Annotated in this window: 57 protein-coding genes (1 of these 57 cut by a window edge); 36 read left to right on the top strand and 21 right to left on the bottom strand. The window is 61.7% G+C overall.

Going from position 1 to position 56,110, the window contains the following annotated elements; all coding sequences use genetic code 11:
* Positions 1-833, top strand: the final stretch of a protein-coding gene (locus GSQ75_RS08800) for a methylmalonyl-CoA mutase family protein (protein ID WP_158754181.1). Its footprint begins 2,839 nt before the window's first position; the window shows 833 of its 3,672 coding nt (coding positions 2,840-3,672); its start codon lies off the left edge, out of view; it ends in the stop codon at positions 831-833.
* A 119-nt stretch (positions 834-952) separates the two neighbouring features.
* A complete protein-coding gene (locus GSQ75_RS08795; protein WP_158754180.1) occupies positions 953-1,222 on the top strand; it encodes a DUF2442 domain-containing protein in 270 nt (89 codons plus the stop codon).
* Positions 1,223-1,336: 114 nt separating this feature from the next.
* Here the strand turns inward: GSQ75_RS08795 and GSQ75_RS08790 are convergent, their stop codons facing one another.
* The gene (locus tag GSQ75_RS08790; RefSeq protein ID WP_158754179.1) at positions 1,337-2,077 is read right to left on the bottom strand and encodes a hypothetical protein; all 741 of its coding nucleotides are present in this window, start codon (positions 2,075-2,077) and stop codon (positions 1,337-1,339) included.
* A gap of 263 nt (positions 2,078-2,340) precedes the next feature.
* On the opposite strand from GSQ75_RS08790, the gene GSQ75_RS08785 reads away from it, so the two are divergent.
* The 7 genes from GSQ75_RS08785 to GSQ75_RS08755 all read left to right on the top strand — a co-directional run bounded on the left by GSQ75_RS08785 (position 2,341) and on the right by GSQ75_RS08755 (position 10,113).
* Positions 2,341-2,916, top strand: a complete 576-nt coding sequence (locus tag GSQ75_RS08785) for a Spy/CpxP family protein refolding chaperone (protein ID WP_158754178.1) — start codon at positions 2,341-2,343, stop codon at positions 2,914-2,916.
* A gap of 73 nt (positions 2,917-2,989) precedes the next feature.
* Entirely contained in the window at positions 2,990-3,688 is a 699-nt protein-coding gene (locus GSQ75_RS08780; RefSeq protein WP_158754177.1) for a response regulator transcription factor, read from the top strand.
* Positions 3,685-4,950 carry an ATP-binding protein gene (locus GSQ75_RS08775; RefSeq protein ID WP_158754176.1) on the top strand — a complete coding sequence of 422 codons (1,266 nt, stop codon included), beginning with the start codon at positions 3,685-3,687 and terminating at the stop codon, positions 4,948-4,950. The genes GSQ75_RS08780 and GSQ75_RS08775 overlap by 4 nt, the downstream gene beginning before the upstream one ends.
* Positions 4,951-5,115: 165 nt before the next feature.
* A complete protein-coding gene (locus tag GSQ75_RS08770; protein WP_343160918.1) occupies positions 5,116-6,102 on the top strand; it encodes an RDD family protein in 987 nt (328 codons plus the stop codon).
* 385 nt (positions 6,103-6,487) lie between these two features.
* Positions 6,488-7,489 (top strand): DUF3800 domain-containing protein, encoded by a 1,002-nt coding sequence (locus GSQ75_RS08765; protein WP_158754174.1) that lies wholly within the window; start codon positions 6,488-6,490, stop codon positions 7,487-7,489.
* Positions 7,490-7,700: 211 nt separating this feature from the next.
* Positions 7,701-8,018 (top strand): DUF805 domain-containing protein, encoded by a 318-nt coding sequence (locus GSQ75_RS08760; protein ID WP_158754173.1) that lies wholly within the window; start codon positions 7,701-7,703, stop codon positions 8,016-8,018.
* A 175-nt stretch (positions 8,019-8,193) separates the two neighbouring features.
* The gene (locus GSQ75_RS08755; RefSeq protein WP_158754172.1) at positions 8,194-10,113 is read left to right on the top strand and encodes a hypothetical protein; all 1,920 of its coding nucleotides are present in this window, start codon (positions 8,194-8,196) and stop codon (positions 10,111-10,113) included.
* Between the two features lie 48 nt (positions 10,114-10,161).
* Here GSQ75_RS08755 and GSQ75_RS08750 read toward each other — a convergent pair whose 3' ends face one another.
* Positions 10,162-10,446 (bottom strand): helix-turn-helix transcriptional regulator, encoded by a 285-nt coding sequence (locus GSQ75_RS08750; RefSeq protein WP_158754171.1) that lies wholly within the window; start codon positions 10,444-10,446, stop codon positions 10,162-10,164.
* Positions 10,447-10,561: 115 nt separating this feature from the next.
* Between GSQ75_RS08750 and GSQ75_RS08745 the strand changes: the two genes are divergently transcribed.
* Entirely contained in the window at positions 10,562-10,798 is a 237-nt protein-coding gene (locus GSQ75_RS08745; RefSeq protein WP_158754170.1) for a hypothetical protein, read from the top strand.
* Positions 10,799-10,903: 105 nt separating this feature from the next.
* Here the strand turns inward: GSQ75_RS08745 and GSQ75_RS08740 are convergent, their stop codons facing one another.
* Positions 10,904-11,785 carry a hypothetical protein gene (locus GSQ75_RS08740; RefSeq protein ID WP_158754169.1) on the bottom strand — a complete coding sequence of 294 codons (882 nt, stop codon included), beginning with the start codon at positions 11,783-11,785 and terminating at the stop codon, positions 10,904-10,906.
* Positions 11,786-12,120: 335 nt separating this feature from the next.
* Between GSQ75_RS08740 and GSQ75_RS08735 the strand changes: the two genes are divergently transcribed.
* Positions 12,121-12,471 carry a hypothetical protein gene (locus tag GSQ75_RS08735; RefSeq protein ID WP_158754168.1) on the top strand — a complete coding sequence of 117 codons (351 nt, stop codon included), beginning with the start codon at positions 12,121-12,123 and terminating at the stop codon, positions 12,469-12,471.
* A gap of 105 nt (positions 12,472-12,576) precedes the next feature.
* Here GSQ75_RS08735 and GSQ75_RS08730 read toward each other — a convergent pair whose 3' ends face one another.
* A complete protein-coding gene (locus GSQ75_RS08730) occupies positions 12,577-13,317 on the bottom strand; it encodes an STAS/SEC14 domain-containing protein (protein WP_158754167.1) in 741 nt (246 codons plus the stop codon).
* 314 nt (positions 13,318-13,631) lie between these two features.
* Between GSQ75_RS08730 and GSQ75_RS08725 the strand changes: the two genes are divergently transcribed.
* Positions 13,632-15,254: a phage tail sheath C-terminal domain-containing protein gene (locus tag GSQ75_RS08725; protein WP_158754166.1), complete on the top strand. Its 1,623-nt coding sequence runs from the start codon at positions 13,632-13,634 to the stop codon at positions 15,252-15,254.
* A gap of 213 nt (positions 15,255-15,467) precedes the next feature.
* Positions 15,468-15,722 carry a hypothetical protein gene (locus GSQ75_RS08720; RefSeq protein ID WP_158754165.1) on the top strand — a complete coding sequence of 85 codons (255 nt, stop codon included), beginning with the start codon at positions 15,468-15,470 and terminating at the stop codon, positions 15,720-15,722.
* A 72-nt stretch (positions 15,723-15,794) separates the two neighbouring features.
* On the opposite strand, the gene GSQ75_RS08715 is transcribed toward GSQ75_RS08720, so the two are convergent.
* The 4 genes from GSQ75_RS08715 to GSQ75_RS08700 form a co-directional block, all read right to left on the bottom strand.
* Complete coding sequence (locus tag GSQ75_RS08715; protein WP_254058512.1) at positions 15,795-16,730, bottom strand: hypothetical protein; 936 nt, start codon at positions 16,728-16,730, stop codon at positions 15,795-15,797.
* Positions 16,731-16,997: 267 nt separating this feature from the next.
* A complete protein-coding gene (locus tag GSQ75_RS08710) occupies positions 16,998-17,810 on the bottom strand; it encodes a M90 family metallopeptidase (RefSeq protein ID WP_254058511.1) in 813 nt (270 codons plus the stop codon).
* A 30-nt stretch (positions 17,811-17,840) separates the two neighbouring features.
* Positions 17,841-19,037: an FAD-dependent oxidoreductase gene (locus GSQ75_RS08705; protein ID WP_158754164.1), complete on the bottom strand. Its 1,197-nt coding sequence runs from the start codon at positions 19,035-19,037 to the stop codon at positions 17,841-17,843.
* 230 nt (positions 19,038-19,267) lie between these two features.
* A complete protein-coding gene (locus GSQ75_RS08700; protein WP_158754163.1) occupies positions 19,268-21,214 on the bottom strand; it encodes a CocE/NonD family hydrolase in 1,947 nt (648 codons plus the stop codon).
* Positions 21,215-21,411: 197 nt separating this feature from the next.
* Between GSQ75_RS08700 and GSQ75_RS08695 the strand changes: the two genes are divergently transcribed.
* Both GSQ75_RS08695 and GSQ75_RS08690 read left to right on the top strand, forming a co-directional pair.
* Positions 21,412-22,077: a MarC family protein gene (locus GSQ75_RS08695; RefSeq protein WP_158754162.1), complete on the top strand. Its 666-nt coding sequence runs from the start codon at positions 21,412-21,414 to the stop codon at positions 22,075-22,077.
* A gap of 193 nt (positions 22,078-22,270) precedes the next feature.
* Entirely contained in the window at positions 22,271-22,981 is a 711-nt protein-coding gene (locus GSQ75_RS08690; RefSeq protein ID WP_158754161.1) for a hypothetical protein, read from the top strand.
* Between the two features lie 101 nt (positions 22,982-23,082).
* Here the strand turns inward: GSQ75_RS08690 and GSQ75_RS08685 are convergent, their stop codons facing one another.
* The 4 genes from GSQ75_RS08685 to GSQ75_RS08670 all read right to left on the bottom strand — a co-directional run bounded on the left by GSQ75_RS08685 (position 23,083) and on the right by GSQ75_RS08670 (position 26,290).
* Complete coding sequence (locus GSQ75_RS08685; protein WP_158754160.1) at positions 23,083-23,634, bottom strand: hypothetical protein; 552 nt, start codon at positions 23,632-23,634, stop codon at positions 23,083-23,085.
* Positions 23,635-23,764: 130 nt separating this feature from the next.
* Positions 23,765-25,246 carry a PLP-dependent aminotransferase family protein gene (locus GSQ75_RS08680; protein WP_158754159.1) on the bottom strand — a complete coding sequence of 494 codons (1,482 nt, stop codon included), beginning with the start codon at positions 25,244-25,246 and terminating at the stop codon, positions 23,765-23,767.
* A 148-nt stretch (positions 25,247-25,394) separates the two neighbouring features.
* The gene (locus tag GSQ75_RS08675) at positions 25,395-25,757 is read right to left on the bottom strand and encodes a hypothetical protein (protein WP_158754158.1); all 363 of its coding nucleotides are present in this window, start codon (positions 25,755-25,757) and stop codon (positions 25,395-25,397) included.
* Positions 25,754-26,290 carry a polymer-forming cytoskeletal protein gene (locus GSQ75_RS08670; RefSeq protein WP_158754157.1) on the bottom strand — a complete coding sequence of 179 codons (537 nt, stop codon included), beginning with the start codon at positions 26,288-26,290 and terminating at the stop codon, positions 25,754-25,756. Before GSQ75_RS08670 ends, GSQ75_RS08675 begins: the two co-directional genes overlap by 4 nt.
* Positions 26,291-26,463: 173 nt before the next feature.
* Between GSQ75_RS08670 and GSQ75_RS08665 the strand changes: the two genes are divergently transcribed.
* From GSQ75_RS08665 to GSQ75_RS08655, 3 genes are read left to right on the top strand one after another with little or no spacing between them, the layout of a single operon-like run.
* Positions 26,464-26,913, top strand: coding sequence for a helix-turn-helix transcriptional regulator (locus GSQ75_RS08665; RefSeq protein WP_158754156.1), 450 nt, complete (start codon positions 26,464-26,466; stop codon positions 26,911-26,913).
* Positions 26,910-27,356: a VOC family protein gene (locus GSQ75_RS08660; RefSeq protein WP_254058510.1), complete on the top strand. Its 447-nt coding sequence runs from the start codon at positions 26,910-26,912 to the stop codon at positions 27,354-27,356. Before GSQ75_RS08665 ends, GSQ75_RS08660 begins: the two co-directional genes overlap by 4 nt.
* Positions 27,353-27,763: a DUF1801 domain-containing protein gene (locus GSQ75_RS08655; protein WP_158754155.1), complete on the top strand. Its 411-nt coding sequence runs from the start codon at positions 27,353-27,355 to the stop codon at positions 27,761-27,763. Before GSQ75_RS08660 ends, GSQ75_RS08655 begins: the two co-directional genes overlap by 4 nt.
* 28 nt (positions 27,764-27,791) lie before the next feature.
* Here the strand turns inward: GSQ75_RS08655 and GSQ75_RS08650 are convergent, their stop codons facing one another.
* Positions 27,792-28,838 carry a sulfotransferase gene (locus tag GSQ75_RS08650; protein WP_158754154.1) on the bottom strand — a complete coding sequence of 349 codons (1,047 nt, stop codon included), beginning with the start codon at positions 28,836-28,838 and terminating at the stop codon, positions 27,792-27,794.
* A gap of 284 nt (positions 28,839-29,122) precedes the next feature.
* Between GSQ75_RS08650 and GSQ75_RS08645 the strand changes: the two genes are divergently transcribed.
* The gene (locus GSQ75_RS08645; RefSeq protein WP_216840656.1) at positions 29,123-29,662 is read left to right on the top strand and encodes a DUF4142 domain-containing protein; all 540 of its coding nucleotides are present in this window, start codon (positions 29,123-29,125) and stop codon (positions 29,660-29,662) included.
* A gap of 44 nt (positions 29,663-29,706) precedes the next feature.
* On the opposite strand, the gene GSQ75_RS08640 is transcribed toward GSQ75_RS08645, so the two are convergent.
* Positions 29,707-31,032, bottom strand: a complete 1,326-nt coding sequence (locus GSQ75_RS08640) for an MFS transporter (protein WP_158754153.1) — start codon at positions 31,030-31,032, stop codon at positions 29,707-29,709.
* A 73-nt stretch (positions 31,033-31,105) separates the two neighbouring features.
* On the bottom strand, positions 31,106-31,573 hold the full coding sequence (locus GSQ75_RS08635; RefSeq protein ID WP_158754152.1) for a hypothetical protein: 468 nt from the start codon (positions 31,571-31,573) through the stop codon (positions 31,106-31,108).
* A 665-nt stretch (positions 31,574-32,238) separates the two neighbouring features.
* Between GSQ75_RS08635 and GSQ75_RS08630 the strand changes: the two genes are divergently transcribed.
* Entirely contained in the window at positions 32,239-32,670 is a 432-nt protein-coding gene (locus GSQ75_RS08630) for a hypothetical protein (RefSeq protein ID WP_158754151.1), read from the top strand.
* A 28-nt stretch (positions 32,671-32,698) separates the two neighbouring features.
* Positions 32,699-33,139, top strand: coding sequence for a hypothetical protein (locus GSQ75_RS08625; protein WP_158754150.1), 441 nt, complete (start codon positions 32,699-32,701; stop codon positions 33,137-33,139).
* Between the two features lie 126 nt (positions 33,140-33,265).
* Here the strand turns inward: GSQ75_RS08625 and GSQ75_RS08620 are convergent, their stop codons facing one another.
* Positions 33,266-34,204: a LysR substrate-binding domain-containing protein gene (locus GSQ75_RS08620; RefSeq protein ID WP_158754149.1), complete on the bottom strand. Its 939-nt coding sequence runs from the start codon at positions 34,202-34,204 to the stop codon at positions 33,266-33,268.
* Between the two features lie 100 nt (positions 34,205-34,304).
* Between GSQ75_RS08620 and GSQ75_RS08615 the strand changes: the two genes are divergently transcribed.
* From GSQ75_RS08615 to GSQ75_RS08590, 6 genes are all read left to right on the top strand, one after another.
* A complete protein-coding gene (locus GSQ75_RS08615) occupies positions 34,305-35,420 on the top strand; it encodes a twin-arginine translocation signal domain-containing protein (protein ID WP_158754148.1) in 1,116 nt (371 codons plus the stop codon).
* 182 nt (positions 35,421-35,602) lie between these two features.
* Positions 35,603-35,950: a YciI family protein gene (locus GSQ75_RS08610; RefSeq protein ID WP_158754147.1), complete on the top strand. Its 348-nt coding sequence runs from the start codon at positions 35,603-35,605 to the stop codon at positions 35,948-35,950.
* Positions 35,951-35,952: 2 nt separating this feature from the next.
* A complete protein-coding gene (locus GSQ75_RS08605) occupies positions 35,953-37,203 on the top strand; it encodes a DUF6596 domain-containing protein (protein ID WP_158754146.1) in 1,251 nt (416 codons plus the stop codon).
* A 94-nt stretch (positions 37,204-37,297) separates the two neighbouring features.
* Positions 37,298-37,756: a DUF3617 family protein gene (locus GSQ75_RS08600; protein ID WP_158754145.1), complete on the top strand. Its 459-nt coding sequence runs from the start codon at positions 37,298-37,300 to the stop codon at positions 37,754-37,756.
* A gap of 267 nt (positions 37,757-38,023) precedes the next feature.
* Complete coding sequence (locus GSQ75_RS08595) at positions 38,024-40,936, top strand: two-component regulator propeller domain-containing protein (RefSeq protein ID WP_158754144.1); 2,913 nt, start codon at positions 38,024-38,026, stop codon at positions 40,934-40,936.
* Positions 40,937-41,057: 121 nt separating this feature from the next.
* Positions 41,058-43,016: a peptidase M61 gene (locus GSQ75_RS08590; protein WP_158754143.1), complete on the top strand. Its 1,959-nt coding sequence runs from the start codon at positions 41,058-41,060 to the stop codon at positions 43,014-43,016.
* Between the two features lie 96 nt (positions 43,017-43,112).
* Here the strand turns inward: GSQ75_RS08590 and GSQ75_RS08585 are convergent, their stop codons facing one another.
* From GSQ75_RS08585 to GSQ75_RS08575, 3 genes are all read right to left on the bottom strand, one after another.
* Positions 43,113-43,676 carry a peroxiredoxin gene (locus tag GSQ75_RS08585; RefSeq protein WP_158754142.1) on the bottom strand — a complete coding sequence of 188 codons (564 nt, stop codon included), beginning with the start codon at positions 43,674-43,676 and terminating at the stop codon, positions 43,113-43,115.
* Between the two features lie 95 nt (positions 43,677-43,771).
* A complete protein-coding gene (locus tag GSQ75_RS08580) occupies positions 43,772-44,614 on the bottom strand; it encodes an MnmC family methyltransferase (protein WP_158754141.1) in 843 nt (280 codons plus the stop codon).
* A 315-nt stretch (positions 44,615-44,929) separates the two neighbouring features.
* Entirely contained in the window at positions 44,930-46,030 is a 1,101-nt protein-coding gene (locus tag GSQ75_RS08575) for a hypothetical protein (protein WP_216840655.1), read from the bottom strand.
* 422 nt (positions 46,031-46,452) lie between these two features.
* Here GSQ75_RS08575 and GSQ75_RS08570 point away from each other — a divergent pair, with 422 nt between their 5' ends.
* From GSQ75_RS08570 to GSQ75_RS08540, 7 genes are all read left to right on the top strand, one after another.
* Positions 46,453-46,854 carry a hypothetical protein gene (locus tag GSQ75_RS08570; protein WP_158754140.1) on the top strand — a complete coding sequence of 134 codons (402 nt, stop codon included), beginning with the start codon at positions 46,453-46,455 and terminating at the stop codon, positions 46,852-46,854.
* Between the two features lie 93 nt (positions 46,855-46,947).
* Positions 46,948-47,649, top strand: a complete 702-nt coding sequence (locus GSQ75_RS08565) for a histidine phosphatase family protein (RefSeq protein WP_158754139.1) — start codon at positions 46,948-46,950, stop codon at positions 47,647-47,649.
* A gap of 643 nt (positions 47,650-48,292) precedes the next feature.
* The gene (locus GSQ75_RS08560) at positions 48,293-48,793 is read left to right on the top strand and encodes a hypothetical protein (protein WP_158754138.1); all 501 of its coding nucleotides are present in this window, start codon (positions 48,293-48,295) and stop codon (positions 48,791-48,793) included.
* Between the two features lie 170 nt (positions 48,794-48,963).
* Positions 48,964-50,067 (top strand): diguanylate cyclase, encoded by a 1,104-nt coding sequence (locus GSQ75_RS08555; protein WP_158754137.1) that lies wholly within the window; start codon positions 48,964-48,966, stop codon positions 50,065-50,067.
* A gap of 156 nt (positions 50,068-50,223) precedes the next feature.
* Complete coding sequence (gene msrB, locus GSQ75_RS08550) at positions 50,224-50,673, top strand: peptide-methionine (R)-S-oxide reductase MsrB (protein ID WP_158754136.1); 450 nt, start codon at positions 50,224-50,226, stop codon at positions 50,671-50,673.
* Positions 50,670-51,179, top strand: coding sequence for a peptide-methionine (S)-S-oxide reductase MsrA (gene msrA, locus GSQ75_RS08545; protein ID WP_158754135.1), 510 nt, complete (start codon positions 50,670-50,672; stop codon positions 51,177-51,179). Before msrB ends, msrA begins: the two co-directional genes overlap by 4 nt.
* 196 nt (positions 51,180-51,375) lie before the next feature.
* On the top strand, positions 51,376-52,857 hold the full coding sequence (locus tag GSQ75_RS08540; protein WP_158754134.1) for a DHA2 family efflux MFS transporter permease subunit: 1,482 nt from the start codon (positions 51,376-51,378) through the stop codon (positions 52,855-52,857).
* 245 nt (positions 52,858-53,102) lie between these two features.
* On the opposite strand, the gene GSQ75_RS08535 is transcribed toward GSQ75_RS08540, so the two are convergent.
* A complete protein-coding gene (locus GSQ75_RS08535) occupies positions 53,103-53,321 on the bottom strand; it encodes a 4-oxalocrotonate tautomerase family protein (protein ID WP_158754133.1) in 219 nt (72 codons plus the stop codon).
* Positions 53,322-53,673: 352 nt separating this feature from the next.
* Here GSQ75_RS08535 and GSQ75_RS08530 point away from each other — a divergent pair, with 352 nt between their 5' ends.
* Both GSQ75_RS08530 and GSQ75_RS08525 read left to right on the top strand, forming a co-directional pair.
* Positions 53,674-54,084, top strand: a complete 411-nt coding sequence (locus GSQ75_RS08530; RefSeq protein ID WP_254058509.1) for an OsmC family protein — start codon at positions 53,674-53,676, stop codon at positions 54,082-54,084.
* Positions 54,084-55,088 (top strand): AraC family transcriptional regulator, encoded by a 1,005-nt coding sequence (locus GSQ75_RS08525; protein WP_158754131.1) that lies wholly within the window; start codon positions 54,084-54,086, stop codon positions 55,086-55,088. Before GSQ75_RS08530 ends, GSQ75_RS08525 begins: the two co-directional genes overlap by 1 nt.
* 201 nt (positions 55,089-55,289) lie before the next feature.
* Here the strand turns inward: GSQ75_RS08525 and GSQ75_RS08520 are convergent, their stop codons facing one another.
* Complete coding sequence (locus tag GSQ75_RS08520; RefSeq protein ID WP_158754130.1) at positions 55,290-56,036, bottom strand: glucose 1-dehydrogenase; 747 nt, start codon at positions 56,034-56,036, stop codon at positions 55,290-55,292.
* Positions 56,037-56,110: the final 74 nt, after the last annotated feature.

Below are 56,110 nucleotides of genomic sequence, written 5' to 3'. Positions count from 1 at the left end.
CAAACTTGAGCTTCTTCTTCTCCAACGGCATGGACCCGGAGTACACCGTCATTGGCCGTGTCGCCCGCCGCATCTGGGCGCGCGCCATGCGCGAGCGCTACGGCGCAAGCAGCCGCAGCCAGATGATGAAGTACCACATTCAGACCTCCGGCCGCTCGCTGCACGCGCAGGAAATCCAGTTCAACGACATCCGCACCACGCTGCAGGCGATGTACGCGCTGTTCGACAACTGCAACAGCCTGCACACCAACGCCTACGACGAAGCGATCACCACGCCGACCGAAGAAAGCGTGCGCCGCGCGGTGGCGATCCAGATGATCATCAACAAGGAACTTGGCCTCAACTTCAACGAGAACCCGTGGCAGGGCAGCTACGTCGTCGACGTGCTCACCGACCTGGTGGAAGAAGCCGTGTACAAGGAGTTCGAGGCGATCAGCGAGCGCGGCGGCGTGCTCGGCGCGATGGACACCATGTACCAGCGCGGCAAGATCCAGGAAGAGTCGATGTACTACGAGCACAAGAAGCACGACGGCTCGCTGCCGCTGATCGGCGTCAACACCTTCCTGCCGAAGGATCATGGCGGCGAGATCGCGACCGAGATCGAACTGATCCGCTCCACCGAAGAAGAAAAGGGCCAGCAGATCGCCAACGTGAAGCGCTACGGCGAGGCGCGCAATGCGCTGGCCTCAGACAGCCTCAAGGTGCTGCAGGTGACAGCACGCGATCGGCGCAATGTGTTCGAGCAGCTGATCGAGGCGGTGAAGTACAACTCGCTGGGGCAGATCAGTCATGCGTTGTATGACGTCGGCGGCGAATACCGTCGCAACATGTAAGCGATCCACTTGAACCCTCTCCCCGCCGGGGGGCAGGGGTGAGGGGCAGGTGACGCTGTAGCAGAATTGGGCTCGTGCAGAGTTTCTGCAGCCGCTGAGCCGAATTCCGGAAGCCGACAATGATTAAGCTGAAATCGATCGAGTCGAAAGGTGGCTACCGGCTGCTTTTGCGTTTCTCTGATAACACCATGGGCGTGTACGACTTCACGCCCTTCGTCGAAGCGGCCACCGAGATGACCGCACCATTGAGTGATCCGCAATTTTTCTCGCGCTACTTCATCGAGCTGGGTGCACTTGCGTGGCCCAACGGATTCGACTTGAGTGCCGAATCATTGCATCGACATCTGCATGAGTCCGGCGGATTGCGGAACAACGCCGAAGCAGCTTGAGCAACGTACAGATCACGACGAGCAAGCCTGCGTCCTGCTCCGTAATAAAAAAGCCCGCCGACAGGCGGGCTTTTTTATTGAACGGTCATCACCGTCGAGCCATGCGTCATCGGCTCACGCCATTGTCTGCATGGCCGCGTCGCGGTCTGCCTGCCGCGAGAGTGCTCCAGCGTTAGCCGGCTTGCGCACGAGAAGCACAGCTGCCGCGACATTCCAGACCAATTGCGCCACCAGCACGCTGAGCAGGGAAGTCATGGTCATGTACGTTGCCGACCCGGCGATCAGGGCGATGACCAGCAGGCTCGACAGCACGCCGACCACGCCGGCTGTGCGATGGAATCCGCGCTCCTGCACCAGTGCAGCCGACCAGGCCAGCGTGCCGACGGCTTGCAGCAGCCAGCCCAGCTTCGCCATGTCGTTGAGCGCAACGCCGGCGTAGCGGATCAGGTTGTAGGCAAAGGCGACGCGCTCGGGCGTGGCGGTGATCGCATCCATCGCGATATGCGTGGTCACGAAGCCGTCCGTGATCGTCGCGCCGATCATGGCGATGCAGCCGATCAGGTAGGTGGTCAGGCCCGCCAGTACCAGCGGCCGGTGCAGTCCCAGTCGTCGTGCCAGCGTGGCATAGCCGAACGCGAAGGCGCACACGCTGGCGATGGCCACGGCATGCACCAGTTCCTTCAATCCCTGCAGCCTGGCGATGCCTTGCATGATTTCCAGCGGATTGTTGCCGCCACCGCTGTGATCGAGCGCGACGAAAATCGTCGAGATGATGGTGGCTGCTGCTATGGCGATTCCCGCGGTGCGTGTGCGCTGCTGGGACGGGTCAGTGGGTGTCGCGGCATCGTGGTGCATCGCAATCATTCCTATGGGCGGTGCATGTCGGGGATCGCCATGCTGGCCGACAAGCTAGCGGCAGCGTCTTTGGGGAATGTCTGGGTCAGGTAAAGATTTGCAAACCGACCGCGCAAGCTACGCGGGTCGCGGCGATGCCGCGTGGCTTCTAAATAAATCTTTACAAGGCGCTTGTCCGGGCTGAACAAGCGCCGGCCACGCTGTACCTGTCCGCGGATCAGATGGTCGCGGCCATTCCCCATATTCCACTACAGGTACCCGTCATGAAAAACACGACAACAACCGCATTGACCCCAGCCTCATCCCGTAGCCCGCACTGGAAGGCCACGCTGCTGCGCAGCTTCGCGCTGGTTGCCGCACTCGCCGTCGGCTCGACCGCCGTATATCTGACTGTGCCGAACCTGGCGCGCGCGGTCGGTGCAAGCACCACCGACAATGGCAGCTCCTTCTTCCAGCATATGCATGGCGGCGCCCAGTCGCCGGAAGAACTGCACGCCCATTTCGACAAGGTGCTGACCGAGGCCGGTGCCAGCGATGCGCAGAAGCAGCAGATCCACGCCCTCATGAAGCAGGCGATGACGGCCGAACACGCCGACATGGAGAACTACCACACCTCCTTCGGCCGCCTGAAGGCACTGCTCGCCGCCGACCCGATCGACGATGCGGCCATCGCGACGCTGCGCACCGAGCAGGATCGTCTGGCCCTGTCGGCCAGCCATCGCCTGTCGGATACCGCAGTGGCCGTCGCGCACATCCTGACACCCGCGCAACGTGTGAAACTGGGCGCCGAGATCGACCAGATGATGGACTCGCACATGGCGCATCATCACGCCATGTAACGCGTCGCCCCATGATCCGCAGCTGCCGCCATGCACGGGCGGCAGCTGCATCCGCCATCCAGTGAGCCAAGCCGTGTCCCAACGCATCCTGATCATCGACGACGACGAGCGCCTGTGCGGGATGCTGGAACAATACCTGTCGCAGAGCGGCTACCAGGTGACCTCGCGGCACACCGCCAGCGCTGCGCTGGCCGAGCAGCGGCGCGCGCCGCCCGACGCGATCATCCTCGACCTGATGCTGCCCGATGCGAGCGGCCTGGACGTGTGCACCCAGCTGCGCGAATCCACCGGCGTGCCGATCATCATGCTCACCGCGCGCGGCGAAGCCACCGATCGCGTGGTCGGCCTCGAACTGGGTGCGGACGACTACCTGCCCAAACCGTTCGACCCGCGCGAACTGCTGGCCCGGCTGCGCACCGTGCTGCGTCGCGGTACTGCGCTGGTCAATCCGATCCTGCGCTTCGGTCGGCTGGAGATCGACCGCGAGGCGCGCCAGGTTCGCCTGGATGGGCAGTGCCGCAACCTCACCAGCTATCAGTTCGACATCCTGCTGGCGCTGGCCGAGCGCGCCGGCCGCGTGGTCAGCCGCAACCAGCTGCTCGATTGCGTAGCGGGGCGCGCGATGGATGCGTTCGACCGCACCATCGACGTGCATATCTCCAATATCCGCGCCGCGATCGAGGATCAGCCCAAGCAGCCCAAGCGCATCCTCACCCTGCGCGGGGTCGGCTACCTGTTCACCCGGGTGCAGGACGATGGAGCGCCGCTGTGATCCAGCGCCTGTACGTACGCATCTACCTGACCACCCTGGCCTCGCTGGTGGTGGTGGTCATCCTCTTCGGGGTGTTGTGGCAATTCACTGCCGAGCGCGCCGCCAACGTGGATCACGACCGCTTCATGGCGGCGCTGATCGGCAAGGCGCTGCCAGCAGGGGGCTCGGTCGACGCGTTGCAGACGTCGCTGGCCGGGTTGGTAGTGCCGCCGATCGAAGGGTTGGCTCTGTATGACCGGCAGGGAGTCCGCCTGGCGAGCGCAGGCAATCAGGCCGGGATCGGCAACCCCGCCGCAATCGCGCAGAGCAAACCGGGTCACGGCATGTTCGCGGCCCAGCTGATCAAGCTGGACGACGGTCGCGTGGTCGTTGCTCGCACCCATACGGACTCGCTGCAAATGCATCTGGGTGGACTCGCCCTGATCGGCTTGATTGCGCTGGCCGTCGCACTAGGCACGTATCCGGTGGTGCGCCGGCTGACCCGGCGGCTCGAGGCGCTCGCCAGCGATGTCGATCGTTTCGGCGGTGGTGACCTAAGCGTGCGCGCTCCGGTAGCCGGTCAGGACGAAGTGTCGAGTCTGGCGGCCAGCTTTAATAGCATGGCCGACCGCGTCGCGAGCCTGCTCGAAGCGCACAGCCGCATGCTGGTCAACGCGTCGCACGAGCTGCGCTCGCCGCTGGCGCGCGTGCGGCTGGCGCTGGAACTGTACGAGACGGCACCGCGCGCCGAGTTGCTGCATGGCATGCGCCAGGACTGCGCCGAGATCGGCGAGCAGATCGAGGAGATCCTGCTGTCCAGCAAACTGGACACCGTCACGACCGCGCCGCCGCAGGACCCGGTGGATCTGGCCGCGCTGGTGGCGGAAGAGAGCTCGCGACTCGACATCGCGTTCGAGGTCGTCCCCGCGGAAGTTCGCGGCGATGGGCGGCTGTTGCGCCGGCTGATCCGCAACCTGCTCGAAAACGCCCTGAAATACGGCGGCCAGGGCGTGGATGCCCACCTGGGCATCGGCGACCACGGCCAGCGCATCCTGCTGGTCGGCGATCGCGGGCCGGGCATCGCCGAAGCCGAGCGCGAACGCATCTTCGAGCCGTTCTACCGCCCCGCCAATACCGCGGAAACCGGTAGCGGCTGGGGACTGGGGCTGGCCCTGGTCAGGCAGATCGCCGACCGGCACCATGGCAGCGTGCACTGTCTGCCGCGGGTGGGTGGAGGCTGCGTCTTCGAGCTGACTTTGCCTGCGCCGGGTGGGGCAGGCTGAGGCAGTTGGCGACGACGGCTCGGGGTTTGTGGTGGTAGATGGGTGGGGAGTTTCGGAGGGATATGTAGTACGGGATAAGTTCTGTGCTCTTTGCAAAAGGCCGCCTGTGGCGGCTTTTTGTTGGACGACGGAATTTGCTCATATCGCAGCGCACCTCGCCTCCCGATGGCTCTTGCGGCAAGATGTCCTGACTTCAGGGGGAATTACATGGACGCATTGCATGGGGAAGGTTGGCCGGATCGGGAGATTGCCGGCTTTTGGCGCCGTCTAGGCGCTTTCGTGATCGATCTGATTCTGCTCGGTATTGTCGGCTGGATTCTAGGCGCGCTGCTTTTCGATACGTTCGCGCGCATGGGCGCCTATGCGAAGCTGATCGGCTTTGTGATTGCGCTGGCCTATTTCGGCATCTGCAACAGCCGCATCGGCGGCGGACAGACGTTGGGCAAGCGCTGGCTTGGTGTGCGGGTCGTCGATGCCCACGACCAGTTACTGTCATTGCCGCGCTCGCTGCTGCGCTACGTCGTGCTGGGAATTCCGTTCTTTGCGAATAACCTGCCGCTTGATCCCAAGCTGGCCATGTCGACACCGCTGGGTTATCTGCTCGCCCTTGTCGTATTCGGTGGCATCTTCGCCATCATCTACCTCTACATATTCAATCGCCGCACGCGGCAGTCCCTGCACGACCTGGCGGTGGGCTCGTACGTGGAGCGTTTCGATCGTGCGACACAGCCAGTGCCGTTTCCCATCATGTGGCGTGGGCATATCGTCGTGGTGGCCCTGCTCGCTGTTATCGCCCTGAGCGCGCCAGCGGTAGCAAGTCGATTCACGCAGACCCAGACTTTCGCGGGTATCTTGCCGCTGTACCAGACGTTGTCCACCCAACCCCACGTGATGACGGCGCAAGTCGTACGCGGGTGGTCATCGTTCAATGGCGGCAACACCACACACTCCCTGCAGTCGTCGCTGCGGCTGGATGCGCCGCTGACTGACGATGGCGACATGGCCAGACGCATCGCACAGCTGATGGCGAAAGCCGACCCGAATATCGCCAACGAGGATGTCGTCGTGGTGACTCTGGTCTACGGCTACGACTTGGGCATCGCGTCGGGTTGGAAGAGGCACGGGTATTCGTTCAAGCCGGATGAGCTGTAGTAAGTCAGTGCTCTCTCGGTGAGCTGAGCCGCGAGCTGCAAAAAGGTGTCGGAGACAATTGCTGACGCAAACACCAAAACGGGGCCAGGCCCACTTATCGTGGATTCGTAAGTGGGCCTGCCTCCGTTCGTTGACCGTCGGCGCTGGAAGCTGCCAGGAAAAAGATGCTTGATGCCTAAATGTTTATGGTCCTACCGACTCAGAACAGCAGTCATGGAATATGACGCATAAGTCGAGCTCCGAGGAAACCATGAACGGTGACGAAGATGCAAAACGCATCGCGCAACAGGTCTGCGCAATAGTGAAAATCGCGTGACGGAAGTCACGGAGTAGCTCTCCCTCGCTCATCTGGAAGACACGGCAATTATGGTGAGAGGCGCTGAAATTGCACATCTACTTAGATGAATCTGGGACGTTTGCGGCTACGACAGATCCGGGAAGCTACTGCGTCGTGGCAGCGTATGTTGTGCCAGAAGCGAGTAAACGGCGCGCCGAAGAGACGCTACGTGCGTTCAAGCTGAGCATAAACAGAACTGCGTCGGATGAAGTTAAAGGGGAGATAAGCGAAGCCGATTACTTTCGTCTTCTGGAAGCTCTTGCGGATGTCGATGCGTTCGTCGTGGCCCTTGCCACAGATGCCTCAATGAATGTCGATGTACCAACCCACAAAGAAGGTCAGGCGAAGAAAATCGATGACTGGATTCCGCAGATGATTCATCCGGAAGGCAAAGCGATGGTTGCCAAATCTGCAATCGATATACGCGCGCTTTCTAATCAAAACTACATCGAGCTTCTGTGTCGGTGTCTTTTGGCTTGGGAAACTATCAAAAAGTCGACGCTCTACTATTCGCAGCGCGTTCCGGCCACGTTGGGTACGTTTCGCTGGAACTTCGATCAGAAGGATATTGCAAAGAATCGCTTTGAGGCGACATTTTCTGACGTGCTCGGAACGCTTTTGCAATCCATGTCAGTGGCCGACCCAATGATTACGCTTCGGGAGGGGGATTATTCGCACTTCTTTCGATTCCATGGCAAGGACGACAATCGTCCTTATTGGTTTCCGGCTCCGAAAAAGGGAGGTGAGGTGCAGGCCATCAAAAGCGCGCTTTGGCGGGAGCACATGAGATTTGTGGACTCTAAGCAACATCCCGGCGTACAAATCGCTGACCAAGTCGTGCGGGGAATCCGTAGGTGCCTACGCGGCGAGTTTGTGGACAATGACCGCGCAGCCGCACTTCTGGGGCGTCTGATGGTTACCCTGGGTCGTAAAATCCCGCCTATGACCTTCGTCGCGTTCTCGAATGCTGGAGAAGTTCTGCTTGAAAAGTCAGTCGCTGAACGAGCCAACATAATGCGGAGGAACGCGCGCCTGATGCTCACCCAGTAACAGTTGCATCTCCCAGTCACACGAACGTTGCCTAGCAAAGCAAAAAGAATCGGGCACTAACCGACGAAAAAAGGACGGAGGAAGTTAAGTCCCTAGGGCTCGGCTTCAAAAGAGGTGCCAAAAACAATTTTAGGTTGTTGGCCTCATTTCGGCCGTACAAGGTCGCTTCGAAATATCGGTACTACTTACGCGACTCAAGGAATAGCGTTCGATGACTTTCATTGAATCCATACAAACCTGTTTCAGGATGTACGCGGATTTTGACGGCCGAGCATCGAGGTCCGAGTTCTGGTGGTGGAGCTTGTTTGTCTTGCTCATTAGCATGGGTGCACAAATCATCGGCGATACCGCCGCCACTCTGGTTGCTCTCGGCACGCTGCTGCCCTACCTCGCGGTTAGCGCGCGCCGACTTCACGACATTGATCGTAGCGGATGGTGGCAGCTGATCGGGTTCATCCCATTGATAGGTTGGGCAATCATGATCTATTGGTGTGTGCAGGAACCTGCCACCCCGAGCAGGTATGGGTAAGGTAAGAGGCACTCGCAACCGCGAAACCGGAGCAAGGGGACGGAGGTAATTAATTCGGGGTAATTACCTCGAAACCTGGACGGGGAAGTTAAATGCCCTCGGCTAAGCAAAGGGGCGGAGTCATTTCTTGGCAGTGTTGACTGAACGATTTCTTGATCGATAGGGGTAGGGATGCATGGGGATTCTGGATAAGTTTCTTGGCCGTAAGCAGGATGCATCCAATGACCAGCCGAAGGTGGAGGTATCTGCGGTAACTTCGAAAGCTGCGTCATCCGAAAATATAAACGTGCCTGCAACCATCACCATCGCTGATGCCTACGGCCGCTCGTTTCAGGTCACTCGGGAGCAATGGCGCACCGAGATACTTCCTAAGAACTTCGAGCTTAACCGCGACAAACCTGATGTGCTGGTCTCCATGATTACGGACGCACTGCGCAACGGCTTTTGTGAAGAGGCGCTGGAGCCCGCGCGGCGGTTGCATCAAATCGATCAGAATGGGCAGCGCGGCGCCGTCATTCTTGGCGTTACGCTGCTTCAGCTCAAACGCTACACCGAGGCGCGTGACGTGCTGGAGGCAGCACGCGAACTTCATGGCGAAGAAGGCTCGCTTCTTACAAATCTCGCAAAGGCCTATGGCGGGCTTGGAGAACAAGAGCGCGCTGACGCGACCCTGTGGCATGCCATCGAGATTGACCCCAATCAGGACAACGGATTGCTTTGGTACGTCGCGTTGCAGGGCGAGCGCGGCGGCGAACAGGCAAAACACGATGCCTTTGTTCGCGCTTCAAAGCTTCCTCACGCATGGCGCCCCCAGATCTGGCTGGCACGCGATGCATTGAAAGCCAAGGGCCTTGATGCCGCACTGGCGTACTACCATCAGGCCGCGGAACGCGTGACGCCCATGCCGACGGATGCGCTGCGGCAGATCAGTGGTGATCTCGGTATTCATGGACACTTGCAGGCCATGCTCACGCTCGTGTCGCCGTTGTTTGATGCAAAACTTCATGGTCTCGATGTGGGCAATAACCTGATCAAGGCAAATATCGACCTTGGCCACACCAAGGAAGCGCGTGCAATCCTGGGGCAGCTTCACCGTCAGCAACGCGTGGATTGGGAACAACACCTAGCCTTTTGGGACGGCGAGATTGACAAGGCAGAGAAGCACTATGGGCCCGTTTCCGATGCACCGACTTTCACTTTTGGCATGCTCAAGCTTGAGGACCCGATCTGGGTCCGTGAGGCGCTCGGGTTTGCAGCCCTTCTGGCGCCAAAGCCGGATAACGCGCCGTATCTAGCGTTCATGGCAGGAAGCTGTGCGAAGGCAATTTCAACGGAGCAACAACAGATTACGCTCGAGAAGACCGATGCACTCGGCCGTTTCTCCAGAGGGCTGCCGATGTACTTAGCCGAACAGACTCTGCTCCGGTCCGATACAAAGGTGGCCTATCTCCAGCCATGGTCGCCTAAAGGAGGCTTCATCTTGGCCGGTGGCCCTTGGGAGGCGGCGCAGCTCTCGACGGTCATAGAGGGTAACGACTACGTGGTGTTTACTCACATTGATGCGACCCAGTCACCGTGGCAGGTGAAGTTCGAGCTTGTACAGACGGTTGACGGGCGGGTTCTCTCAACGTGGACATGCGAAGCCGACGAACAGAATCCATCCGCGCAGCAGATCGCGCAGATGGAAACGACATTGTTAAAGCAGTTGGCCTCGGTGCCCGGCGTGGTATCGACCGAGATACCGCCAGGTCTTGAGTCGCCCGATGTCGCGTGGCTAGCCCACTTCACCGTTGCCATGGAACAGTCACTGGCAGTGTCATGTTCGTTGTTGGATGACGTGCCAGAAAATTTCCTCTACGCAGAGCGAAGCATCTTCAACAACCTGCTGCATCTTTCGTTGCAAATGCCCGCGAATGCACGAATGCGACTTCTCCTGCTGAGTGCTATTGATCGCGAGTCGACGCGGAAGCCTGATGTCGCTGCGGAATACGGCGAAAGACTGGCTCGACTCCAGCGCGAATTTCCTCTGGGTGGAGCAGTGGGGGATGTGATTGCTGTGGCCAGTAAGCGCATCGCCGAAAAATGTCAGGGATAATTCTTGACGAAATAAAGGTATCAGAGTGATCTGGTCCGGGTTCATCTATCAGGACGGTCGCTTTGGCGGCCTGCGGCTAGGTTTTGCGTGTCCCAACTCCTGCTCGAATTCATCGACGAACTCGCTCAGTGATTGCCCGCAGGCATTGCAGAGTTCCCGCAACTGCAGCAGGTCCATCCGACGTGAACCACGTTCGACGTCGCTGACATAGGACTGAGGACGCTGCAATGCCGCGCTCAGGTCGACTTGGGTCAGACCGGCCGCTGTGCGAAGTGCGCGCAGGCGGCGCAGTAGCACCAAGTACTCGGTCTTGTGTATGGACTTGGCGGGCATGACGACGATCCGTGAAGGCTGACACGACGCTATATCTGCTTTTCAAATATCTGAAAAAGGGATATATTTGTGGTGCGGACGGCTGTGTTCGCGATATCGCCGGAGGAGGGACGCCATGACGCACGATCGCCTTGTTTTCGGAGTCACCATCGACCAGATCGACGAGCTCAACAGTCTGCTCCGGACGATCACTGCCAATGGAGACATGGTCACGATCTGCAGTGCGGATGCCTTGCACCCCCAGAGCGTATCGACGCTGGGGGAGGCCATCTTCAACGCAGCTCTTGCCGTGCGGGACGTCTTCGATCAGGTCGAAGAACAGAGGCTCCCAAACCGGGGCGGAGGAAGTTAAATCGCGTCCCGCACGGATGCGCCCGCGCCTTGCGGAGCGGGCTCTGACCCGCGTTGATTCGGACCCGCTCTGATTCGCTCGGCCGCGCCCCGTCAAGTCGGGCCACTAATGATGCGCCACAGGCCGCGGCGCTACGGCCAGACCAATCACCCAACCCAGGTAAAAACGGAAATCGATGGTGTACTCGATCCAGGTGTAGACGTACCAGGTCTTGGGCGCAAACAGCGAAAGCGCCAGCTGGACAACCCCGGCGGTGACCAACCAGAGGGATGCGATGATCGCGGTCAGCCGCATGCAATGCGACAAGGCAGGCTGGGTCGGATGCCTGCGCATGACGGTGAATCCGGCAAAAAGGATGCATGCGCATGGAATCGCCGTGGTGAACGTGTCCCGGAGGGACCATTCGGAAATAAAACCCAGCGAAAACACCATCCCCGAAGCGAGCAGCAAGGTGGTCCAGCGGATCCACGGCGCTCGTGTCGTGCACAACCAGGCGACGGTGACCATGAAGGGAATGCTGGACCACTGGAAAACGTCCGACAGCGCGACGAACAGACTGAACTCCCCACGATTGTCCGCATACGACGTGGAGACGAAACTGGTGATCGCTTCATGCACGCAGACGGCCAACACAGCAAAGCCGAAGGCGGCGAACGTGGCGTGTGCGGGACTTCGGTGCTTGTGCGCAACATGCAGGCGCATGGCCCGCAGTCGTTCGGCAAGCGGCTCCACGAAAAAGGCCACGACCGCACCCACCAGCAGCACATCCCCTGCGGTAACCCAGCTGAAGTGATGGATGACGGTGAGCAATCCTTGCCAGATGAATTCCGGAGCAACGGAGCAAACGGACACCCAGGCCGAAAAGAAGACGATGCTGTAGGCGCCCAGATAGGACCCGTGAAACGGCGGCACATCGGTCGCCTGATTCAGGCCCTGGGGCTCGCCCCGCGATGCGGCGGTTCTGGTTTCATGCGATGGCAGGTTCATCGACGCCCCGTCCTTCAGATGTATGGGTCGCTCCAGCGTCCTGGCAGTACGGCAGCTGCCGGGGTCCCATGATTCCCGGACTGGCCGTTCCCGGCGCCCTGATGCCGGACCCCGTCCCAGGCAAAGCGACCGCGAACCAAGCGCTTCAGTCGATGCCCGCTTGTCGATCTGTTCGCGATACTGCGATGGGTGAACGGGTGACGAAGTGTACGCTAACCCGGAACGGGCTTTGACCTGCTTTGATCGAGCGATTATGGAAGGGGCGCCTCGGCAAGCCGAAGCAGGAGTCGTCCAGGTTTACTCGCAAATATCACACTTGGATATCAAGGATCGCCATGACTGAACGAATCACCCTGACCGAGTCGTTGCCCGCAACCGCCGTCGTCCGCGTCTCGCGCGCCAGCTTCGAGCCGAGCCGGTTCGCCGAGGTCGACGCCGCGAGCAAGAAGACCTCGGCGTACATAATCCCGGCCATCAGGCGGCTGTCGGGCCTCATTCACTTTTATGCGGGCGTCTCGCCGAAGGGCTCGGTCGTGCAAGTCAGTGTCTGGGACTCCGACGAGCATGCGGCACAGTTGGACCGGCTGAAGGAAATGGTCGTCGACGGGCGCAGGGACATGGAGGCGGTCGGCGTGACATTCACCCCGATTTTCAACTACCCGATCGACGGGAACTGGATCGTCTGACCGTCTCCTTATGATGAGATCAGTGAAACAGGGGCCTGAAACAGGGGCAGAGTGGACTTTCTGCGGTTGTTTTTCGGCGCGAAGTTTTTGCGCCGACGTGCGCGTTCAATCCTGCAGCCAGCGCATGGCCTGGTCCCGCTCGTCGTAAGCGAATTTGTGGACCTTGGCCCGCATCAGCGGATCGAGCACGTGGTCGGCGAAGGTACCCATGGGGCTGTTGGTCACCAGCGCGATCTTGCCGATCTTGTCGTGCACAGCATTGACGAACTTCAGGTGGGCGAACAGGGCGCCCACCCCCTGCCAGCCGGGAAATTTCCGGCTGTGAATCAAGACGCCGCGAAGCCGGTCGTGACTCTTGAGATAGTCGCCGATCACTTTGCCGACGGCTTCGAAATCGTCTTCGCTTAGTGCCTGGTCCGCGGCCGGCTCCAGCACCAGGATGCCGACGTCGGCATCCAGTGCGATGCCGATGCGAGCACGATCGCTCTCGCAGACCCATGCTTTGGCAGCCGCGTAGTCGTTGCTGGCGAAGTGCCGCAGTTCACCGGGAGAAAACAGCCCGAACAGCTTGATGGCGTTCTCGATCCACTTGATGTCGCTGACGATCGCCATGCGCGCCCAGTGGCCGATCTTGCCCAGCCCCAAACGCAGGTCCTGCCATACCGCGCCGGCTTCCATGCCCTTCCATTCGCCGTCGATGCAGCACAGCAAGTCGAGCTTGTGCTGCCTTTCCAGCTTGTCGTTGACCAGCGGGATGAGCTGCGTCTCGTAGTCTTCCGCGCGCAGCTTGTCGTTGATCCGGATGCCGACCACGTGGTCCGGAAGATCCTCGATCATGCTCAACATGCTGATACACCTCGGTGGCGGCTCTGGATGGCTCGAACTGCTCGACGGCCAGTGTACTGCCTGGAATCGGAGACAAGAGTGAACTCTTCGCGACCGGATTTTTCGAGTCGAGAAGCCTGTGTGAAAAAACGATTGCCCTCATTAAGCTTGAGTCGCGATGTTGTGTTGAGTGCAGGTGGCTACGCGCACGCGCCAAGCGGCCATTGCGTACTCGGCGGCTGGCATATCGATGGACCATGGATAACTTCGCGCCCTTGGCGCACGCTGCGTGTTGATTTTGCAACCTGCCAGCGCACCTAACGAGGAACAGGACCGTGCCCACTTACCAGCATCCCGGCGTCTATATCCAGGAAATTTCCGGCAGCCGCAGTATCCAGGGTGCCTCGACATCGGTGGCGGCCTTTATCGGCTTCGCGGAGAGCGGGCCTTACGAAGTCCCCACGCTGATCACCAGTTGGAATGCCTATACGCGCCAATTCGGCAATTTGAGCTGGTGTGGCTTCATGTCCTGGGCGGTGTATGAGTTTTTCCGGGAAGGCGGTGTCAGCTGCTACGTCGTCCGCGCCAACCAGATTGTTTCCGGTCAGGGCAGGATCGCGACCGCCACTATTGGCAGTACGACGATCAACGCGGCCAGTATGGGAGCCTGGGCCAACCGTTTGCAGCTGTGCATCACTAACAGTTCTGATGGAACGTCGGGCGGCAGTTCAGGTCAGACACCCACTTTCAATCTGCTGGTGGTGATACCTGCTTCGGTAATAAACCCGAGCAGCGCGCCAGCCGACCAGGCCATGCAAATGCTGGCCGCCTATGTGAAGCAGAACGGACTTGTGTCCACCAGGATCAACTCCGACAGCTATTACGTGCTGGAGACTTTCAGCGGCATTGCCGCGGCCAACGTCGCGCTCCAGACGCGCATCAATTCGCAGTCGATGTTCATCCGTGTGGCGGCATTCGACGGCATGCCTCTACCCAATATGCCAACACCCATCGCCCTCAATAACGGCCAGAACCCGACCTGGGATTTCAGTGGCGCGCTGGAGGCGTTGGTAAAGGTGCAGGGGATAAGCCTGCTGGCGATGCCCGATACTGTCGGCTCCACCGACAGCAGCGGTGCTACCAACGCTGTCTTGCAGAGCGAGTTGGTGAACCAAGGCCTGCGCCTGTGCGAGCAGCTGGGAAGCATGTTCTATGTGGCCGATCCGCCCTACGGCCAGAACATGTCGGGTGTCCTGTCTTTCAAGAACGGCACGCCACCACCGGGTACGTTGCAGGGTGGTCAGGCGCTCAACTCCAACTATGGCGCGCTGTATTACCCGTGGACGTGGATATTCAATCCTCTCAGCAATACAAGTGTGCCAATCCCACCTTCTGGCCCCGTGCTGGGACGCTACGCCTATACCGATTCGAGTATCGGCGTGTGGAAATCGCCCGCTGGCGTCTATGATGGTGCCTTGTGCACCGTCACGTCACTGGCTGCGCAAGTGACCGATGCGGACCAAGATACGCTCAATCCGAACGGCATCAATGCGCTGCGCAATGTCATCAACTACGGCAACGTGGTCTGCGGCGCGCGCACATTGTCGCAAGATACGCAATGGACTTATCTCAGCGTGCGGCGATTGTTTATCTTCGTGGAGCAAAGCCTGAAGAACAGTCTGCAGTGGGTGGTCTTCGAGCCAAACGACCAAGCCCTGTGGGCGGCGGTATCACGAGACATCGGCGCCTTCCTCACCACGTTATGGGGCCAGGGAGCATTGTTCGGCGCGACAGCGCAGGAGGCGTTCTTCGTCACATGCGATGCGTCGAACAATCCGCCGGAAATGCGTGAGCTGGGCCAACTTTTCATCGACATCGGCCTGGCTCCCGTTTACCCGGCCGAGTTCGTCGTCATCCGCATCGCCCAAAAGACCGCCGGCCTGGATTCGTGCAGCTAACGTCTGCTCCTGGCCGATCCTGGCCGGTGGCCTCATGCTGATCAGGATGCAGGGGCGCTGATCATGATCGATGGGTTCCGCGGATCAACTTCATCGGTGCGCGCATTGAGTGATCCTCCCGATTTTGGGTTTTGGTACAAACGTGTAACGACGGTGCACGCGCGAAGCGCGGTCAACCGGGCTATCGTGCCGTCCTGATCACGAAGAAACATCATGACGAAAAGCTACGACCCACCCCTGACCACGAACCCGCATGCTCCCCTCTATCGCGTCGACAAAGCGATCAAGGCAGCCCAGCAACGGCTGGATGCCGCCATCGACGCGAAGCGGCACCACACCAGCCAAAACTTGGCCCACGAAGTGATCAAGGAGGCGCGCGAAGGACTCAAGAAGTCCGAACTGTTGCGCGTTCTCAGGATCAAGGAACTCGTGCAGAAGGCGGCGGAGACCGAGGCGGCTGGAAAATAGACGGAGCGGCTCTGACCCGCTTTGATTGCTTCCGGTTTTCTGAGACACACCGCTACATGTGGTCGACCGTGCTCAGTGCGAACCCACGCTCGAGGAAACCGCTGGCGTCGACGACTCGGCCGCTGCGCGCTTGGGCGTATCGAGCGGGCACCATGTCTTGAGGCGCTTGCCGGCACGGAACAGATCGATGCATTCACGCATCTCGGCCTTGAAGGCCAGATCGGGCGTGTTGATCGGGCAGCCGTCCGACAGCGGCTTGTCTGCCTTGTACTCGGCGATGCAGCTCGACAGTGGCGGCGGTGTGGGCGGATTCGGATCGTCGGCCAGCGGTGGCGGCGGCAGGTTGAGGCGCTCGTCGCGGTCCTTGGGGGAAGGCGGTAGGGGAGGCGCGTCGCACAGCAAGTTGGAAACCGTGCTGCTCTTCTTGGGATCGCACATGGTTTTGACCATCGCCTTGAGCGAATCGCCTATATGGCGACCCACCGCACCACCGGCTGTCTCGTTCGGTGGCGGGAAATATTTCTCGAAGCGGGTGGTCTGGGTGTGCATCTGGTTGTAGTCGTGCTGCATGATCTGACGATCGTCCGTGGGCTTGGCCGGTGTGGCCTTGGCGCTTGTTGTTGCATAAGTCTCCGTGGGGGGCGGCAGGCGTAAATTGACGGCGGACGGCGTGGACACGGAGGCCGCCGGCGCAGGTGTCGCTTCATGATCCTGCATGACCATCGCATCACGAGGTGGCACCTCGTGAACGCGTGGGGGCACCACCTGCTGCTGCGGCGCCAACTTGGGTGGCTGAGGCGGCTGCACGGCGCGCGGCTTGCTGGGTTGATCGATCAGACGCACGGTCAGCACCTGATTGCTATCGATAGGCACCATCGCCAGATGCTGCGGCTTGGGCTGCATCTCGTGCCACAGCGCCAGTGCGAACAGCGCGTGCAATACCAAGACCAAAGCCAGCGCGAACGCCGGGTGCGTCAGCGGTGGCTGTCGCCCGCGTCTGCGACCCAAGGTCTCGCGCGTTTCGCTGTCGAGTAATGCCAGACCGCGTGCACGATCCTTCTCTTGCGGATGTAGGACCTGCCTGGAACGTTCGATGACACTGCCTTATTCAAGTTGAAGCCAATTACCCAAACGAAACCTGCGCATACCGTCGGCGCGTGTTACAGCCAACCCCGGTAGACAGATTCTTTCATTCAGGGTTCCCCTGATCTGAAACTGGTACGGATGAAGTCGAATGAGGTTCGCTTGACTTCCTTCGTCCATTTTCTGGAACCCTCAGAACGGATGCTGCCGGTAAAACTGCTCAAGCTGCCGATAGACGTCCGGCAAGTGCTGGCGCAAGTTTGCCGGCGCCTCGAAAAATTGCTCACTGGTGACCGCAAAAAATTCGGCCGGGCTTTCAAGAGCATACGGGTCAATCGGCAACTCGGCCCCGTTGCGTTGCTCTTCCTTCAGGCGATCCCACGCGCTCGAGAAGACCCGCGACCATACACGGCGGTCCATGCGTCGGTGCAATGGCGGAAAGCCGTTGGCGTCGCCGTTGAGCATATCGAGCTTGTGTGCCATTTCGTGGATGACCACGTTGTGCCCCGGTTTCTTCCCGCCATTCAGCACCTCCGCCCACGACAGGATCACCGGCCCACGCCCCCATGCCTCACCGGCCATCACGCTGTTGGTCTGGTGAACGACTCCCGCTGCATCGATCTTCTGGCGATGCGGAATGAACGCGTCCGGGTACACGATGATGCTGCGCCAACCGTCGTACCAATCAAGGCCCAGTTTCAAGATGGGTATGCAAGCATGGGCCGCGAGCAGGACACGGTCGGCGTCCTCAAGCTGCAACCCCTTGGTCGGCTCCAGCGACTTGCTCTCCAGGAACAGCGTCGCCAGCACGCGAAGCGTGGCCTGGTCGGAAGCACCCAGCCGCTGCGCAGGGGCACAGCGCTGCAGCGCGTCCCGCCAGAGCGGTTCGGCGATCGGGTGCCGGGCGACGGTGCGTCGCACGCGCCAATTTCTGATTTTGTCGAACATCGCCACAAGTTGGAGGGCGTCGTAGCGAAAGCAAGGGGCAGGGTGGACTTTCTCCAAACGCGGAGCCATTGTGTGGACGGATGACCCTCAAGTGCTGCGCATCGTCGCCATGATGTCGGCAAGCTGCCGCACCGCGGCTTCGGAGGCTGCACGATTGGGCGTGAGGTCGCTGTTGTTGAAATTGCCGGTGTCACCATACGCCTGTACCAGCAGACCATCGCGGCGCGGCACCATGCTGAGGTTCCTGGTCATCAACGCGTAATTCACTTCGGGCTGCGGAATCAGGCGCGCGGTCTGGCCGCGCACGGGAATGATCGACTCGTCGTCGAACAGGGCCCTGGCGCCGTAGCCGGTGGCATTGATCAGGGTGCGCTCGGGCAGCGCCTGCAATTCGCGCGGATGGTTGAATTCGCGCACGATGATTTTTCCGCCGGCGAGCTGGAAGTCGGACATCAGCATGCGCGTATAGCTGGTGATGTTGAACATCATGATGGAGAAACGCCGCGCCGGTTGCGGGAACGGCGTGCTGCCCACAGGCAGGGTGACGGACTGCGGACCGAGATCACTGATGCGATCGCTCAAATCACCGTATTCCGGCTCATCGGAAACAGTTTTGTTTTGCGGGCCCGATGTGCTGTCGAGCAAGTGATAGCCATCGATCCATTCGATCGGATCGCCGGGCAGCCCCAGCATGCTCTGGTACATGGCATAGGAAGTGCGCGCCATGGTTTCCCAGCGATCGCCGAAATCTGCGGCGTGCTGTGCGTCGCAGATGCGCGAGTCCGGCGTCCACAGGCCGGTGGCGCGCATCGAGAACACATCGGGCGGCAACGCTTTGGCATAGATGCGCACCGCCATGCCGGCACGCTGCGCCAGCAGGGCCGACGTGAGCCCCAGCGCGCCGCAGCCGATGACGCCCAGCTCGCGCACGCCGGTGGCCTGCGCCATGCGCACGGCGAGCGTGCTCGAACCCCACGACAACGACCAGCCGCTGCCGCCGTGTCCATAGTTGTGCACGACGGCCTTGTCGCCGAATTTTTCCAACTCAATACGCGGTCCTGCCGCGCGGAAAGGACGGCTGCATACGTATACGCCGGTGATGCGGTCCACCTGCGCCCTGACCGGCGCCAGCTCCGCGACGCCCGATTCCAGCTGCGCGGCCCGCGGCGGAAGCGCGGGCTTTGCGTTCGGCACAATGATCTGCCGGGCGCAGCCGGTGAGGGTGGCGGTGGAGGCCAGGGCGAGCGTGGTGCCCGCATGGCGCAAAAATTCACGTCGTTGCACGGACACACTCCCCTGCGGTGTGGAAACAACCGATTTGTAGGCGGATCGGCGAAGCGTAATCCAACCAAGCCGCCCACTGCCGACGCGATCCATTACGTTGCACTCGCCTTATAGCGGTTTCATGGCAACAAGCTGTCAGATGGCTGTCGAGACAGTCGTCATTGTCTTCGCATCGTGTGCGGCAGAAAGGTCCGGTCCGCGCGGGAGCGCGGACCGGGCCAAGGCATCGATCAGTCGCTGCTGGTCGAGCTCGCGACCACCGGCAACAACACCGCACTGCGTCCATCGGACCCATGCTCGATCGTCACCGTCGCCTTTTGGTAGTCCGACGGTTTGGCGAACAGAATGTTGGGCACATAGGTCTGCGGGTTGCGGTCGTAAAGCGGGAACAGGCTGGATTGGATCTGCACCATGATCCGGTGGCCAGGCTTGAACTCGTAGTTCACCGTGGGCAGGCGGAACTTGTATTCCTGCACCTGATTCGCCGGGATCGGCGAAGGCTCGGCGAAGCTCTTGCGATAGCGCCCGCGGAAGATGTCGAGCGAGACCGGCAGCTCGTAGCCTCCCATCGCAGGATCGGTCGGATCGGTGCCGGGATAGACGTCGATCAGCTTGACCACGAAGTCGCCGTCGGTGCCGGTGGTGCTGGCGAAGAGGTCGGCGATCGGCGCGCCTTCGAGCCGCACGGTCTTGCTCAGCACGGGCGTGGTGTAGGTCAGCACGTCGGGTCGGTCCACCACGAAGCGCTGGTCGTGGACCAGCCAGGTGCGCCAGCGGTCCTCGTTCTGGGTCGGGATCGGGCGGGGCAGGTAGGGCACGGGCTTGGCGGGGTCGGCGACGTAGCTGTCGCCGCCACCGTTCGGCTGCTCGAAGCCCAGGCCCATGTCGGCCTGCAGGTAGAGTGGGGTGAGCTGCTGCTTGCTTGCCACCTTCCAGTCGGCGAAGCCGTCCCAGTGCTGCTCGACCGGGTTGTAGATCATCGCTTCGGGCAGTGGCTTGGGCAGCGGCGTGCCGCGCAGGTAGTGGTTGAACCACGGGATCATCACGTTCTGGCGGAATTGCGCCGTCGTGTTGCCCGGCCACTTGAGCGGCCCCATGTTCCAGCCGTCACGGTTGATCTGGCTGTGCCACCAGGGGCCCATCACGAGGTGGTTGTTGGCGCCGTGCCCGGCCTTCTTGAGCGCTTCCCAGGCATGCACGGCGCCGTAGATGTCCTCCTGATCCCACAGGCCCTGCAGCCACATCGTGGGCACGTCGGAGGGATGCGCGACAAGCAGCTTGTCCAGCGCCTGGAGCTGCCAGAAGGCGTCGTAGGCGGGGTGTGCCGAGAAGCGGTTCCACCAGGGCAGCTGCCTGAAGCCGTTGGCCTCGGCATAGGCGCCGGCCGAACCGGCGTCGAGGAAGTTGGTGTAGTCGTCGTAGTTCTCGCGCGGGATGCCCTCGCCTTCGCCCTTCTTGCTGGTCTGGCCGCTGAAGTAGTCGAGGTTCACCTGGCGCAGGGCGCCATAGTGGTACCAGTCGTCACCCATCCAGCCGTCGATCATCGGGCTTTCCGGCGCCGCAACCTTCAGCGCGGGGTGCGGGTGGAGCAGGGCCATGGCAACCGTCCAGCCGTCATAGGACGAACCGATCATGCCGACGTTGCCGTTCGACTCCTTGATGTTCTTCACCAGCCAGTCGATGGTGTCCCAGGCATCGGTGGTGTCGTCGGTCGTGGTCGGGTTGAGCGGCCCCATCGGCGGGCGCGTCATGATGTATTGGCCTTCCGAGCCGTATTTGCCGCGGACGTCCTGCCAGACCAGGATGGTGCTGCCGTCGGCCCAGTCCTTGTCGCCCGACCACACCGCGTCGGTCATGTGCGGGCTGTTGCCGGTCGTGAAGCTGCCGGTGTTGTAAGGCGTGCGTTCGAGCAGCATCGGCAGGCTGTGCGCACCCTTCGGGATCAGCAGCACGGTGTGCAGCTTCACACCGTCGCGCATCGGGATCATGACCTCGCGCTTGACGTAGTCGAAGTTGCCCTGCGGCGGCTTCCAGTCGGCCGGAATGTCCGACGCGGTCTGGATCATGTCGGGCGTGACCTTCGAGGCATCGGAGCCCGGTACGGGCGCCGCGGGCGACGCGATGGAAAGGAGGCCGGCGAGCGAAACGAGCGCCGAGGCCAGGACGGCTTTTTTCATGTGCAGAGGGTCCTCTTGGGAGCGTCAGCAGCCTTTGTTGGTTGCCGTTCGCCACTATGGGAATGTTCGCAGGGATTTTGCAACCGCGGTTGTGCGGGAGAATATCCGGGACAAAGAAGTCATCATCTGCGCCAGCAGACGATACTGGTTTCCTTCCAGCACACTTGGGCGGGTCATCTGGAGCAGGGGCGCTGAACATGACATCCGAGCTGCACACTTTCATCCACTTGCTCTTCATCGGCGTGGTGGCGCTGTTCCCGGTGGTCAATCCGATCGGTACCGCCTTCGTGGTGATGCCTTACTTCGCCCGTCTGGATCGGGGCGGCAAAAAGCGCGCGGTGGGTACGATCACGCTGTATGCGTTTTGCGTCTGTACGGTGACGCTGATTGCAGGACAGTGGATCCTGAAGCTGTTCGGGCTGTCGATTCCCGTGGTGCAGCTGGCTGGCGGCATCATGATCTGCAAGATGGGCTGGGAATTCCTTTCGTCCGACGACAAGGATGCGAGCGCCGACAGCAGCAGCGACGTAGGCGATGCGAAACCCCGCAATATCGACAATCAGCTGTTTTACCCGCTGACCTTTCCGCTGACCACGGGTGCGGGGACGATCTCGGTACTGCTCACCCTGAGCGCGCACGGCGCGGATACCGATCTGCGCCAGATGCTGTTCAACATGGGCGCGATCATGCTGGCGATCGTGGTGATGTGCGTGCTGGTGTATGTGTTCTTTCTCAACACCCAGCGCATCGAACGCTACCTGGGCTCCCAGGGTGAGCGGATTTTCAACCGCCTGATCGCCTTCTTCATTTTCTGCGTGGGCCTGCAGATCGCCGTCACGGGCGCCAAGGCGCTGTTTAGCTGAGTCGGTGTCAATATGCGGCTGTGATACGCCTGAAGGTGTATCACCACGGTCCTGATCGAATGTCGATTTCCCTCTATCTCATTCGTCGTGGAAGAGGTCCGCTCACTCGCGCCTTTGGCTTGGGCGCCATCGGGGGTCGATCCGGAAAATCAGATCCTCATTACACCTTAGCAATCAGACGGGGAGACACGAGATGAAGCAAGATGCCGGCCGCTTAAAGATTTGCGCGATGCTAAGCATGTTTTTAGCTATAGCGGTTGCCGAAAGTTCAGTGGCTCAAAATTCGCAACATGCCTATCCGAGCATGGCGCCCGTGTCGCAATACCTGATGGGGGACCGCGATGCGGAAATCGCCTTGGCGCGTAGCGCGGCGCCCAAAGCCATTTCCGGGGAAGCCAAGATCATGGTGCTCGGGCCGCATGGCTACGTCACCGCGGTCGAAGGCAGGAACGGCTTTGTATGCATGGTCGACCGGTCCTGGTCAGCCCAGTTCGATTTTCCGGAATTCTGGAATCCCAAATTGCGCGGGCCCACGTGCTTCAACCCGCAGGCGGCGCGATCGATCCTGCCGATAACCTACAAGAGGACCGAGCTGGCTCTCGCCGGACAATCCAGGAGTCAAATCATGGAAGGCATCAAGACCGCACTCGCCAGGAAGCAGTTGCCGCCTCTGGAACCTGGTGCCATGAGCTACATGATGTCGAAACAAGGCTATCTGAATGATTCGGTGGGGCACTGGATGCCGCACCTGATGTTCTATATGCCACTTGAAGCGGATTGGGCTGCCGACGTGCCAGGCTCTCCGGTGATGCTGAACCCCCAGTTTCAGGTCCCTGAGAAGATAAAACTGTTCATGGTTCCGGCCGGCAAGTGGTCCGATGGAACGCCTGCGCCGATGAGGTAGGAGAAGGGCGCCGAAGTTGATTTCGGCGCATCTGTTCTGCTCCCTGATCAATCCTTCTCAGGGAGCAGTTTCAGAGCAGTCGAGCGCCAGCCTGGGCGCGATTACTTGAGCCGCGTCAAATAGGCTTTGAACGCGGTCGCCCAAGTTCGGCCGGCATCCCGGGAGTAGGAAATCTCATAGCGATGAGAGTTGGTCGTGATGTCGGACCATACTCCGCGTACGAGGACCGTTTGGCTCTTGTAAACCGTCGTGCCGAACAGCTCACCCCTGCCGTCTTTGAAGCTTCCGATGGTCGGAGCTTCGATCTCTCCCGAGTCGCTGTCGATGTAAGTTTGACTCCATTGCCCAGCTTTGGAGTTATAGACGAAGAGCGTCGCACCTTCCCAATGTCCATTGGGGCCATCGGCCTCAATCTCCTCAAGCCATGCGTGGCCATTCCAAACCGGCCGCGCTGTCTTTGTACCTTCCATGGTCACCGTGTGGGTGCCGCCCTCGAACGGGTCGAGCACCTGCGTGGCATGCGTATGCCAAGCCCCACGAGCGAAGTCGAAATCATGAGCGCCGTTCCTAGGTGGCTCGGCCCGCGCATTCAAGGACGAGCATGCAAGAACACCGGCAATCATGACGCCACGTAACAGCAGTCTCCCCATCATCGCGTTCTCCGTATGGCCAAACCCAGGACGAGACTTTAGGGAAAACCCAGAGCGCCAGAAGGGCCAGTCGGAGAAATCAGGGGTGGGCCACTTAGCTGGACGCGACGTTGGGAGATTTCTCAACAGCCTGCTAGAGCACGCGCCGTAACGCCTTTAAGCCCTGCTCGATAGCCTTGAGGTCAACGGCGCCGTAGCCGAAAACCAGGCCTTCCGATGTGGGTTCGCCGAAAAAATAGCGCTCGAACGAATGCAGATGCACGTTTGACTCCAACAATCGTGCGGTGACGCGTTCGAGGCGCTTGGGTAGTGTCGATAACGCCGCTACATGCATTCCGTAATGCGACTGCATCGGTGACAGTTCTTCCGAGAAGTCCAATCGCAGAATCTGCTCTATGAGATCTCGTCGCTTCCTGTATACGTCCCGGAGCTTTCGCACGTGCCGCGCCAGATGCCCATCGGCGATGTAACGGGCAACCGCCATTTGCGTCAAAGTCGGGCAATGCCAATCGAGACAGTTCTTCGCCGTAACCAGCGTCGGCATGGCCCACTGCGGTGCTACGACGTATCCCAGTCGCAGCGCGGGGAGCATGCACTTGGAGAAGGTGCCGATGTAGAACACGTCATCCGCGGTCGCCGTGGATCGCAGCGCCTGCAGTGGCGTGCCGTCGTAACGGAATTCTCCGTCGTAATCGTCCTCGACGATGACTGCCCCATGCTTGCGGGCAAAATCGAGCAATGCTGCGCGCCGCTCGGCGGACATGGATACGCCGAGCGGAAATTGGTGTGAAGGGCATACGCAGACGATCTGTACAGGGATCGGCAGGGCGTCGACCACCAGCCCCTGCGCGTCGACCGCTACTGGCACAACCTTGGCGCCGGCGGCGAGAAATGCAGCGCGCATCGGTGGGTAGCCCGGATCTTCAATGGCGACCGTCGTAACCCCTGGGGTTACCAGCACGCGGGCGAGAATATCGAAAGCCTGCTGCGCGCCAGCGGTAACCAGCACATCGTCGGGCTCGCACACGACCGCGCGCGAGATGCCGATGTGCGTCGCGACAGCTTCTCTCAACGGGAAATGACCCTGGTTGCCCTGCGGACTCTTGAAGGCAGGAGGCTTCAATTCCATTCGCCGGAGTTGCTTGGCACTGACTCGACGAAATATCTCGAATGGGAAGAGTCGCGGATCGACCAACGCTGGCCGAAAATCCAGGAATGCGGTGGCCCTTGGCGTCCTTGGACGCTGACCGTCGTTCCAGAAATTAAGTGTGCGGGCAAGCTCTGGCCGAGACCACAGCGAATTCAGACGTGGATCGGGTGTTTGCTGTGCCAAGAAACGTTCGCGCGGTGGACGACTTTGTTTCGGCGCCACATACGTTCCCGACCCTTGCCGGGACTGCACCAGCCCCTCGATCGCCAGCCTCGTATAAGCCCGAGTAACCGTGTTTCTCGATACACCGAAAAAGACAGCTGACTGACGCTCCCCCGGGAGTTTGGACTCGGCAACCAACCGGCCATCAAGAATGGCGGTGCGTAACTGCGTGTAGACGGATTCCGCAGATCGGCGGCTTCCTCTGGGTAGGGGATCAAAAGCAATTTCGAACAGACTGCTCATATCGCCCCATCACGCATCACAACTTTTCCCGCCGACGTAGCTCGATAGCGACGCCAGAGCGACGAAAGAGGTCAGAGACATTCAACCTGTCAGGAACGTGTCCTTGACCTCTTTTTTACGACTGTAGTTCAAGAGTGCGGAGGGAGCATCAATGCCGTGTGCGCTTCCCGCTTGCGCTGGCGGGGTTCATCTCGACGCTCAAGGTGAAGGTGCGTTGTTCGTCCGGTTGCATGGCGCCGACGCCAACCAGCTTGCGCGCGATCTCCTCGCCGCGTTCGTCGCGGATGGTCAGCACCATCGAATATTCCCACGCACCGCTGCCGACAGGGTTGCGAAAGCTGCCTTCCACGCGCAGTGGCACGGACGTTGGTGCTGCGACCGCGTTGGTGGGTTCACTGAAGCGCAGCTTGTGGCGGCAGGCGGGACACACTCCCGCACTTTCCAGGATAGTCTCCCGGCAGTGCGGACAGGTGCGCGTCGCCCCGGCCGTGCCCGGGGGTGCGGTGGTCACGAAGCTGTGCCGCTGTGCCCGTTGGCCTTGTGCGCGTTGTTGCCGTCCTTCGCATCGTCCCAGCCGAACTCGGCTTGGCCGCGCATGCGCGAACCCGCCGCCACGCTAAGCGATCCTGCCTTCAGGTCGCCGGTCAGCGCGCCGCTTTGCTGCAATTCCACGTGCGCTGCGGATTCGATGTTGCCGATCAGTTCCCCCGCGATGATGACCTTCTCGGCGCGCACGCTGCCGGTCACCTTGGCGCCGGCCTCGATGGTGAGGTCGCCGCGCACGTTGACGTCGCCCTTGAAGCTGCCGGCGATGCGCACATGGCCCGCACCTTCGATCTTGCCTTCGATGGTGATATCGGGCGCGATCAGCGATTCGGTCTTGGGCTTGCTCGACGTGGGTGTAGGCGTGGGCGTGGGACGGAGTGCGGGCTGCACTGAGGTTTGCGCTTCGGGCTTGGTCTCCGGGATGCCGAGGCGCGTCAGGTCCATGGCTTCGGGCGTTTCGGCGGCGGGGGTCTTGACGGGTTCTTTCCACAAGGCCATGGCGGGACTCCAGTTCAGTCAGACGGACGGTCAGCCTACCCCCCAAATGGCACGCAAAAACGGGGTCAGGTTCACTTACTGGTGCAAAAGCAGGGTTTGGTTCAGGTTCGCTTCCTAATTGGCTGTTTGTTATGGACTTGAGCACCCCGGCGCCAAGTGGGACGATCGCACCAATGAATAGCCGACCCGCCGCAGCACAGCACCTGCGCGACCTCGCACGGTTGCGTCGCGTTCGCGACCGGATCGATCGGGAGTACGCGCAGCCGCTGGACGTCGAGGCGCTCGCCCGCGGCGTGCACATGTCGGCCGGGCACCTCAGTCGCCAGTTCAAGCTCGCCTTCGGCGAGTCGCCTTACAGCTATCTGATGACCCGGCGCATCGAGCGCGCGATGGCGCTGCTGCGTCGTGGCGACCTCAGCGTCACCGAGGTCTGCTTCGCGGTCGGCTGCGCGTCGCTGGGTACCTTCAGCACGCGCTTCACCGAGCTGGCCGGGGTGCCGCCCAGCGTCTATCGGCGTGAGGCGGCGCACGCGACCGCGGGCATGCCGTCCTGCGTGGCGAGACAGGTGACGCGACCGGTCAGGAATCGAGAAGCGCCGACCCCCGAGTCGGACCTAGCATGACGACTCCACCCACTCCGAGCACGACGGCCATGGATATCAATATTCACGCGAGTTTTCTTCCGCAAACCAACCCGGACGCCTCGCTGGCGTTCTATCGCGACACCCTCGGCTTCGAGGTGCGCAACGATGTCGGCTACAACGGGATGCGCTGGATCACGGTCGGGCCACCCGACCAGCCCGGCACGTCCATCGTGCTGTTCCCGCCAGCCGCCAGCCCCGGTGTCACCGACGACGAGAAACGCACCATCGCCGAGATGATGGCCAAGGGCACCTACGCGATCATGCTGCTGGCTACCAAGGATCTCGACGCCGCCTTCGAACGGATACAGGCCAGTGGCGCCGAGATCGTCGAGGAGCCGACGCAGCAGCCGTATGGGGTTCGCGACTGCGCCATCCGCGATCCCGCGGGCAACCTGCTGCGTGTGCAGGAGCGGTCATCATGAAGAACGAGAAGAGCGGTGCGAAGGAAGCAAGCTCAGGCGATGCTCCCTCCAAGCTGATCGATGCGAGGATCAAGGAACTGGGCGATTGGCGTGGCGAGACGCTCGCCCATGTCCGGGCGCTCATCAAGCAGGCCATCCCCGAGGTGGTCGAGGAGTGGAAGTGGCGAGGCGTGCCGGTGTGGTACCACGCCGGAATGATCTGCACCGGCGAGACCTACAAGAATGCCGTGAAGATGACCTTCGCCAAGGGTGCCTCGCTGGAGGATCCTTCGCGCCTCTTCAACTCCAGCCTCGAAGGCAACACCCGGCGTGCCATCGATTTCCATGAAGGCGACAAGATCGATGAAAAGGCGTTGAAGGCGCTTATCCGCGCCGCCGTGGTATTGAACACGTCCAAGGCAAAATAAAGACGGTAATAGCCGACGCCCCGATGATTCATGAGAGGCGGCGAAGCAGCTCCATGCCGGGCGCGCAAGCCGACTCGAGGCGTGCCCGCTCATCGGCGGGCAAAGTCACCCACTTTGGCGGGTTCTTGCGCACGCGCGCGGCCGCCCGCGCGAGCCACGAAGAATCGTCCAGGCTGGGGTCCATGAAGCGAACGATGCGCTGGAGCTCGGTGTGGGGTGCATCGAGCATCGACTCGTAGCGCACATGCAGTACCCGCTCGGCGGGCACGTTCTCCAGCAGCTTCAGGCCCACGGTGATCATCTCGGACCAGGCCATGCCGATCGGCTCGATCGGGAGCTCGAAGCGCTGGAACACGTCGACGTCGAAGCTCTCGGGTACGAGCCCACGCCACGCCGGCGGAAGGTCCTCGGGTACTTGGTAGGTCGGCGTGAGATAGGGGGCTGCGCCGAACCTATGCTTGAACATCGTGCCGATCATGCCCATCCGCATCGGAGCAAACCGGCGCGCCGAGACCGCGAACTCGCGACCGTCGCGAAAGACGTGGATGAACTTGGCCGTCGGGAAAAAGTGCGACAAGGGATGGACGAGGCCGAGCGACGCACCCGAGCGCTCGCACCAGAACCGGCGGCCGAGGCGCGTACACAACCACTGGAAGACCCGCAGGTACTGTCGGTGGATCCGGTCTTCCGGCAATGACTGCACGAAGATGCGCAGCTCCTCGTGGAGCTCATCGGGGTCTTCGGTGAGCGGCGGGAGCGTCATTGCCAACAGCGGCGGAATGCCCGTCTCGCGGAAGCGCAGGGCGGAGGCCAGCGGATAGCGAAACTCTTCGATGGCGAGGCCGCGCTCCATGAGGCGAAGCCAGGCCGTATGGCGAGGACGCGGCTCGCTCAACACGGACCAGAAGTTCGGGCCGTCGACGGGATCCTGCCGGAAGCCAAGCGGGTGGAGTGCGTTGAACAGCTCGGAGAGGCTCAGGACGTCCGGATGCAGCGAGAGCAGCTCGGACAGCATCGTCGAGCCGGAGCGGCCCGTGCTGACGATGAAGAGAGGGGCTTGGGGCGATGCTGTCATGACAGGACGTCAGCCTATCAGTTGGGTGTCTGCTCCGCATGGCACGGTAAAGGGGACGGGGTAATTAAATCGCTGTTGACTACTTCGTCCCTTTTGTTTCCTTTGTTTTCAGGAGATGGGTTCGGCGTCGGGATATTGCGGGTGACTCACCTTTTGAGCACATGGTTTGCGGCAGGCTTGTTTGCATTGATGCAGTGGGGCCCGTCTTGTCTTAATTTGTCTTGATGAGGGGTCATGGACTGTGGCTGGCGCGATCGGCTTGAAGCACGTCAGCTGCTACTCGAATGTCATTCAATCAACCTGTCGAGGATGCACTCATGAAACACGTTCTACCTATGTTGGCTCTAGCTGTTTCAATGGGACTTTCGGCGTCGGTTGCGCATGCGGCTGATACCACGTCGGCCACGGACCGAGCGTTCATCGCCATGGTCAGTCAGGGCGGCATGTTCGAGGTGAATGCGGGTCAACTTGCCGCGGACCAGGGCGACAAGCAGGACATCAAGGACCAAGGTGTGACGGAAGCGCACGACCACAAGCTGGTCGGTGACAAGCTGAAATCGATTGCCTCCGACGCCGGCGTGACGTTTCCGGATTCGTTGAACCCTACCTTCCAGAAACAACTGGATGACTTGAAGGCCTTGTCCGGCAAAGCTTTTGACATGGCCTATCTGAAGGACATGGAGCTGATCCACGCCAAGGACGGGGCCGCGTTCGCGAAGGAAGCCGCGTCGGGTTCCAACCCAAAGCTCAAGGCCTTTGCCGCCGAGACGCATCGCATCGTGGTGCGCCACATCGGAGAGCTGAAGGCGCTCGGGGCGTCGTGATTTTCGGCGCAAGAGCATAAGGAGTCAAAGACAACTCCTCGCTGTTAGACGTCGCTGAGCTCTTTTGCTTCCCGCTCGCGGGCATGCGCTCTGACCAGGCACGGATGCGTCTCCGGCATGGTCAGGAGCACGGGCATGACGACCAGGGCGACGGCGGCGATCATGGCACCGGGCAGGGCAGTCCATCCGGTCTGCCTGATGAAAAGTTCGGCGAGGAAGGGGGTCAGGCCGCCGAAGATGGCGGTGGCAACGGTGACGCCCAGTGCCAGTCCGCTGAGTCGGCCCTCGCCGGGAAACTGCTCGGCGGTCGCCGGGGCGCCTACCGCACTCACGCCACCGGCGAGGCAAGCCAGAACGATCGCTCCGACGGCGATGGGCAGCTCGCCGCCGCCTGCCATCAGGCCGAACATCGACAACGGCAGCAGCACGCCGGCAATGCCCAGCCAGATCATCACCGGTTTGCGCCCGACCCGGTCCGAGAGCGCACCCGCCAGTGGCGTGACCAGGATCACTGCCACCGCGGCAAGGGTCGATAGCCACAGCGAACGGCTTTCGGCGAGGATGCCCGATGAGCTCAGGAAAGCCGGTACATAGGTGATGCCGACGTAATAGGTGATCGAGCCAAGCGCCGAAATGGCGAAGGTACGCAGAAGCGCGGGTCGGTGATGGGCGAGCGTGTAGCGGAGCGGGGACTCGGGCACGCTGTGCTGCTTCACCTGTCGCAGGAAATCCGGCGATTCTTCCATGGTAGAGCGCGCGAACCAGACGCAGCCGGCCAGTGCCGCGCCTACGAAGAACGGAATGCGCCAACCCCAGGCATCGAGACGGACGGTGCTCATCGCGCCGACCGTCAGGGCGGCGATCGCCACTGCCAACAGCGCGCCGACCTCGCTGGCGGCGGACGCCAACGAGGTGATCAAACCGCGCCGGTCCTCGCGTGCGCCTTCCAGCAGGTAGGCGACCACGCCGGTATATTCGCCGCCGACCGAGAACGCCATGAAGCAGCGCAGCAGCAACAGCAACCCGCCCGCCGCCGGCCCGATCGCGGCATAGTCGGGTAGCAACGCCGTCGCGAGCATCGCCAGCGTCATCAGCATCATCGACAGCACCAGCGTGCGCTGCCGCCCGATACGGTCGCCGATATGGCCGAACACCATCGCGCCCAGTGGCCGTATGCCGTAGGAGATGGCGAACCCGGCGAGCGTGGCCAGCAGCGAGTTAGCACCGCCACCGAAGAACACCCGCGACAGCACCGTGGCGAAATACAGGTAGAGCGTGAAGTCGTACCACTCCACCACCGTCGACAGTGCCGCGACCACCATGGAGGCGCGCGAGACTTCGGGGGCGCTGTACCTTTCGGTCGGGCTCATGCAGACGGGGTGCCGGAAGCGAAGCGGTGCCAGGGACAATACCTGACGCAGCCGCGGTGATGACGATGCAGGATCACCGCAGCGGTTCGGTCGCCAGATCACCTGTGCATGGGATCGGCTGGCCATCCTTGCCGACAGCTTGCGTAAAACTCGAGCCGCTGTGGTTGATGACGGTGCCATCAATGCACTGCTGGTTTCGGTCCAGCCGGTAACTTGCCTGTGCGGCAAGCTCCTCCTGCCGCTGCTTCTCCTGGCGTATGGTTTGCTCCGCCTGATACTGCCGAGCCTGCTCATTCACCTGCTGGTATGTGTTGGACAAGTCCTCACGCTGCTGCTTCAGATCAGCTGCCAGCTGTGCCCGGTATTGCTGGGCATGAGCCTGGGCCTGCTGAGCCTCCAGTGCGGCGGCGCGGGCGGAATCGCGTGTGATCTCATCGGCCTGGCGCGCTGCGAGGTACTGGGACAGTCCATTCCAGACAAGCACGGCGACGAGCAAACTCGCCACGACGGTCCCGATTTTCCACGACAACGGCATGGCCATGACACTCAACCCCCAGCAAGATTATGGAAAAATCCCGCGCACACCGTGCCTCGATGCAACCTTTTCGAGAGTCGGTTGACAGAGTCTAGCTGTGAAAAATGGTATCAGGGACAATTCCTGACATCGGGCCTGATCCTTAGTGAGGCTGCCACGCAGCTTGTGCTTATCGTCGTGCGCGCGGCTCACGAGCGTTGCTGTCGCGCATGGCCCGACATCCCCATCACGATCTCGCCAGCATTCCCCAACACATGGCGCAAGAGGGCAACAACCGGCTGTCGTGCTTTCCGGACGGTGAAGATCACAGCGTTGGGCATGACAGTGCTTCGGATACCGGCTGTACACCTGTGTGCTGATGAGCAAGCACGTGCATCCGCCGCTGCCATCGGACGAGGCGGGCGCCATATCTTGGTGAATTAAATGGGCAGGCGTAATTAAATATTAAATCCACTTGATTGACTCTGTTTTCTTTGACGGCTCCTCTCAGCTTGAGTTCGCGTGGCTTGTTCTTGATTGGCATGTCGGCGACTGCTTGCGCCGGGTCAATGTTGTGGCATGATTTGTTGCGAATAGGGGAGGCAAGCAAATTGGTCGACAGTGTGGTTCGCCGAAGGGCGATTCACGCTCGGGTTAGTGTTGAACTCATACTGGGGATCGGAAGGACATCCATGAAAAAATTTGTGTCGATTATTGTCGCCGCTATGCTGCTTTGTGGGTGCTCGGCTGAAACGAAGTTCATACCTCGCGGTCAGGATCTGTCACAAACAGCACACTTCATTGGCGACTCGTACGATGTCCATGCTAGCCATAGCGGTGATGCGCAATATATTTTTTTCACCGAGGCGGATGGCAAGCAGCTGCACGGCTATTGGGACGTGAGGAAATGGTCGAATGAGCTTTACCTTCTTCCGGGCCATCACACTTTCAAGGTGAGGTTTGCACGTGCCAGCGTGCATGCGGATGCGAAGTTCTCCGTCGATGCAAAAGCGGGTGCAACATATTATGTTCACCACGCGATTGGCGCATACGATGTCAAGTTATGGGTGACCGAGGGCGCGCACGGAACAAAGATGGCCGCTACGCCGATTCCGATTACGTGAGGCCTATTCTTACAAATACCAATTTTGTATGAATACTCACTTTTCGGGCATTGAAATGAAATCAGTCAAGCTATGCGCAGTCATTGCTCTTTCCCAGCTGCTGCCAGCATGTGTCATGACCAAGGCTGCTTATGTCGCTCCTGGTGCCGTGTACGGGCAACAAGCGCGAATTTTATCCGAGCCCGTCTGTCAGCCTGATTCGTTTGGTTCAGGCCCCGTTGAAATCATAAGAATCGATGGCTTGAAAACAGCTCAAATGCTTTCCATTCCCAATCCGGTATCTTATGTGCCGCCGGGGGAGCACAAATTCACGATTTTCCATGCGGTGGGCACGTTGAATTTCACCGGTCATTTGAAATTGAATGCGCAGGCGAATACCAGCTACGTGCTTCACTGTGCCGGGGCAGGCAGCCGTTTTTGGTTCACAGAGGGCGAAAATGGCCCTGCCGTTGGCAGCATCGATTTCTAGGGAAAAGGTGTCAGAGACAGTTCCTGACGCGGAGGCTCAGGGGCCGGCGGAAGAAATTGAATCCAGCACGGGCAGTTGTCGCGTTGAGCTATCCGGAAATTTCGACCAGCCCAGCGTTACCCGATGCTACGGTTCGACGATGACCGCCCGGCGGATGTAGTGGTGCGTGGCGTCGCAGTCACGCGACGCTTCGTCGCACAGCCATTCGCGAAACCTGGCGATCTTGCGGCTGTGCTCTCGGGCGATCGGGAAGGTGAACCAGAATGCACGGCCATCGCTGGCGACGGCATCATGCGCGGGCACCAGCCGACCGGCCTCGATCTCGTTGCGGAACAGGATCGGTGAGCCGATCGCGATGCCGTGGCCGGCGATGGCTGCGGCGATGTCCAGGTATTCGGCGGACAGATGGGTGCCGAAGCGGCCGTGCAGGACGACGTCGTCGAAACCCCGCACGCGATACCACAACGTCCACCAATCGGAGCGGCCCAGCAGCGGAACGTCCAGCGGGCGTCGCGGGTCGGCGATGCTCGCGGCAGCTTCTTTCAGCGCCGGTGCACACAGCGGCATGAAGATGCTGGGCAGCAGTTCGATCGTACGCAGGCCGGGCCAGCGGCCGTGGCCGTTGCGGATGGCCGCGTCGAAATGGCCGGTGCTGAGGTCCTGGGCGTCTGGCGACAGATCGAGGTCGAGCGCGATCTCCGGATGCTTCGCGCGGAAGCGGCCGAGCTTCGGTGTCAGCCAGCTGGTGCCGAGGGTCGGCAGGGTCGTCAGCGACAGTCGCGCCTCGTCCACGTCGGCAGCCCGGATGAAGCTGGCGCGCAAGGCGGCGAAGGCGTTGATGGCTTCGTGCGCGACCAACTGGCCGGGCTCGGTCAGTTCCACTCGCTGCGGGTAACGCGCAAACAGCCGTACGCCGATCTGCTCTTCGAGGCGTCGCACGTGGTAGCTGACCGATGCCGCCGTCGTGTCGAGTTCCTGTGCCGCCCGCGCGAAACTGCCGAGGCGGGCCGCGGCCTCGAAGGCGCGGATGGCCAATAGGGACGGGAAGCGGTGCGGGGCGACCATAAGTCTGCCTTATGCTGAGGGTCCGCTTTCGCGTGGTCAACCATGCGCCGTATTCGCCATGATCAGGATCCTGTCCTCGTGGCCTGCAAGGATTCGCCCCATGCCTTCCCATCCTCCCATCCCGTTTTCGCGCCGTGCGTTCCTCAGAAGCCTGGCGCTGGCCGGCGGGGCCGCGGTACTTGGCCTGCCGAAGTGGGTTGGCGCGCGGCCTGGTTCGCCCGCGACGGCAAGCGGCACGGCCCCGGAACACGCCGATCACGCGCGCGACTGGGCCTGGCTGGTCGGCAACTGGGACGTGTGGCACCGTCGGTTGAAGGAGCGCCTGGTCGGCGACACCCATTGGCAGACGTTTACTGGGCGCAGCGCGCTGTGGCTGACCATGGGCGGCCTGGGGACGATCGATGACAACGTGATCGAGCTGCCCGGCGATCCCTACCGTGGGCTGACCATGCGCGCGTTCGACCCCGGCACCGGCAAGTGGTCGATCTGGTGGCTCGACGGGCGCGACCCGACCCACATCGATCCGCCTGTGCTGGGTGGCTTCCACGACGATACCGGCCTGTTCTTCGGCCACGACACGTTCAAGGGTCGTCCGATCACGATGCGCTTCCGCTGGAACGACGTCCACAGCTCGCGGCCATGGTGGGAGCAGGCGTTCTCCACCGACGACGGCGCCAGTTGGGAGGTCAACTGGCGCAACTACTTCACGCGAACCTCGCACTCGCCGACGCCGCTGCCCAAGTTGGCGGATGCGCCACGCGACTTCGATTTCCTGGTCGGGTCGTGGAACGTACGGCATCGTCGACTCCGGCATCGCCTGGTCGGCAACCGCGACTGGGACAGCTTCGGCGGCACGCTGGTCAACTGGCCGGTGCTGGGCGGGCAGGGCAACGTGGGCGACAACGTCATGGCCTTGCCCTCCGGCACGGTACGCGGTATCGGCCTGCGCGCCTTCGATCGGGTGAGCGGGCAGTGGCTGAGCTGGTGGCTCGATGGCAGGACGCCCTCGGTCATCGAGCCGCCCGTGCGCGGCCGCCGCATGGGCGACGTTGGCACCTTCATCGGCGACGACCAGCTGGACGGCCGTCCGATCAAGACGCGCGTGGTCTGGTCGCACATCACTCCGCACTCGGCGCGTTGGGAGCAGTCCTGCTCGGCGGATGGCGGTGCGACCTGGGAGCTGAACTGGGTCAGCGACTTCACGCGAGCAGCCTGAGATCCTTTTTCTTCTTCAAGGTGAGCGCGCCGAAAGCGACTTTCGCAACGTCGTGGCAGAGGGCAGTCGATTTGCCCGGGTCGATCCCCGATAAGATGGGCTTTGTCCAAATCGCCGAACTTCGCGCGTCATGGGAATGGCGGCGCACACTGCCCGCCATCACTCATTTTTGGAGAATCCCGATGCAATACCTATTGATGCTGTATTCGAACGAGACTGGTTGGTCGCAGATGACGCCGGCCGAACAGGAACAGGGCGTCGCGGCCTATGAAGCGTATACGCAGGCGTTGAAGACGGCGGGTGCACTGGTCGGCTCGAACCGCCTGCAAAACAGCACGACCGCGACCACCGTGCATGTCGCGGACGGTAAATCGCAGGTACTGGATGGTCCCTACGTGGACTCGAAGGAGCAGTTGGGTGGCTACTACCTGATTGATGCGCCTGACCTGGATGCCGCGCTTGCGTGGGCGGCGCGCTGCCCCGGCGCGAGCCATGGAACGATCGAAGTGCGGCCGGTCTGGAGCATGTAGGGTTGGATAGCGCGACGCAGGCGCGCAGTACCGCAGACGCCGTCGCGCGCCGCAGCTACGGCAAGCTGGTCGCCTTTCTGGCCGCCGCCATGCGTGATGTGGCGGCGGCCGAGGATGCGTTGTCGGAAGCGTTTGCCGCGGCGCTGGCGGGCTGGCCGCTCAACGGCTGTCCTGCAAATCCGGAAGCGTGGTTGCTGACCGTGGCCCGGCGCAAAGGGATCGATGGCATCCGGCGACGCCGTAGCGGCGAAGCAGCGGCCGTGCAGTTGCAGATCCTGGCGGAGCTCGACGAAGCTGCATCGACGGTGATGGATGACGCAGCCATTCCGGATCGGCGCCTGGCGCTGCTGTTCGCCTGCGCACATCCGGCCATCGATGCCGGCATCCGCGCACCGCTGATGCTGCAGGCTGTGCTCGGGTTGGATGCGAAGACCATCGCCTCGGCGTTTCTCGCGTCGCCGGACGCCATGAGCAAACGTCTGGGGCGGGCGAAACAGAAGATCCGCCAGGCCGGCATCCGGTTTGCCATCCCTGCACGCGACGAATTGTCCGGACGGCTGGACGGCGTACTGGATGCGATTTATGCCGCCTTTGCCGAAGGCTGGAGTGATCCCGGTGGCACCGATGTGATCCGGCGCGATCTCACCGCGGAAGCGCTGTTCCTCGCCGGACTGGTCGCCGGACTGCTGCCGCAGGAACCGGAAGCGCTGGGTTTGTTGGCCGGCATGCTGCACGCCGAGGCACGGCGCCGCGCGCGCCGCAATGCGGATGGTGATTACGTGCCGCTGGCCGAGCAGAACGTCGCGCTGTGGGATGCAGCAATGATCGACGAGGCCGAAGCGCTGCTGTTGCATGCGAGCGCGTTGGGCCACATCGGCCGTTATCAGCTGGAAGCGGCGCTGCAGTCCGCACATGTCGAGCGTCGCCGCAGCGGGCGCACTGACTGGACGCCGGAGGTGCAGATTTACGACGCATTGCTCGCTCTCTCCGGTTCGCCGGTGGTCGCCCTCAATCGCGCGCTGGCCATCGCGGAACTGCAAGGTCCGCGCGCCGCGCTCGAGATCGTGGATGCACTCGGTGCCGATGGCCGGCTCGTCGACTACCAGCCCTACTGGGCAGCACGCGCGGCACTCCTGGCCAGAACCCATGCCTATCCTGAAGCTCACGATGCCTTCGACATCGCGATCGGCCTCGCCAGCGACCCCGCCGTTCGGCGCTTCCTGCTGGGACGTCAGGCTGAATTGCCACGCTGAGTCGGTCCCTGTGCACTGGATTAGAAAGGGGCGCTGACCCGCTTTGATCAGGAGTAGGCTACGCGGCACTTGCCTGGATAAGGGAGAAACCGTGATGAACAAGCTGATGGTTTTCGTTGTGGCTGTGCTCGCGATGCCGATCGGGACGGCCTATGCCATCGATCACCCGCCAACGAAGGAAGGACTCTGGTTGGTGCGGACTCAGACAATTGGTAATCCAGGCGGCAAGAAGTCCGAGGACACGATGAAGGTTTGCCGCGACCATGCTTCCGAGAAAGCGGGAGAGGCAGTGATGAGGAATATGAAGGGTTGCACCATCAGCAACGAAAGCCTCAGCAGTAATGTGTATTCCCTCGCAATACACTGTGCCATCGCAGGTACGGTGATTGACTCGAAGGCAGCGACCACGTTCCAGAGTGACACTGCAGTGCACTCCGAAACACATGTCAGCTACACCCCCGCCATGAATGGCGAAACGGATCAAACGGTGATCAACGACCAGACCTACCTGGGCAGCTGCCCGGCCGGGGTGAAGCCGGGCATCGTGCATTAGCCACGAAGGCAACGCCAGACGTAACGGGATCAAAACAGGGGCTGGGGTGCCATTTCCTGGATCGAAGGGTTGCAAGGAGTGGCCGATTTTGGAGGGGCCGTCATGACCTTGCCCCAGCAGCCTGCGAACACGGTCAGGCCGTCACTCTCACCGTGATATGCGATAGTTCGTGCATCGGTCTTCAGGGCCGACGGTCGAAGGGCACATTGCCGGATGGCACGGTGCCAAGGTGAAAGCCGAATCGCAGGGGGAGCGATTGGATTGCGCATGAATCGTTGGATCAGGGGATGGGGTTCGGTTGTCCTGGTGGTGTACGGCTTGCTGGCGGTGTCGCCGGCCCGTGCGCTTGATCCCGATCGCGCGATCGGGCAACTGACCCACGTCTGGTACGAGGACCAGCTGCCGCAGGGTACGGTGTTGTCCATCGCGCAGAGCAAGGGCGGCTCGATCTGGCTGGCGACGTATGGCGGGCTGGTGCACCACAGCGGCGCGGAGTTCGACACCATCGACCCGCGCGCGTCGCCGGCGCTGAAGAGCACGGCGATCACGGCGGTTTATGTCGATCGCGATGGCACGCTGTGGGTGGGCACGCTGAACGACGGTCTTTACCGCAAACGGGGGCGCGAGCTGGAGTCGGTGGCGCTGCCCGCGAATATCAAGAGCGTGTTCGGCATCATGCAGGATCGGGGCGGCGCGCTTTGGCTGACGACCAACGCGGGTGTTGCGCGGATGGGCACGAAGGGCTTCCGTTTGCTCGGCGAGGAAAGCGGGTTTCCGCCGCGCGGGTTCTATCACGCTATCGTGGCCGATACGGCGGGCGGGGTGTGGATCGCCGTCGATGATGTCGGCGTCGTGCACTGGCTCAATGGTCACGTCGAGACGTTCGATACGCGGCGCGGCCTGCCGACCAACGCCGTCCACAGCCTCACGATCGATTATGCCGGCACGGTCTGGGTCGGCACGCAGGCCGGCCCCGCGCGCTACCGCAATGGGCACTTCGAGCGCGACCCGCGCCTGGCCGCGCTCGATGGGAAGAACATCTACGCCCTGTACGGCGATCGCGATGGCAGCCTATGGTTCGCGCCGCTTGGCGGCATGGGTATCTGCCGTCTGACCACCGCACGCTTCGATTGCGACAACACCCTGACTGGCCTGGTCGGCGAGACCGTGCGCTCGATGTTCGAGGATCGCGAAGGCAACCTCTGGATGGGAACCACCTCCAGCGGTATTCACCGCTTCAGCGATTCGAAGCTGGTCACCGTTACCGGAAAAATGGATTCCAACGCAGTGCGTGCCGTCTACCAGGATCGCGCGGGCACACTCTGGATTGGCACTGACGGCTCAGGGCTGTCGCGTTACGAGAACCTGGTGCTGGTGCCGGCGACGGCGATCAATGCGAAGCTGTCGAGCCTGCTGCTGCGCGCGATCGAGTCCGACGCGGCCGGCAACCTCTGGGTGGGATCGACCGATGGGGTGAGCCGCATCGCGCCCGATGGCACAGTGCGCAACTTCGGCGTCGGCGATGGACTGCCCGGCACGATCGCGTTCGCGTTCGCGCCGAGTCGCGATGGCGGCATGTGGGTGGCGACCTTGCAGGGCGTGGCGAAGATCACGGCCGACAAGGTCAGTGTGGTCCAGGCTACGCATGGTGACGACACGCGTGCGCTGTACGAGGATCCGGCCGGGCGTCTGTGGATGGGCGAGCGCAGCGGCTTGCGTTGCCTGCACGATGGGGTGGTCGATCGTTGCGGTACCGATGGCTTGTCGGGCATCAGCGTGTTCGCGTTTCATCCTGAAGCCAATGGCGACCTGTGGCTCGGCACCAGCCTCGGCCTCATGCGCATTCGCGGGCAGACGGTGCAGGCCTTCACCGAGCGGGCGGGTTTCTACGGCGACGCAGTGTTCGCCATGCTCGACGACAACGATGGCCACTTCTGGGTAAGTTCGAATCGCGGCATCGCGCGGTTCGCGTGGGCCGACATCGATGCGCTCGACCGCGGTGCGGTGACGCAGATAGAGCCCCGCTGGTACGGCAGGAACGACGGCATGTTGTCGCAGCAGGCCAACGGCGCCTCGCAGACCCCGGCGTGGCGCACGCGCGACGGGCGCATGTGGTTCGGCACGGCCAACGGCGTGGTCATCGTTGACCCGAAGCATGAGCGGGTGAACCGGATGCGTCCACCGGTCGCGGTCGAGCGCGTGCTGGTGGACGGCAAGGACGTTGACCCGGATCACATCGGCCGGATCGGTCCGGGCGTGAAGCGTATCGAACTGCACTACGCCGCGATGAGCTATGTGGCGCCGGCTGCGGTGCAATACCGCTACCGCATCGAAGGCTTCGACCGGGACTGGATCGACGTCGGTGCCGGCCGCGTCGCCTATTACACAAACCTGCCGCCCGGCGACTACGTGTTCCGGGTGATCGCGAGCAACAACGACGGCGTGTGGAATACCGAGGGCGCCAGCGTGGCCTTCACGATCGTGCCGAGCTGGTACGCGACCTGGTGGTTCCGCATCCTCGTCGCGATGATCGTCATCGGCCTGCTCGCCGCGATTTACCGGCTGCGCGTATGGCGTTTGCACGAGCGTGAGCGGGAGCTGACACGCGAGGTCGCCCAACACACCAAGGCGCTGCGCAACGCGAACGCCGAGCTGAAACGCATCGCCGCGCTCGACGGCCTCACCCGCATCGCGAATCGCGGTGCGTTCGACCAGCGGCTGCGCGATGCGCTGGTCGAGCATGCGGCAAGTGGCGCGTCGCTTGCCGTGCTGATGTGCGACGTCGATGCGTTCAAGGCTTATAACGATACCTATGGCCATCTCGCCGGCGATGTCGCACTGACCGCCGTCGCGGGCGCGCTGACCAAGGCACTGCGCCCGGATGTGGATCTCGCCGCACGCTATGGCGGCGAGGAGTTCGCGGTGTTGCTCAGCGGGTGCGACGCCAGCGAAGCTGCGGCGGTAGCACAGCGCATGCTCGAGGCCGTGCGTGCGCTGGCGATCGAACACCGTTGCTCCGACGTCGCGCCACACGTGACGATCAGTGTCGGCATCGCCGCCGTCGCGTCCACCGCCACGACATCGCCGGAACAGCTGCTTCGCCGCGCGGACGAGGCGCTGTATCGCGCCAAGGCGGAGGGGCGCGATCGTATGGACGGCGGATTCGGGCTTGCGGAGTGACAGCTCTGACCGGGAAGGGGTCAGCGCTTGGCAGTGCATTCTTCACCCAGATTTGCCGCCTCGGGCGGCGCCTCTGGTGTTAAGTTAGAAGAATCCTTAGGTCTGCATGCTGGAGTTCATCATGTCCGTTGTCTCTCTCGCCGGGTTACCGACCGGCACGCGCCGCACGCTGGCGTGTCTTGCCGTTGCCGTATCCATGGCCCTCACGACCGCTGCCGCCTGCGCGCAGGATCCGCGAACCGACCAGGTACCCCCGCCGCAGGACACGCCCTATGCCGGCACGATCGCGATCCATGTCGATGCCAGCGACAGGTTGCAGGGCATTTTCCGCGTGCACGAGACGATTCCGGTAAAGGCGGGCGCTTTGACGCTGCTGTACCCGCAGTGGATTCCCGGCGATCACTCGCCGACCGGCCCGATCGCCATGCTCGCTGGCCTCAAGCTCAGCGCCAACGGCAAGCCGATCATGTGGAAACGTGACGAGTACAACGTGTACGCGTTCCATCTCGACGTGCCCGCGGGCGTTTCCACCCTCGATGCGACCTTCCAGTACATGTCCGGCCGCACCGACAACGAGGGCTTCGAGATCACCGACCGCATGATGGACATGGAATGGAGCAAGGTGGCGCTGTATCCGGCCGGCTATTTTTCGCGTGGCATCACCTTCGCGCCCAGCGTGACGCTGGCGCATGGCTGGCAGCTCGGCACCGCGCTGGAGACGGCCTCGCAGTCGGGTGATACCACCACCTTCAAGCCAGTGACGTTCAACAACCTGGTCGATTCGCCGATCTACGCGGGCCAGTACTTCAAGCGGGTCGACCTCAACCCGGGTGGCGATGCGCCGGTGCATCTGGACATCGTCGCTGACGCGCCGAAGTACCTGGAGATGACGCCCGAGCAGTTGAATGTGCATCGCGCGCTGGTGACGCAGGCGGTGAAGCTGTTCGGCTCGCATCACTACGACCACTACGACTTCCTGTTCTCGCTGTCGGATGTGTTGGGTGGCAACGGTACCGAGCACCACCAGTCCAGTGAGGATGGCATGGGCGCCGACTACTTCACCGCCTGGAACGACAACTCGCCTGGCCGCGACCTGCTGGCGCACGAGTACACGCATTCGTGGAATGGCAAGTTCCGCCGTCCGGCTGACCTGTGGACGCCCAACTTCAACGTGCCGATGGGCGATTCGCTGCTGTGGGTGTACGAGGGGCAGACGCAGTACTGGGGTTACATACTCACCGCGCGTGCCGGCATGTGGACGCCGCAAGAATTCCGCGATGCGTTGGCCATGGAAGCAGCCAATTACGACCGCAACCGCCCCGGCTTTCAGTGGCGCACGCTGGAAGACACCACCAATGACGCGACCGCTGCCCGCCGCTCGAGCCTGCCGTACCGCAGCTGGCAGATGAGCGAGGACTACTACAGCGGCGGCCAGATGATGTGGCTGGAAGTGGACGCCAAGCTGCGCGCGCTGACGAATGACCACAAGTCGCTGGACGATTTCGCGAGCGCGTTCTTCGGCGTCGACAACGGCAGCTACGTGACCAAGACCTACACCTTTGACGACGTGGTGGCGGGTCTGAACGGCGTGGCCAAGTACGACTGGGCGAGTTTCCTGCATGCGCGTGTGCAGACACTCAATCCGCCGCTGGAGAACGGCATCGCGGCCACTGGCTGGAAGCTGGTCTACACCGATCAGGAAAGCGGGTACGAGAAGCAGTACAACAGCCGCCCGGAGCCGTCGCGCCATCTGTACAACTTTGCCTGGTCGATCGGCCTGACGATGACCGACAAGGGTGAGGTCAACGATGTGCGCTGGGACGGGCCGGCGTTCAAGGCTGGCGTCAGCACCGGGGCCACCCTGGTCGCGGTGAACGGGCAGACCTATTCGAGCGATGTGCTGAAGAGCGCGATCGCGGCGGCCAGGAACAGTAAGACGCCGATCCAGCTGCTGTTGAAGTACCAGGACGGTTACCGCACGGTGCCGGTGGACTACCACGGCGGCCTGCAGTACCCGCATCTGGTACGCATCGAGGGCACGCCGGATTATCTGAGCCAGATCATCGCGCCGCGCAAGTAGGACGGCGTCGGGAAGCGTGGTCGCAACAGCGGGACAGAGGTCACTTCGCGAAAAAGTGGCCTCTGCGTTGTTACTGGGCGGTGATCAAGCCCGCGATTACTTCGCGGCGTTGCCCGGTTGCTCGAGCGCCTTCACCGCATTCAATGTCTCTTCAACATGCTTGGTGGGGCTGAGGCTGGAATAGACATAGGTGATTTTCCCCGACGGGGCGATCACATACGAGGTGCGGTCCGACCAGCCCGGCTTCAGCAACAGCAGCGCGTCGTATTGCTTGGCGATCTTCGCGCCCTCGTCGGCAGCGACCGGGAACTTGCCGCTGCAGTGATCGGCTTCCTTCGAGAAGGCTGCCAGCTGGTCAAGGTTGCCGGCGGTGACGCCGATCACCGTCGCATGTGCTGCCGTGAATTGGGGAATGGCCTGCGAGAACAGGTGTGCCTCGACGTTGCAGCCTGAGGTGTGTGGGGCGGGGAAGAAATAGACCACCACCGGACCCTTCTTCAAGGCGTCAGCGAGATTGAACGTGAAGGGCTGCCCGGCGAGATAGGCCGGTGCGGTGAAGTTGGGTGCCTGGGTGCCTATCGTCAGTGCCGCAAAAGCTGGCGCCGCGAGGGTAGTGGTACCAACGAGGGCGAGGGCCGCGAATTTCAACAATGACTTCATGGGTGTGACTCCTGGGGCGATGGACGGGTGAACATGTTTATACGCCAGAAGTACCTGGAGGGATGCCACGACCATAAAACGTGGCCAGCAACTGCTCAGCGCCGAGTTGCCAGCACGCCGTCCAGCGCGAGCTGCGCCTTGAATCCGGCCTTCTCCAGCCGCTTTTCCACCTCGCGCGGCACATCGCGGCCGCTTGTGAGTTTGTTCGGGCTACCGGTGTAGTGGAACAGGCGCCCACCGCGGTGTAGCACGCGCGCAAGCTGGTCGTAGAACGCCTGCGAGTACAGCTCGCCGGCGATGCCGAAGCGTGGCGGGTCGTGCAGTAGCGCGTCCACTGAGGCGTCAGCGATCTGCGTGATTGCCTGCGAGACGTCAGCATGATTGAGCTGCAGGCGCCCGCCGCTGGCGAGCGCATCGGGGTCCGGCGACCATGGGTTGAGCGTGCGCAGCCACAGCACGTCAGCGTTCTTCTCGATCGACTGGATGTGCGTCACACCTGCTTCCAGGCAACATGCCGCGAAGTAGCCCAGGCCGCCGCAGGTATCGAGTACCACCTTGCCGCGCGGCTCGATCAGCGCCACCTTGCGGCGTGCGTCCTCGAAGGGCGATTCCTTCGACGTCGGCAGCATCTTGATGCCGTCGATCTCGAAGGTGGGCGCCCCCCATTCGGTCGGCACCAGCTTGATCAGCGAGCCGGAATAGCGCGACACCGGCGCGAACTCATCACCATCCCAGACATAGATCGTGCGGTCCTTCAGCGTGGGTGGATACGGATAGCGCTGGCTGTGCCACTGCCAGGTGTCAGCTTCCAGCAGCGCGTTGCCACTCGAGCGCCCCAAATCCAGCGAGCCGGTCCATTTGCCCACACCGGCATCGCGTGCGGCCAGCAGTGCCTCGGCGATCGGACGCGTGAGGAGGGGACCGGAATAATGCGACAAGACGGGCAGTCTCCTGAAATAGCTGTAATGAACCTGCGACAGTTGGCGGCAACGCGACGAAGGGGCGGCATCGTAACCCACGGTGTGGCTGGAGTCGTTGCACTGGCACGATTCAGCGTGACATCGAAGTCGTCATCAGCCGTTGGGCGAGCATACGCGCGACTAATCGGCCCAGCCGGGAAAGGGGTGCGGCAAGAAGTAACGCTGCCCTGCTTTGACCGGGCTGCCGGTGTCGGAATAAACACCGAGGGGCGCATGCGCCCCTCGGCTTCCACTCTTGCTAGCTGGATTTCAGCATACTGCGATCTGGCGTGCTCAGTTCGACTCGGTGAACTTGATCGACGGCGAGGATCCACCGGTGGCGGTGCAGCTGCCCAGGTTCAAGTTATTGCTCTCGCCGGTCGAGCCGGCGTTCGAGGCACACGTCGGCGTGGCGGTGCTTCCGTCGCTTACTGCGAGATTCACCGTGATCGACGAGCCGGAGTTGAACACTGCTTCCGAGCCCCCCGCGTTGCCGACGACATTGAACTCCGTCTGGTCCCATGCGCTCGCGAGATCCAGCACGCTGTCCTTCGCGCTGAGCGTGTACGCCGTGGTGCCATTGGTGAACACCACCGTGTCATTGCCACCGGTTGCGGCAGTGCCGGAAATCTTGAGATTGGCCAGCTGGGTGGCCGGAACATCCGGTGCCGTTACGGCGGAGCTGTTCTTGTAGCAATCACCTTCACCGTCGCTGCCAAATCCGCTTGGGCAGCTGCTGCCGCCGTAGCCGAGCAGCCAATACTGGATGAAAACGGCTGCCTTGCCCTTGGTGCTGTAATCCGGGGAATAGATGAATTGCTGCCAGACCGTGCAGCCCGAATGACTTTTGCATGCGCTGGTGGTCTTGTTGTAATTCGAATTCACCTGGAGCGTGTATTCGTTCGGTCCCAGAATGCCGCCGCCACCGAAGGCCGCAACGCCTACGCTCTTTTCAGAGGTTACGCCGGTGACCGACGGGAAGGTTCCGGTGGCGCTGCTGATCAGCCCCGAGACCTCAATGGCATAGTCATTACCATTGCCCGTGGTCTGCGTACCACCAGCACCCGCGCTCTCCGCAAACCTCGTCAAGGCATCCGGACGCCGCGGCAGTGGGTGGGAAAACGGCTGTACCTGGGTGCAAGCCACCTGTTTCCAGAGAATGCTGGGAAAGGTGGCCTGAAAGCAGCCTTCCGAAGGTGCTGCCATGCGGACCATGTCCTCGTGCCAGCTTTGAATGGCCTGAGCCTGCACCATCGAAGGGACTTGTGCCTGATCAGCGCCGTTCTCGACGGCGGGTGCGGCAAAGGCCGATGGAAGCCACGCTGCACTAACGAGACTTGCAACAATCGCGATCTTGAGCATGCGACGTGAGCCAAAAGTTTTCTTGGAGCGCATATATTTTTCCCCATTGGAAGCAAAGTGTAGTGGTCGTCAGACTTGGATTATCCAAATCCAAAGGTATTACCAAAACAAAATACAACCCGGAGCCCCCATCTCCGTATCGCCATGCGATGGCGACCGCCGTACGCTAACCACTATCGGAGCTATTTGGTAGCTGTAAGTTATTACGTGTTTTTCAAGTAAAGGGAATTAAAGGGGAGTGAGCAGTTAAACGAACCGTCCCGACTTAGCCGTGGTGAAAACCGTGATCAGAGTCCAATTTATCGGGATGAATTTGGACGAGGCTAATGGGCTGGTTATGCCCTGTTCTCGGTATCCACCGTGCAAGGTAGGCCAGATATCCCCCTTTTTCGTTGAACGGCACAGGCCTATGCTGTGGTGAGTGCGGCGATGCCGCGTTACTCCGGAGTTGCGCCATGACGAAGAAATTCATTCGGTGGTTACCGATGCTCCTGTTGGCGGCCGCGTTGCCCATGCTCGCGCAAGAGACAGATACCGCGGTATCGAAGCAGATTGGTACGGCCAGCGCACACGCCGGCATGGCGCTTGGCGCGACGGACCTGAAGACGGCGCATACGCATCTGCACCACGTTATCAACTGTCTGGTCGGGCCATCCGGCAAAGGCTTCGACGCCCAGGAAGCGGACCCGTGCAAAGGTCAGGGCCAGGGTGCCATCGTCGATGCCAAGGGCGATGCCGCCAGCGAATCCAAATTGCACACCGCGTTGACCCAGGCCGAGCATGGCTTGAAGAGCACGACGCTGGACGGTGCGCACGCGGACGCGCAGCAGGTCCTGACTACCTTGCAGGCGAAATAGAAATCAGCGTCTCCAGAGCAGGATCGGATCAGCGTTAGGGCATTGTGGTTTTCTGACTAGTGCCGCACTTTGCAGTTGCGCAATACTTCGGCCATGAACAGATTCCTGTTAAGCCTATGCTGGCTGCTTCTGATCACGCCTGTTTACAGCGCTGACATACAGACCCCAGCGGCACGGATCATCGTGCTGGTACGGCACGGCTATTACGTGCCGGATCCTGCCATAGGCGACCAGCCGGGGCCGCATCTGGCACCGATCGGCGTGGCACAGGCGCAACTGGTGGGCGCACGCCTAGCCGGCCTGCCGACGCGTTTCGATGCGATGTATGTCAGTCCGGTGCAACGTGCGCGCGACACGGCGGCGATCATCGCGGGCGATTTCCCGGGGCGCCATTTCGAGGTGGTTGACGACCTTGCCGAATGCACACCGCCCACCCGGCGGCCCGAGATCATGGCCCACGAAAAGCCGAAAGACCTGGCGGCCTGCACAGCCCAGCTCGACCGGGTCTTCGCCCGCTACTTCAAGCCTTCCATTGGGCACGAGCGCACCGAACTGTTCGTATGCCACGGTGACGTGATCCGTTACCTGGTCACGCGTGCGCTGGGCGTGGATACCAAGGCGTGGCTGGAAATGTCGGTGGGCAATGCCAGCATCACGGAGATCCGCATCGAGGCCAATGGCAGCTTCAAGGTCATCAGCGTTGGCGATGTCGGGCATCTGCCACCGAGCATGCTCACGGGAGCAACCGGCGACAGCGAACGCAGCCTGGCGATCCCGCCGCTGCCTGTTCAGTGATCGTCTGCCACGAGAGCTGGCATCACCACCTCGTGCGGCGAGCCATTGTTGCCCTCTCACCGGCTGGAAGCAAAGCCATGCGCGATGACACGGACGACAGCCAGTTCGGCGAACCGCGCCGCCCTGGAGCCACAGGTATCCCGGATCAACGCGTCTTACGAGTTGCCGCGGCCTCTCGGCTTTATGTAGCGCAGCTGCCCCAATATAAGTTCACGCTGCTCTCGCCGCTTGAGTTCCTGCGCTGCGAGCAACATTTGTCGCCTTGTCATACGCACGGGTACTTGGTCTGATGGTTCCTTCGCCTGTCGATGGACGATGTGGGCGATAAAACCGGGCCATGTGCTGACATGCCATAACGATTGGGAGCGGGATACGTCTCGAGTATTCACGGCGAAGACCTCAATCACAGATCAAGAACTGCCAGAGGGACGAACTATTGCCAAGTGGGTAGTCAGGCTGCACCTTCGACCGTTAGTCGCGCGTGATATCCAGGATATGGATTCCGAAACGTAACGGGGCAGAGCTCCTTTCCAAACGCTGCCAGTTAAACAGCGAGGTCGGAGTGAGCTGGCCTATGGGTTACTGCACCGTGACCTCGATTGACGCTAGGCTTTGCCAGGGCGGTCAACAAGGGGAGTCAGCGGTGGAACCGTTTCCGTTTCAGTTCTTCAGTCGTTATTTCTGGGCGATTGCCATCGGCATTTCGCTGATCAACTACGTGATCGGCCGCCGTCGAATCGTCACCGCAAGCGGTCTCAACGAGATTCAGCAGAGCGAGACGCTGGGCCTGTTCGGACGGTTGTACCTGCTTTCGGATGTGCCCTGGCTGGTGATGGGGTGGGGCGTGCTGTTCGGTGGTGTGCCGTCGGTGTTCAGTTTTTTTCGCCCGCAAGACCATAACCCTTATGTGACTTACTGGTATGGCAGCCTGTTGCTGCTGGCTGTTGCCAATGCCCTTTGGATCATGCTGGCCGATGGTGCGCGCAGGGTGCGAGAGCTTCAGCAGCTAGGGGTGTTTGGCGCGCGGCAAAAGAACTCCGCCACGCCTGAGTGGTCCATCAAGCTGCTAGCGGCGCTCGGCCCGGTATTCGTGCTGATCTGGATTTACTGGATGCAGTTCATCACTGCGCAATCGCCTCACTAGCACGCTGTTATCTAAGCCAAAGGAAATGGTAAAGGGACTCCTTTACAGGCATGGCTTCCCGCGACCGACACGAAGAGCGGCGCGGAAGTGGCGCCGACCGGCTGCACTTTTGACCCCTTAACCCTGCGACTCGTCGTAGACTCGGTCAAATGCCGGGGCCAACTGCCGCCATGACGCATCCCACCCCCAATGTCGAGCACGCGCCTGAGCAGCGCTCTCCATGGAGCGAGCGCGGTGCGTCCGATCGGCGCGCGATGCTCACCGAGATTCTGGCGCAGGTATCGATGGAGGCGCTGCAGGGCGATACGCTGGAAGCGGTGCTGCAGCGGATTGTCGACTGTGTGGCCAGGCGCCTGCCGGTCGCCATTGCCAGCATCATCCTGCTCAACGACGAAGGGACGCATTTCGTGCAGGAGGTCTGGTCGGGCATTGAGCTTGACCTGCCCGGTGAACTGCCGTGGCCGGTGACGATCGGTGCCTCCGGGCGTTGCGTACGTAGTGGAAAGGCCCAACTGATCGCCGACGTGGAAGCGGATGCGGATTACGTGCCCGGGAACTGCCGGGTGAAATCCGAGTACCTGGTGCCGATCCGGCATCGTGAGTACCTGCATGGTGTACTCAACCTCGAAAGCACCTCCGTGGATTTCTTCACGCCGGAAGTCTGCGCGATGTTCGATGCCATCGCGTTGCAGATCGCCGGGACCGTCCATCTCGCGCGCGTGGTGCGCGAACTGGAGCTGGCCAACCGCAAGCTGGAGCAGCTGTCGATGAGCGACGGCCTCACCGGCATCGCCAACCGGCGCAGCTTCGACCAGCGTCTTGCGGAGGAGTGGCAGCGGCATGCGCAGGAGGGTGGTTGGCTGGCCTTGCTGCTGGTCGATGTTGACTGCTTCAAGGCACTCAACGACGCGTGCGGTCATGTGTTCGGCGATGAATGCCTGCGCGTGCTGGCGCGCCTGTGCGCCGGGATCGTCCGAGGCACAAAGGCGCACGTTTCGCGCTACGGCGGCGAGGAATTCATACTGTTGCTGCCGGGCTGTGACCTCAACGAGGCGCAGCGGCTTGGCATCGACCTGTGCCGCCGCATCGAGTCTCTGGCCATCGCTCATCCCGCTTCGATCGTGGCAGACCATGTCACCGTGAGCATCGGCGTCAGTGCCGCGCGTCCGGACCCGAAGCAGCCACCGGAATCTCTGATCGTGGTCGCCGACCGCGCGCTTTACGAGGCCAAAGCCAAGGGCCGCAATGGCGTCGTGGCGATGCCTTGCGCGTAACCGTGGGCTGCCTTGGATCGAATGCATCGGTGTGCAGGTTGGACATCGCATTGCTGACCCCCATCTATGCGCTATCCCATTCCACCGGACAATGTTGTCGGCCTCGATCAGGGTATCGGTTCAAGCCGGGAGCAGCGCCTGAAGCAGGAGAGGCTCATGAGCCAGTACAGCAAGAACCCCGACGCCATCGCGAAGCTCACGCCGGAGCAGTATCGCGTCACCCAGCAAAGTGCCACCGAGCGGCCCGGGACCGGCGAATACCTGGACAACAAGCAGCCGGGCATCTACGTCGATATCGTCTCGGGCGAGCCGCTGTTTGCCTCGTCAGACAAATTCGAATCGGGTTGTGGCTGGCCGAGTTTCACCAAGCCGATCGAACCGGCCAATGTCAGTGAATTGCGCGATGCCACGCATGGCATGGTCCGCATCGAGGTGCGCTCGGCACATGGGGACAGCCATCTCGGGCATGTCTTTCCCGATGGCCCAAAGGATCGTGGCGGCCTGCGTTACTGCATCAATTCGGCCTCGCTGCGCTTCATCCATCGCGATGACATGGAGGCCGGGGGTTACGGGGCCTATCTGGATCAGGTGGAGGATGTGCGATGACTACCGAACGTGCGGTGCTGGCGGGTGGATGCTTCTGGGGCGTGCAGGATCTGCTGCGTCGCTATCCCGGCGTGATCTCCACCCGCGTGGGTTACACCGGCGGCGATGTGCCGAACGCGACGTATCGCCATCACGGCAGCCATGCGGAGGGCATCGAAATCATCTTCGATCCGGTGGTATTGAGCTATCGCACGCTGCTGGAGTTCTTCTTCCAGATCCATGATCCGTCCACGCCGAACCGGCAGGGGAATGATCGTGGCAGTGCCTACCGCTCGGCGATCTTCTACACCTCCTTGGAGCAGAAGCAGGTGGCCGAGGACACCATCGCCGATGTGGATGCCTCCGGCCTGTGGCCCGGCAAGGTGGTGACGGAACTGGTACCCGCGGGCGACTTCTGGGAGGCCGAGCCCGAGCACCAGGATTACCTCGAGCATTATCCCAACGGCTATACCTGCCACTTCGTACGGCCTGGCTGGAAACTGCCTCGGCGCGAAGCGGCTGGCTGACGTTCAAGGCGGGGAGGAGGCTGCATCTTGGAGGCGCAAGCAGCACGGGGGCAGAGTTGGATAGCCGCCATGTTTACGATCAGCACGGCGTGATGTTCTTCTGGGCCTGCGCATGTCGATTTCGGGAGCGCTCGTTCGACGCTAGAGTGAGACCGCCGACCAGGCGGCATAAACCCGGCATCTGCGAGATCCATGCATGAACAAAGCGCCTATCGACAGCCACACTGCGACCCTGCCAGGCAGGCACGCGCATCGCGACCGACGTTGGCTGGCCTTGCTGGTGCTGTGCCTGGGTGTCTTGATGATCGTGCTCGATACGACGATCGTGAATGTCGCGCTGCCATCGATCAAGACAGATTTGAAGTTCTCGGCGACGTCATTGGCCTGGGTGGTGAATGCGTACATGCTGACCTATGGCGGCTTCCTGCTGCTCGGCGGTCGACTCGGTGATCTGTACGGGCATCGGCGCCTTTTCCTGACAGGCATCGTGGTGTTCACGCTGGCATCGCTGGCCTGCGGCCTGTCCACTACGCAGGCTGCGTTGGTGATTGCGCGCTGTGTGCAGGGGCTAGGCGGTGCCGTGGTGACGGCGGTGGGGTTGTCGCTGATCATGGATTTGTTTACCGAGGCGGCCGATCGCGCCAGGGCTATGGGCGTCTACGGTTTCGTCTGCGCCGGCGGCGGCAGCCTTGGTGCGATGCTGGGCGGCGTGCTGACCAGCAGCCTGAGCTGGCATTGGATATTCCTGGTCAACCTGCCGATCGGTATCGGCGTGGTCGTGCTTTCCCTGCGGTTGCTGCCGGCGGTGTCGGCCGAGGCGGTGTCGCGGCATCTGGATGTGCTCGGCGCGGTAACCGTGACCTTGGCGCTGATGCTTGCCGTCTATGCCATCGTCAATGGCAACGAGATGGGCTGGACCTCGCCGCGTACGCTCGGGCAACTGCTGGTCGCGATTGCCTTGCTGGCGCTATTCCTTGCGATCGAGGCGCGGGTGCGTGTGCCACTGATGCCGCTGCGATTGTTCAAGCTGCGCAATCTTGCGGTGTCCAATATCGTCGGCGTGCTGTGGGCGGCGGCGATGTTTGCGTGGTTCTTTCTCTCTGCGCTCTACATGCAGCTGGTGCTCGGCTATAACCCGATGCAGGTGGGGCTGGCCTTCCTGCCAGCGAACCTGATCATGGCTGCATTCTCGCTGGGCATCTCGGCCAAGCTGGTGATGCGCTTCGGTATCCGCCGCCCATTGGCGTTTGGCCTCCTGATGGCGGCGACCGGTTTGCTGCTGTTCGCGCGTGCGCCGGTCGAGGGCCACTTCGTGATCGATATCCTGCCTGGCATGGTGTTGCTCGGCCTGGGCGCAGGCATCGCGTTCAATCCGGTGCTGCTGGCCGCGATGAGCGATGTGTCTGCAAGCGAATCCGGTCTCGCCTCGGGCGTGGTCAACACGGCCTTCATGATGGGTGGCGCGCTGGGTCTGGCCATTCTTGCCAGCCTCGCGGCTTCGCGCAGCGAAGGTTTGCTGGCGAGTGGCTACCTGCCGCTCGCTGCACTTGCAGGTGGCTATCAAGCCGCTTTCATGGTGGGCGCCTGCTTCGCCGCGCTGGGCGCGTTGCTTGGCGCGGCGATGTTGCGCACGAATGTCGGTATAACGGAAGGCGATCAAGCTGTATCGATGCGTTGAATGCCAGTAACCGCTCGAGCGTGTACCGAGCTTCAAAGTCTGTGTGATTTGACCCCCAAAGTTCGTGTGATGGAAGCTTGATCGCACAAGCTTTGCGCGTAGTCGATGGGCAAGGTTCGTTCAACGGCGGATGGATCAGCGAGTCAGCCGTATCTGAAAAGCCCAATCTGGCTGAAGATCGCCCTGTAGTTCGTGCTTGCGCCGCCGACCAAGCTTGCCTGCGGGCCTGTATTCAGCTGCATGCGTTATTTACCCGCCGCAAGGGCCTTCACATCGCCCGTAGTCAATGGGTTGCCGGCAATTCCCCAATCGCCGCTTTTCACCTCTTCGATCACCACCCAGGTCACTGGGCGCATGTTCTCGCCCTCGATCGTGACCATTGTTTCAGTGAGCTTGCGAATCATGTCCTGCTTTTGCGTTGGCGTGAAAACGCCCTCAATCAGTTTTACGTTCAGGAATGGCATGGTTGTTCTCCCGTTGCTGTCGCTGGACCGAGTGATTCCGCAATGGCGAGCGTCGCCATCGCGGGCCCTGCGACATAGCGTGAGGCTGCGGGTGGCCCGTCGTCCTGCCCGTACGTCGCTGTGACCTAGCAGATCGTCCGGGACAGCAGCAGTGCGCGATAGGGCCTCTTGGCGGCGTCTTGCAAGGCGCCCACAATCGGGGAGCATCAGGTAGACGTGGAGGGGCGCCATGACCATGCAAGACATCGCAACAGCCCGACAGCGTGCAAAAGACGTTTTCCATCGCCGGCCCGAGGCAGGCCTTCACGATGACGCGCCTGCCATGGCGTGCTGGCAAGGTGGCACGCGAATCGTGTCGAGTCATGCCAATGGCATTCGCACGGTGACGGACATGCCAGGCGAGCTGGGCGGCAGCGGTGATCAGGTTACGCCGGGTTGGCTGTTTCGCGCCGGACTTGCATCGTGTCTTGCGACCTGCATTGCGATGGCTGCAGCCGATGAAGGTATCGAACTGAAAATACTCGAGGTGGTCGCGACCAGTCGTTCGGATGCACGCGGCCTCTTGGGCATGATGGACGCAGACGGTGAACCAGTATTCGCCGGGCCGCGTGCCGTGCAGCTGTGCGTGCGCATAGGCGCGCATGGAGTTGTACCTGAGCGACTGCGAACGTTGGTGAAAAACAGTCAGTCCTGCTCGCCTGTTCCCAATGCGGTGCGTAGCGCAACGCCGGTGGAATTGCGCATCGATATCGAGGCCGTCTGATGGACGCGCTATCAGAAATCCTCCGTGTGGTACGTCTTGTCGGCGCCATTTTCATCCAGGCCCGATTCACGGCACCCTGGAGCTATCAATCTCCCTGCGCGGATTCCGTGGCGCCGCTGCTCGAGCCCGGCGCTGAACGGGTGGTGATCTTTCACCTGATCACCGAAGGCGAATGCTTCGTCGAGTTGGCCAGCCAGCCGCCGACGCGCTTGATTGCCGGTGATGTCGTGCTCTTTCCCCAAGGCAATGAGCATCGCATGAACTCGCAGCCTGGACTTGCGCCCGCAGTGAGTGGACGGCTGGATGCGGTGTTGTCACGCCGACCGCGTCAACTTGCCTACGGTGGTGGCGGCCCGACCACACGCATTGTTTGCGGCTACCTGGCATGCGACGCGCGCTTCGCGCGGATGTTGCTTGCGGGCTTGCCTGCGCTGGTCAAGGTCAATGTGCGCGGATCGAATGCGGGTGCGTGGCTGGAAGCTTCTGTGCGCTACGCGGTGGTTGAGGCGCGTTCGCCCCGTCCTGGTGGCGCTGGTGTGTTGGCCAAGCTGGCGGAAGTATTGGTCATCGAGGTATTGCGTTTGTATGTGAACGAGCAACGCGAAGGCCGCACGGGCTGGCTTGCCGGGCTGGGTGATCCCATTGTCGGGCCTGCGTTGAACGCCATGCACTCGCGCCCCGCACAAGCGTGGACGCTTGAAGCATTGGCGAATGCAATTGGCACGTCGAGGTCCGTACTCGCTGAGCGCTTCCACTACCTGGTGGGTAGTTCACCCATGCTGTACCTCACGCAATGGCGGATGTTGCTCGCAGCCAATCTTTTGTATCAAAGCAACGCACCGCTTGCGCGCATTGCGGAGGATGTGGGCTATCAAACCGACACGGCATTCAGTCGCGCATTTCGCCGCGAGTTCGGCGCGCCACCCGCAGCATGGCGTCGACATCAATGGACACGCAGCCTCAACCACCACCCAAACAGCGAATCAGGCACGCCAAGTGCCTGATTCGTCGTAACCAAATACGGACATGCGCCTGATTTGGTGCGTTGTTGAAGGCAAGGCAGCCCTCAACAACAGCTTGCCCAGGCGATTCGTTTGTTCGGATCGTTGAAGCCCAGGAAGCCGATGCAACAGGCACAAACTGTGGCAATGTGTCCAGGCGCAGGCGCATTCCGATGCCGGAATGCGCTTTTTTGGGTTTGCTGTTTAACGCAGGCCGCCGCCGGCTAGCAGCTGTTCGCCGGTGAGCCAGTACGAATCGTCGGAAGCCAGGAACACCGCGATCGAGGCGATGTCGTTCGGCTGGCCGAGTCGGCCCAGTGGGGTTTGCGCGACGGTACCTGCTTCGAAATCCGAACCGATGAAGCCGGCGGCATGGGTACCCTCGGTTTCGATCATGCCCGGGTTCAGTGCGTTGACGCGAATCTTGCGCGGACCCAGCTCGCGCGACAGCACGCCGGTGATGGCGTCCACCGCACCCTTGGTACCGGTGTAGATCGCGCTGCCCGGCGGGGTGATGCGGGTGACGACGGAGCCGATATTGATGATGCTGGAGCCCTCGCCGAGATGCTTGCTGGCGGCTTGGGTCGTCAGCAGCAGGCCGAGCACGTTGACGTTGAAGTGCCGGTGGAAGTCTTCCTCGGTGATGCTCTCGAGTGGGGAGAACCCGTAGACGCCGGAGTTGTTGACGAGGATGTCCAGTCGACCGAAATGCTCGATCGCCGCGTCGACGATGGCTTGTGCATCGGCGGCCTTGGAGACATCGCCGCGTACGGCAACCGCCTTGCCGCCGGCCGCGCCGATCTCGGCGACGACGGTATCGGCACCCGTCTTGCTGGAGGCGTAATTGACGACCACGGACGCGCCAGCGGCGGCCAGTGATCTGGCAATGGCTGCGCCAATGCCTTTGGATGCGCCGGTGACGATGGCGACTTTACCTGTGAGCTTGCTCATGACATTTCCTATCGTGCGGGGTGGGGAAAGGTTGCATACTTCTTTAGTTCGTAACATACGAACTATGGAACTAG

Origin of the sequence: Dyella sp. S184, from assembly GCF_009766065.1 — a bacterium.
GTDB lineage: Bacteria > Pseudomonadota > Gammaproteobacteria > Xanthomonadales > Rhodanobacteraceae > Rhodanobacter.
Note: the sequence above shows the minus strand (reverse complement) of the source record. Positions and strands in the feature narration are given on the sequence as shown.

Coding starts and splice junctions, on each gene's coding strand:
- GSQ75_RS08770 (WP_343160918.1), top strand. CDS start 5,116: ATGGCTCTTGCGGCAAGATGTCCTGACTTCAGGGGGAATTACATGGAC.
- GSQ75_RS08700 (WP_158754163.1), bottom strand. CDS start 21,214: ATGAAAAAAGCCGTCCTGGCCTCGGCGCTCGTTTCGCTCGCCGGCCTC.
- GSQ75_RS08680 (WP_158754159.1), bottom strand. CDS start 25,246: ATGAGCAGTCTGTTCGAAATTGCTTTTGATCCCCTACCCAGAGGAAGC.
- GSQ75_RS08610 (WP_158754147.1), top strand. CDS start 35,603: ATGCAATACCTATTGATGCTGTATTCGAACGAGACTGGTTGGTCGCAG.
- GSQ75_RS08595 (WP_158754144.1), top strand. CDS start 38,024: ATGAATCGTTGGATCAGGGGATGGGGTTCGGTTGTCCTGGTGGTGTAC.
- GSQ75_RS08630 (WP_158754151.1), top strand. CDS start 32,239: ATGAAAAAATTTGTGTCGATTATTGTCGCCGCTATGCTGCTTTGTGGG.
- GSQ75_RS08755 (WP_158754172.1), top strand. CDS start 8,194: ATGGGGATTCTGGATAAGTTTCTTGGCCGTAAGCAGGATGCATCCAAT.
- GSQ75_RS08535 (WP_158754133.1), bottom strand. CDS start 53,321: ATGCCATTCCTGAACGTAAAACTGATTGAGGGCGTTTTCACGCCAACG.
- GSQ75_RS08670 (WP_158754157.1), bottom strand. CDS start 26,290: ATGGCCTTGTGGAAAGAACCCGTCAAGACCCCCGCCGCCGAAACGCCC.
- GSQ75_RS08650 (WP_158754154.1), bottom strand. CDS start 28,838: ATGACAGCATCGCCCCAAGCCCCTCTCTTCATCGTCAGCACGGGCCGC.
- GSQ75_RS08575 (WP_216840655.1), bottom strand. CDS start 46,030: ATGCGCTCCAAGAAAACTTTTGGCTCACGTCGCATGCTCAAGATCGCG.
- GSQ75_RS08555 (WP_158754137.1), top strand. CDS start 48,964: ATGACGCATCCCACCCCCAATGTCGAGCACGCGCCTGAGCAGCGCTCT.
- GSQ75_RS08645 (WP_216840656.1), top strand. CDS start 29,123: ATGTCATTCAATCAACCTGTCGAGGATGCACTCATGAAACACGTTCTA.
- GSQ75_RS08540 (WP_158754134.1), top strand. CDS start 51,376: ATGAACAAAGCGCCTATCGACAGCCACACTGCGACCCTGCCAGGCAGG.
- GSQ75_RS08695 (WP_158754162.1), top strand. CDS start 21,412: ATGACATCCGAGCTGCACACTTTCATCCACTTGCTCTTCATCGGCGTG.
- GSQ75_RS08665 (WP_158754156.1), top strand. CDS start 26,464: ATGAATAGCCGACCCGCCGCAGCACAGCACCTGCGCGACCTCGCACGG.
- GSQ75_RS08620 (WP_158754149.1), bottom strand. CDS start 34,204: ATGGTCGCCCCGCACCGCTTCCCGTCCCTATTGGCCATCCGCGCCTTC.
- GSQ75_RS08625 (WP_158754150.1), top strand. CDS start 32,699: ATGAATACTCACTTTTCGGGCATTGAAATGAAATCAGTCAAGCTATGC.
- GSQ75_RS08790 (WP_158754179.1), bottom strand. CDS start 2,077: ATGCACCACGATGCCGCGACACCCACTGACCCGTCCCAGCAGCGCACA.
- GSQ75_RS08745 (WP_158754170.1), top strand. CDS start 10,562: ATGACGCACGATCGCCTTGTTTTCGGAGTCACCATCGACCAGATCGAC.
- GSQ75_RS08690 (WP_158754161.1), top strand. CDS start 22,271: ATGAAGCAAGATGCCGGCCGCTTAAAGATTTGCGCGATGCTAAGCATG.
- GSQ75_RS08640 (WP_158754153.1), bottom strand. CDS start 31,032: ATGAGCCCGACCGAAAGGTACAGCGCCCCCGAAGTCTCGCGCGCCTCC.
- GSQ75_RS08685 (WP_158754160.1), bottom strand. CDS start 23,634: ATGATGGGGAGACTGCTGTTACGTGGCGTCATGATTGCCGGTGTTCTT.
- msrA (WP_158754135.1), top strand. CDS start 50,670: ATGACTACCGAACGTGCGGTGCTGGCGGGTGGATGCTTCTGGGGCGTG.
- GSQ75_RS08600 (WP_158754145.1), top strand. CDS start 37,298: ATGAACAAGCTGATGGTTTTCGTTGTGGCTGTGCTCGCGATGCCGATC.
- GSQ75_RS08585 (WP_158754142.1), bottom strand. CDS start 43,676: ATGAAGTCATTGTTGAAATTCGCGGCCCTCGCCCTCGTTGGTACCACT.
- GSQ75_RS08720 (WP_158754165.1), top strand. CDS start 15,468: ATGACGAAAAGCTACGACCCACCCCTGACCACGAACCCGCATGCTCCC.
- GSQ75_RS08520 (WP_158754130.1), bottom strand. CDS start 56,036: ATGAGCAAGCTCACAGGTAAAGTCGCCATCGTCACCGGCGCATCCAAA.
- GSQ75_RS08730 (WP_158754167.1), bottom strand. CDS start 13,317: ATGTTGAGCATGATCGAGGATCTTCCGGACCACGTGGTCGGCATCCGG.
- GSQ75_RS08615 (WP_158754148.1), top strand. CDS start 34,305: ATGCCTTCCCATCCTCCCATCCCGTTTTCGCGCCGTGCGTTCCTCAGA.
- GSQ75_RS08525 (WP_158754131.1), top strand. CDS start 54,084: ATGGACGCGCTATCAGAAATCCTCCGTGTGGTACGTCTTGTCGGCGCC.
- GSQ75_RS08570 (WP_158754140.1), top strand. CDS start 46,453: ATGACGAAGAAATTCATTCGGTGGTTACCGATGCTCCTGTTGGCGGCC.
- GSQ75_RS08590 (WP_158754143.1), top strand. CDS start 41,058: ATGTCCGTTGTCTCTCTCGCCGGGTTACCGACCGGCACGCGCCGCACG.
- msrB (WP_158754136.1), top strand. CDS start 50,224: ATGAGCCAGTACAGCAAGAACCCCGACGCCATCGCGAAGCTCACGCCG.
- GSQ75_RS08660 (WP_254058510.1), top strand. CDS start 26,910: ATGACGACTCCACCCACTCCGAGCACGACGGCCATGGATATCAATATT.
- GSQ75_RS08785 (WP_158754178.1), top strand. CDS start 2,341: ATGAAAAACACGACAACAACCGCATTGACCCCAGCCTCATCCCGTAGC.
- GSQ75_RS08565 (WP_158754139.1), top strand. CDS start 46,948: ATGAACAGATTCCTGTTAAGCCTATGCTGGCTGCTTCTGATCACGCCT.
- GSQ75_RS08795 (WP_158754180.1), top strand. CDS start 953: ATGATTAAGCTGAAATCGATCGAGTCGAAAGGTGGCTACCGGCTGCTT.
- GSQ75_RS08735 (WP_158754168.1), top strand. CDS start 12,121: ATGACTGAACGAATCACCCTGACCGAGTCGTTGCCCGCAACCGCCGTC.
- GSQ75_RS08750 (WP_158754171.1), bottom strand. CDS start 10,446: ATGCCCGCCAAGTCCATACACAAGACCGAGTACTTGGTGCTACTGCGC.
- GSQ75_RS08740 (WP_158754169.1), bottom strand. CDS start 11,785: ATGAACCTGCCATCGCATGAAACCAGAACCGCCGCATCGCGGGGCGAG.
- GSQ75_RS08760 (WP_158754173.1), top strand. CDS start 7,701: ATGACTTTCATTGAATCCATACAAACCTGTTTCAGGATGTACGCGGAT.
- GSQ75_RS08635 (WP_158754152.1), bottom strand. CDS start 31,573: ATGGCCATGCCGTTGTCGTGGAAAATCGGGACCGTCGTGGCGAGTTTG.
- GSQ75_RS08655 (WP_158754155.1), top strand. CDS start 27,353: ATGAAGAACGAGAAGAGCGGTGCGAAGGAAGCAAGCTCAGGCGATGCT.